Genomic DNA, 55,571 nt, shown 5'->3' on the forward strand with positions numbered 1-55,571 from the left:
AGGCCGCCCGTGCGCCATCGCACGGTGCCCCGACGGGCGTGCAGGCCCACGGAGACGAGCGAGGCGATGCCCACCGCGAAGAGCGAGCTCGCGATCGCCGCGTGCGGCTCCAGCCCGGCCACATACGTCAGCAGCGGCACCATGAGGATGGATCCGCCCCCGCCGAGCATGCCCACGAGCATGCCCACGACGAGCGCCAGGGCGATCGCGAGCCCGGTCATCGGTCAGGCCCGCCCGGTGGCCGAGGGGACGGCGGTCCCCGGGGCGACGGCGACGGCACGGCCGGCACCGGAGGCGCCCGACGTCGTCGGGAGGCCGCCCAGGACGTCCGCGGCGGAGCGCTCGACGGCGGGCCGGTTCCACGGCATCTTCGACAGCACCGAGGCCATGGCGCACGTGTTGGACACCGCGGACCACGTGAGGCCCGCGCCGATGGCCGCGGGGATGAGGCCGAAGCGCCGCGAGCCGAGCTGGGACGCGACGGCGCCGGTGAGCGCGATGGTGCCGGCGGTCATGCGCACCTGGCGCTCCATGGCCCAGCCGGAGCCGCGGCGGACGACGTCGCCGCCGGCCTGGGCGTAGGCGCTGATGCCGCCGGAGAGCACGGCGGCCTCCCGGAAGCCGGCCGCGGCGAGGCGCTGCTGGGCGTCGGAGGCGCGGACGCCGGAGGCGCACACGAGCACAACATGCCCGTCGAGGCGCTCGGCGACGTCGCGGGCGCGCTCCTTCAGGGTGTCCAGGGGGACGTTGTAGGAGCCGGCGATGTGCTCGGCCTCGAACTCGCCGGGGGTGCGCACGTCGAGCACGAACACCTCGCCGGCGGCAATGCGCTCGCGCAGGGCCTCGGGGCTCACGGGGGTCAGGGTCGTGACGGTCATGGTGGTCTCCATTCTGGGGCGTGTCAGGTTCAGGCGGGGCAACGCGGGCGGCTCAGCCGCGGACGCGCTGCTGCCAGGCGTTGTACGAGCCCTCGAGCTCGACGACGCGGAAGCCGTCGCGGCGCAGCGCCTGGGCGGCGACGATGTTGCGCAGCCCCGACTGGCAGAACGTCACGAGCGTGGCGTCCTTCGGCAGCTCGTCCTCGTGGAAGGCGACCTTGCCGGCGGAGAGCTGGGCGGCCCCCGCGTCGTCACCGTCCGCGCCCGCGCTGACCGGGATGGTGCCGGCGGCGTGCTCGGAGCGGTTGCGGACGTCGAGCAGGGCGAGGCCGTCCTGGCCGGGCGCGGCACCGGGGGCCGCGGCGACGACGTCGCCGGCGGCGATCCTGCGCTCGAGCTCCTCCGCCGTAATGGTGGCCGGGGCCTCGAGGTCGAAGCCCTCCAGGCTGGTGACGAAGGCGTCCGCGGCGTCCACCCCGACGCGGATCAGGTGGTCGCGGATCCGGCCGGCGTCGTCGGCGTCGTCCGCCAGCAGGATGATGGCGACGCCGGCGTTCTGCTCGGCCTCGGGGTCGAAGGCCCAGCCGCTGTGGGTGGCGGCCTTGTCCTTGGCCGGGAGGGCGAGGGAGCCGGGCACGGTGCCGGCGTGGATCTGGTCGACCGGGCGCGTGTCGGCGAGGACGTCCCCGTCCGCGACGCGGGCCGCGGCCGCCTCGCCGCTGAGCTCCGTGAGCGGGGCGAGCTCGCCGAGGACGGCCGGGCCCTGCTTGTTCTGGCGCTTCATGCGGGCGAAGTAGGCGTGGGCGTCCGGCTGGCCGTCGAGCAGCTCGTCGACGAAGCCCTGCTCGTCGTCCTTCTCGACGTAGGGCGCCCACCAGGCGTAGGCGCGCTCGTAGCCGACCGTCGTCGAGGGCAGGGCACCGAGCGCCTTGCCGCACGCGGAGCCGGCACCGTGGCCGGGGAAGACCTGCACGTGGTCCGGCAGGCCCACGAACTTCTCCTTCAGCGAGGCGAAGAGCTGCTTCGCGCCGAGGAAGCGGGTGTCCTGGCCGCCGGCGGCCTCGTCCAGGAGGTCGGGGCGGCCGAGGTCGCCCGAGAAGACGAAGTCGCCGGTGAGGTAGTAGCCGGGGCCGTCCGCGAACGCGCCGTCCTGCACGAGGTAGCTCAGGTGCTCGGGGGTGTGCCCCGGTGTGTGCTGGGCGGTGACGGTGATGTTGCCCAGGCGGATCTCGTCGCCGTCGTGGAGGAGGTTCCCCTCGAAGCCGTAGGACCAGTCCTCGCCGCCCTCCCCGGACAGGTGGATCTGCGCGCCGGTGCGGGCGGCCAGCTCCCGGGTGCCGGAGAGGAAGTCGGCGTGGATGTGGGTCTCGGTCACGTGCGTGATGGTCATGCCGTGGTGCGCGGCGAAGTCCAGGTAGACCTGCACGTCGCGGCGGGGGTCCACCACCATGGCCTCCTTCTTCGCCTGGCAGCCGATCACGTAGCTGGCCTGGGCCAGGTCCTCGTCGTAGATGCGCTCGAGCAGCATGGGGTCCTCCTGGGATCGGGGCTGGGGCGACGACGGCGGGCGACGACGTCGTGATACCCCCTGGGGTATAGCGGAGATCAGCGTAAGACATACCCCTGGGGGTATGCAAGCAGGAGGGCGCCCCACAGCGCGAGGGACTCACAGCGGTCGAAACGGAGGGGTCGCGCAGGGGGGCGAGGGCGCCGGGGCTGGGGGGGGGAAGGACTGCGACGGAGAGCCGGCGGCCGACGCCCCGGGTCGGCGCCCCGGATGCTCGGCGCCTCAGTGCCTCAGTGCCTCAGACGTTCGGCGCCCCGGAGGCCCTGCCCCGTCAGAGCAGCGGGCGCAGCGGCACGAGCAGGGTCTCCACCACGCGGGCGATGCCGTGGCGGTCCTCCCAGCGCGGCGAGGTGACCACGTCGCAGTGGGCGGCGTCGGCGCGGAAGATCTCCTCCATGCGGGCGGCGAACTCGGCACCCACCACGGAGAGGTTCGTCTCGTAGTTGTAGCCCAGGGAGAGGCGGTCGATGTTGGCGGTGCCCACGGTGCCCCACTCACCGTCCACGGTGGCGGTCTTGGCGTGGATCATGCTCGCCCTGTAGAGCAGGACCGTGATGCCGGCCTCGAGCATCTCGGCGTAGAACCCGCGGGAGACCCAGTCGGCCACCACGTGGTTGGAGTCCTTGGGCAGCATGACCTGCACGTCCACCCCCCTGCGTGCGGCGTCCTTGAGCGCCTCGAGGATCTGCTGGTCCGGGATGAAGTACGGGGTGTTGATGTAGATGTGGTCCCGCGCCCGCTCGATCGCCTCGAGGTACACGCGGCGGACCGGGTAGACCAGCTGGATCGGCAGGTTGGAGGCCACGGTGACGGCCTGGTTCCAGGAGTCCGGCGTGTGCCACTCCATGCGCTCCTCGGGCGCGTGGCCCGCGTTCCACACGGTGGCGATCGAGTGGTCCAGCCCCCAGACCGCCGGCCCCACCTGGCGCACGTGCGTGTCCCGCCAGTGGTGGGCGTAGTCGTCGCCGAGGTTGTAGCCGCCCACGAACCCCACCTCGTGGTCCACCACGAGGATCTTGGAGTGGTTGAAGCCGGTGTGCCGCACGATCCCCCGCCAGTACGGGCGGGTGAAGGCCGGCATCCGGTACACCTGCACGGCGGGATGGAACTGCCGGTAGAACCGGGGGCTCACCACGAGGTTGGCGAAGCCGTCGTAGGAGATCCACACCCGCACGCCGCGCTCGGCCGCCCGGTTGACCGCGTCCATGAACCGCTGGCCGGTCTCGTCGCCCTTCCAGATGTACGTCTCGAGCTTGACGGACTCGCGGGCGTCGTCGATCGCGGCGATCATCGCCTCGAAGAGCTCCTCGCCGGAGGTGAAGATGCTCACGGAGGACTCCCCGGCCTCGACGTGGAACGTGCCCGGCCGCTGGGCGGGACGCTGCTTTCGTCCGCGGCGCTTGACGACGTCGATCCCGGTGAGCGCGACCGCGGTCACGGCGGGGAGGACGACGAGGGCGGCGGCTCCGGCGGTGAGGCCGCGGACCACGAGCCGGCGGAGGGCGGGGCGTCCGGGGACGGGGATCTCGTTCATCCGCGCATTCTACGGACGGGCGTACGTCCAGGCCGCCCCCATCTCGGAGCGCAGGCGCACGAGCTCGACCGCGGACTCCTCGAGCCGCCGGGCGGCCTCGCTCACGGGCACGTAGCGCCGCACGACGCCGGCGCGGCCCTCGTCCGAGACGTCCACCATCACCGAGATCGAGTGGGCCACGAGCCGGGGGCGCCGGCTCGTGCGACGCCCGGCGTACACGCGCAGAGCCACGTGCATGGAGCGGTCCGTGGTGTGCACCAGGAGGGCGTCCACCCGCACGAGGTCGCCGACCCGCACGTTGCGCACGAACCGCACGCCGCCGGCGAACACGGCCACCACGTTCTCGTGGCCCGTCCAGCGTGCCGCACACACGCCCGCGGCCTCGTCCACCCAGCGCATGACCGCGCCGGCGTTCACGGTGCCGCCCACGGTGGCCTCGGACGTGGGGGCGAGGAAGGAGAGGGTGGTCATCTCCTCGAGGTCCGCGGCGGAGGCGGGGAAGGGCAGCTCGGCCATCCCCCGCTCCACCTCGCGCCGGGCCACGGTGGAGCGCCGGGCCTGCTCGTCGCGCTCGACCTGGTTCGGGGTGGCGGGGACCCACTGGGGGACGGCGAGGCGGGTGCCGCCCTCCTCGGCCGAGTACACCGCGATGGAGGAGGTGCAGACCGTGGGGTCGCCGGCGGCGTCGGGGATCTCCGGCAGCATCAGGCGCGTCTGCACGTGCACGTCGGAGCCGTCCGTGTGCACGACGCGCGCCTGCACCGTGGCCTGCGTGTCCACGGGCACGGCGTGGCGGAACTGCATGTTCCCCATGTAGCGGGCGCGCACGAAGGAGCCGGACCAGCTCGCGGCGACGGCATAGCAGACCTTGTCGATCCAGGAGATCGCGGTGCCGGCGTCCACGATCCCGGAGGGATGGTCGAAGCTGTCCGCCCGGAAGTCGAGGGACAGGGCTCCGATGTGCTTCATGTCACCGAACGTATCACCGCCCCGGTCAGCGGGAGAATGGGCGCATGACCCCCCGCGAACCCCTGCCGCTGCCCGCGGAACCGCAGACTCCCCTCAACCGCCTCTCCCGCCGCGTGGCGCGCGCCGTGGAGGAGCGCGGCGAGGCCGCCGTCGTGGGTGTGGCCACGCGCCTGCTGGCCGGTTCCAGCACCCCGGAGGACGTCACCTCGGGGGCGGCCCAGGCCATCCTGGGCGACGACGACGCCCTCACCCCCGCCGCGGCCGGCGCCCTGGCGCTCACGCGCGCCTGGCACCGCCGGGCCCTGCCCGCCCTGGTGGCCGCCCTCGACGCCCCCGAGCCCGAGGTGCGCTCCGCGGTGCACCTCGTGCTGGCCGCACGGGCCGACGCCCTGCGCGCCGATGCCGCGGTGGACCACGCGCTCGTGGACCGCGTCGGCGCAGGGTGCTGCGACCCGGACCCTGAGGTCCGCGCGTCGGCGGCCTCTGCCCTGGGCGCCCTGGCCGGCCCGAACGACCTCGAGGCCGCCGTGCCCGTGCTCTCCGCCCTGGTGATGGACGTGGATGCGGACATCGCTGCCGCGGCGGAGCTCGCCCTGGACCACCTCGCCGAGCGCCTGGACCGCCCCGAGCTGCGCGCGAGCACGGACTTCTGAGCCGCGCCGTGGACTCGCCCGTCCTTCTCTGCCACCACTACGACGCCGGCCGCTGCCGCTCCTGCACCCTCCTGGGCGTGCCCTACGCCGTGCAGCTGGCGGACAAGGCCGCGGCGGTGCGCGAGCGCCTCGCGGACGTGTCGGACGCCGGGACCCGGTGGCTGGACCCCGCGCCCTCCCCCGCGGCCGGATTCCGCAACAAGGCCAAGCTCGTGGTGACCGGCACGGCCCAGGACCCGCGCCTGGGCATCCTGGACCCGAACCAGCACCCCAGGCACCACGACGGCACCGGCTGGGACCTGCGCGACTGCCCCCTGTACGAGCCCGGGATGGAACGGATCGCCGCCGCCGTGGCGGACACGGTGCGCGCCGCGGACCTGACCCCCTACGACGTGGCCGCGCGCACCGGCGAGCTGAAGAACGTGATCGTGACGCTCTCCCCGGACCGCGAGGCGATGGTGCGCTTCGTGCTGCGCTCCCGTGACCGACTCGACGCGCTGCGGGCCGCGGTCCCCGCGCTGCGGACGGCGCTCGAGGAGGCCGGCACGCCGGCGAGGGTGGTGACGGCGAACCTGCTGCCCGAGCACGTGGCCCTGCCCGAGGGCCGCGAGGAGGTCCACCTCGCCGGGGACGCCACCCTGCGCATGGAGCTCAACGGGATCGGGCTGCGCCTGCGTCCGCAGGGCTTCTTCCAGACCAACACCGCCGTGACCCGCGCCCTCTACGCGACGGCGGCGGCATGGCTCGCCGAGGCCCGCCCCGCGAGCGCGTGGGACCTGTACTGCGGCGTGGGCGGCTTCGCGTTCCACCTGGCCCGTCCCGTGGCCGACGGCGGCGCCGGCGTGGCCGAGGTCTGGGGGATGGAGACGAGCGAGGACGCGATCGCCGCGGCACGGCTCACCGCCGTGGAGCTGGGCCTGGCCGACCGCGTGCACCTCGACGCCGGCGACGCCACCCAGGCGCTGTCCTCGGCGGGACGGGGCGAGGGCCCGCACGCCGCCGCCGACCCCAGCCGGGTCGCCGGTGCGCCGGTGCCGGACGCCGTCGTCGTGAACCCGCCGCGCCGGGGCATCGGCCCCGAGCTGGCGGCGGGGCTGCAGACCTCGGGCGTGCCGCACGTCCTCTACTCCAGCTGCAACGCAGCCTCCCTCGCGAAGGACCTCGCGGCCCTGCCGGCCTACCGCGTGGAGCGCGCCCGGGTGTTCGACATGTTCCCGCAGACCGGGCACGCCGAGACCCTCGTGCACCTCGTGCGCCGCTGACGGCTCCGCCCCGTGAGCGGGTTCACCGGAAGTTCGCCCCGCGAGGGCGGGACGCGCGCCGACCGCTCCCCCTAGGCTGTCTCCCAGTGCCCGAGGCCTCCCGCAGCCTCTCCCCGACCAGCGCAAAGGCCCCTCCCGCTCATGACGCAGACCCTCACGCCCGCTGCCTCGCAGGACCTGAACGCCCGCCGCCACCGGCTGCGCCGCTACCGCGCGGTGATCTTCGACATGGACGGCGTCATCACCGACACGGCCGGCGTGCACGCCGCGGCGTGGAAGGAGCTCTTCGACGAGGCGCTGCCCGCCGTCGGCGCCCTGGAGGCCAACGAGGCCGCCGTCGCCGCGGACCCGGAGCGCCTGCGCCCCTTCGACGCCGCGGGCGACTACCTGCACCACGTGGACGGGCGCCCCCGCGAGGACGGCGTGCGGGCCTTCTTCGCCTCCCGCGGCCTGCGCGTGCCGGAGGCCGACGCCCCCGAGACCGAGTCCGCCCCGGAGCTGACCGTCCTCGGCCTGGCCGAGCGCAAGCAGGGCTACTTCGAGGCGGTCCTCGAGCGCGACGGCGTGCGCGTCTTCCCCGAGGCGCTCGACCTGCTGGAGAAGCTGCGCCGCCGCGGCGTTCCGGTGGCCCTCGTGACCAGCTCCAAGAACTCGCGCGCGGTGCTCGGTGCCGGCGGGGTGCTGGACTTCTTCCCCGTGATCGTGGACGGCAACACCGCCGTGGAGCGCGGCCTGCCCGGCAAGCCGGACCCGGCCATGTTCTGGGAGGCCGCGCGCGAGCTCGGCGTGGACGTGGCGGACGCGATGGTGCTGGAGGACGCCGTCTCCGGCGTCAAGGCCGCCGCGGACGGCCGCTTCGGCCTGGTGATCGGCGTGGACCGCGAGCCGGACCTCGGCCGCGGCCGCCTCAAGGACGCCGGCGCCCACCTGGTGGTGGAGGACTACGGCACGCTCGCGCTGGACGAGCGCACCGCCGCCCCCTTCGACGCCGCCTGGGTGCTGCGCTGGACCGACTTCGACGCCGCCGTCGAGGGCACGCGCGAGGTGCTCTGCACGATGGCCAACGGGTACTGGGGCACGCGCGGCGCCATCCCCGGCACCGTCATCACGGACGTGCACTACCCCGGCACCTACATGGCCGGCGTGTTCAACCGCCTGACCTCCATGGTCCAGGGCCGCGAGGTCGTCACCGAGCACATGGTGAACATCCAGGACTGGACGCCGCTGGTGGTCATCCCCCGCGGCGGCCGCCCCCTGCTGCCGAGCGACGAGAACCTCGTGGAGTTCATCCAGGAGATGGACCTGCGCCGCGGCGTCCTCTCCCGCACCATGACGTTCGAGGACGGGCAGGGCCGCCGCACCACCCTGCACACCCGCCAGTTCCAGTCGCTCGCCAACCGCCACATCGCGGCCATCGAGCTCACCGTGGTGGCCGAGAACTGGTCCGGCGACCTCACCGTGCGCTCGCTGATCGAGGGCCGCGTGGCCAACCTCAACGTCTCGGACGACCGCACGCTGGCCAACCACCACCTCGAGCCCTCCCAGGCCCGCGAGATCGACGGCGAGACCGTCCTGCTGGAGACCGTCACGAGCCAGTCCCGCATCCACGTGGCCGTGGCCGCCCGCACCCGGCAGGTGGCCCCCGTGGGCCACCACCAGCCGATCCGCCGCCCCGTGGACGACTCGCCCCTCGTCGCGGGCCAGGACATCCGCCTCCACGTGGAGGAGGGCGTGCCGCTCGTGCTGGAGAAGACCGCGGCCGTGGCCACCACGCACGACCACGCCAACGCCTCCGTGTGGGAGTCGGCGGTCAAGACCGTGCAGCGCGCGCAGAACTTCCGCAACCTGCTGACCCTGCACGAGCAGCGCTGGGGGATGAACTGGGACCGCTTCGCCGTGCGGATCGACCTCGCGGACGCGCACCGCAACCAGCGCCGCTCCACGGCGCAGCTCGCCGAGGGCGCCGAGTACGAGACCCCGGTGTTCGAGGCCGGCCGTTCCGCCTCCGTGGGCTCGGCCGTCACCGTGGGCAAGGACGGTGCATCCCTGCGCCAGCAGCTGGCCCTGAACCTGCACACCTTCCACGTGCTGCAGACGGCCTATGGCCGGCGTCGGGACCTGGACGCCTCCCTGGGCGCCCGCGGCCTGCACGGCGAGGGCTACCGCGGGCACATCTTCTGGGACGAGATCTACGTCTACCCGATGCTCACGCTGCGCCGCCCGGAGATCACCCGCGGCCTGCTGATGTACCGGTTCCGCCGCCTCGGCGAGGCCCGCGCCAACGCGCAGGCCGAGGGCTGGGCCGGCGCCATGTTCCCGTGGCAGTCCGGCGCGGACGGCGGCGAGGAGACCCCCACCGAGCTGTGGAACCCGCGCTCGCGCATGTGGATGCCGGACAACTCCCACAACCAGCGCCACGTCTCCCTGGACATCGCGTACTCGGTGCTGCGGTACATCGAGATCACCAAGGACGCCGCGTTCATCTCGGACTACGCCGCCGAGATGCTCGTGGAGATCTCCCGCTTCTTCGTGTCCATGACCCTGCACAACGCGGAGACGGACCGCTACGAGATCCACGGCGTCATGGGCCCGGACGAGTTCCACGACGGCTACCCGGAGACCCCCGGCTCGGGCCTGCGCAACAACGCGTACACCAACGTGCTGACCGCATGGGTCCTGGCCGAGACCGCACGCCTGGTCCGCTGGCTGGACACCCTCGACGACGGCCTCACCGAGGTCATGGAGGTCACCGAGGAGGAGATCGAGCGCTGGGAGGAGATCAGCGCGAGGCTCACGGTCCCGTTCTTCACCGAGGGCGAGGAGGCCGGCATCCTGGCGCAGTTCGAGGGCTACCAGGACCTGGAGGAGTTCGACTGGGACGCCTACCGCGCCACGTACGGCAACATCGGCCGCATGGACCTGATCCTGCAGGCGGAGGGCGACGCCACCAACCGGTACAAGCTCTCCAAGCAGGCCGACACCCTCATGCTCGGCTACCTGTTCTCCGCCGAGGAGCTGGACGAGATCCTGCGCCGCATGGGCTACGAGCTCCCGGAGGAGGCCTACCAGCGGATGGTGGCCTACTACGAGGCCCGCTCCACGCACGGCTCCACGCTCTCCCGTCTGGTGCACGCGTGGGTGGCGGCCCGCACGGACCCGGACCGCTCGTGGGACCTCTTCACGGAGGCGCTCGAGTCGGACCTCTCCGACACCCAGGGCGGCACCACGAAGGAGGGCATCCACCTCGGCCTCATGGCCGGCACCGTGGACACCGTCATCCGCTGCTACGCGGGCCTGGAGACGCGCGACGGCGTCGTGCGCCTCTCCCCGCGCCTGCCCTCCCAGCTGCCCGGCGCGCGCTTCACGATCCGGTGGCACCAGCAGCCGGTGGAGATCCACATGGCGCAGACGGAGGTGACCGTGCGGGCCGGCGACGGCATGTGGCATGAGGTCCCCATGGTCATCGCGGGCCAGGAGCACACGCTCTGCCCGGGCCAGGAGATCACGGTCCCGCTGGGCTGAGTCCTCCTCCCCCGGGCGCCAGGACTTTCGCTAGGGAAATCGTCGTCTCCATCCTGATCCGCTGGGAGGGAGACGACGATTTCCCTAGCGAAAACGCAGGGGCGCGGGAGCCGGGCGGGGCGGGGCGGGGCGGGGTGCAGGTCAGCGGGTCGGCAGGACGGCCCGCACGGTCCAGCCGTCGCCCATCGGGCCGGCGGTGAGCGCGCCGCCGAACACGGCCACGCGCTCGCGCATGCCCGCCAGGCCGAAGCCGGAGGGGATGGCCGAGACCACCCGGCTGGCCCGCGGCTCGCCCGTGGTGAGCGGGCTGGTCACCTCGAGGACGAGGTGGCCGTCGTCGTCGAACCGGGAGCACAGGTGCACCGTGCCGCGGCGCGGAGTGTGCTTGAGGATGTTGGTCACGGACTCCTGCACCACGCGCAGCACCGTGAGCTCCATGGAGCGGGGCAGGCGGTCGAGGTCCGCGAGGGTGCGCTCCACGGCGAAGCCGGCCGCGTGCAGGCGCGACTCGAACTCGTCGAAGCGGGCCGGCAGGTCCACGGCGATGTCGCCCTCGGCGGTCTGCGCGTTGCGGTCCGAGCCGCGCAGGGCCGTGAGCATGCGCCGCAGGTCCACGAGGGACTGGCGAGCGGCCTCCTCGATCGCCGTCTCCGAGGCGGCGCGCGCCGCGGGGTCGGTCTGGGTGGGCAGCATGGCCGCCTGCATGGTGATCACGGTGAGGCCGTGCGCGACGACGTCGTGCAGCTCCGCGGCGATCCGCTGGCGCTCCTGCTCCGCGGCGCGCAGGACCTGCTGCTCCCGGGCCTCGGCCTCCGCCTCACGCGCCCGGGCGCGGTGCCGGGTGCGGCGGACGAAGATCGCGGGGATCGTGGGCAGGGCTGCGAGGACGACCGTGAAGATCATCGTGCCGCGCAGGCCCTCTGCGTCGGCGGACGGGGGGTCGGCGAGCACCTCGCCGGCGACCGTGAGCACCGCGACCGCCGCGAGCGCGCCCCACGCGAATCCCGCCCGGGAGTAGCGGGCCACCAGCGGGGCGCCCAGGATGATCCCGCCCACGAAGGCCAAGGGGTTGAGGTGGGCCTGGTCTGGGCCCACCAGACCCAGGAGGCTCACGGCCGTCCCCGCGAGGACGAGCGCGGCCGCGAGGCTGGGCTGCCACGCGAACAGCAGGGTCAGCACCACGGAGATCGTGGCGAGCGCGAGGATCACGGCGGTGCTGGGCTGGTCCCCGGCGGACGTCGGCGCGCCGCCGTCCGCGTACAGCCATGTTTCCAGGAGGGGCCCGACGAGGGAGGACGTCACCTCCAGCACGACCAGCAGCCCGGCCAGCGCGTAGAGGATGAGCCGCGTGTGCCGGGAGACCGGCTCGGCCTGCAGCACACGGGGCATGCGGGAGTCCGCCGCCGACGCGAGCCCCGCGGGCTCCGGGGCGGCGGTGCTCATCCGAGCTCCACGAGTCCGGCGCGGGCGGCACGGATGAGGACCTGCACGCGGTCGCGGACCTGCCACTTCTCCAGGACCTTGCCGATGTGGGACTTCACGGTGGCCTCCGCGAGGAACAGCGCCCGCGCGATCTCGGCGTTGGAGGAGCCCTTGGCGAGCTCCCTGACCACGTCGAGTTCGCGCTCGGTGAGCCGCTCGTGCGCGGCCAGCGGCTCGGCGGGGCCGACGGAGACCTCCTGGGGCGCGGCCGCCACGGCGGCCACCAGGTCCTGGGCCACACGCGCGGAGAAGACCGTGTCGCCCGCGTGGATGCGGCGGATCGCGTCCACGACGTCGGCGGGCGGGGCGTCCTTCACGAGGTAGCCCGCGGCACCGGCGCGCAGGGCGGGGACGAGGTACTGCTCGGACGAGAACGTGGTGATCGCCAGGACGCGGGTGTCCGGCAGCTCCGCGGTGATGTGCGCCGTGGCCTCCACCCCGTCCATGCGGGGCATCTGCATGTCCATCAGCACGACGTCGGGGGTCCGGGCGCGGGCCAGGGCCAGGGCCTGGAGGCCGTCCTCGGCGGAGCCGACCACCTCCATGTCGTCGGCCTGCGCCACGAAGTGCTCCAGGGCGGTGCGCATGAGGGTCTGGTCGTCGGCCACGACTACACGGATCATGCCGTTCAGCCTAGGCGCGCGAGCGGGGCGGGCGCCTCCGCCGAAGGGCGGGATGTGGGCCCGCCTGCCGCTCACCGCGGCAGCAGGAACCAGCCCATCACGGACATGAGAACGATGCCGGCCAGCATGGTGGGGAACAGCACCGCGAACAGGGCGCCGCGGCTCACGGCCCAGCCGGGCATCTCCGAGGTCTGGGAGCCGGCGGCCATGCCGTGGGCCACCTGGATGCGTGCCGGGCCCGGGATGATGCCCCAGCCTGCGGCGGCGTTGTGGAGGCCGTTGGTCCATACGGGCGGCACGCCCAACGCGGCCCCCGTGTCCATCTGGAGCGGGCCGAAGAGCGCCATCGCGCCCGTGTTGGACGCCGTGATGAACCCGCCCAGGGCCGCGATGACGGGGACGGCCAGCAGGTAGGACTCCCCCATGCCGCTGAGCGCGCCCGCCAGCGCGCCGGAGACCCCGCCCGCCGAGAGCGTCAGGCCGAACGCCACGTACAGCGCGTTGGGAATGGCGGTGCCCACCCACAGGCGCGCGGCCTCCCCGGGCACGGCGCGCCGCCCCGCGGCGTCCAGGTGCAGCAGGCGCACCCCCACGCCGACCGCCACGAACGCCCACAGCGCCGGGGTCCCGACGACGGACAGCGGCCCGCTCAGCGCGAGCGCAGACTCCGCCGTGGTGCCGATGACGGTGCCCACCATGAGCGTGAGGTACGGGACGACGTCGCGCCCCGGTCCGGGCGTGAGCCGGCCCCGACGGACCACGAGCAGCCAGGCCACGGTGAGCACGAACGTGCCGAGGGCGCCCGCCGGCGCCGTGCCGACCAGCAGGTTCGCCCCCAGGATGAGCGCCCACTGGGCCACGCCCGAGAGCAGGGCGACCCCGATCCACGGGGCGAGACGGGCCGGGCCGGCGTCGAACCGCGTGCCGCGTGACCCCCGGAGCAGCAGCACCGTGACCACGCCCGCGAGCAGCGAGGCGGGGAGGTTGAACACCGCCGTGGTGACGCCGAGCTGCTGGAAGTCCAGGTGCCCCAGCCGGGCGCCCAGCAGGGTTCCCGGCGCCATGGACCCCCACGGCCCGATGGTGAGGGCGAGCACGGCCATCACCGCGGACCGGAACGCCGTGTACCCCAGGCCGATCAGCAGCGGCACGCCGACGATCAGCGAGACCCCGAAGCCCGTGACCGTCTCCAGGAACGGGATCACGCCGTGCACCATGAGCAGGCCCGTGGCGATCGAGGGACCCGCCCCCGCGGAGAGCCACTGCCCGAGGCGCTGGTGCGCACCGGTGTGCTCCATGACGCGGGAGAGCGTGATGCCGCCGGCGATGATCGCGAGGATCTCCAGGACCGTGGGCACGCCGCCGGCGAGCGCGACGCCGAGCGCCCCCGGGTCCACGCCGAACACGGTGGGAGCCAGGACGGCGGCCAGCAGCGCGCCGGCGGCCGGGGCCACCCACGCGGGCAGCTTCGTCAGCAGCAGGGCGAGGGTGAGGAGGATGGGGGCCAGCGACCACAGGACCTGCACACGCACCCCCTCTCCCGGGCCTCGGACCCACCCACTGTAGGCCCCTCCTCCTAGGCTGGCGGCATGGCCATGACCCCCGTCTCCCCGCATGACGTCCTCTCCCCCGCGGTGCCCGTGTTCGCCGCCCCGATGGCCGGCGGGCCCTCGACGCCCGCGCTCGTCGCCGCCGTGCTGCGCGCAGGCGGGGGCGGCGTCCTGGCCGGCGGGATGCGAGCCCCGGAGGAGGTCCGCGCGCAGGTGGACGAGCTGCGGCATCTCCTGACCGCCGGATCCCGGGGGGAGGAGCACTGGGGCGTGAACCTCTTCGTCCCGGATGCGGTCAACACCGCCGTCCCGGCGGGTGCGCGCACCGCCGCCGCGCGCGCCCGCCGGCGCGACGACGTCGCCGCCTACCGCGAGCGCCTCGCGCCGGTGGCGGAGGAGCTCGGCGCGGCCCTGCCCACGATCGAGGACGCCACCCCGGACCCGGACGCCGAGCGGGACGCCTTCGAGGCGATGCTGGCCGCGGCCGAGGAGCAGGCCTGGCCGATGGTGACCTTCACGTTCGGACTGCCCGCCGCAGAGGTCTTCGGCCGGCTCGCCGCCGCGGACATCGTGGCCGGGGTCACCGTGACGAGCACGGCCGAGGCGCGCGCGGCCGTGCGGAACGGGGCGGCGTTCCTCGTGGTGCAGGGCCCGGAGGCGGGAGGCCACCGCGGCACGCTGGACCCGGCCGCGGACCCGGGGACCACGGGAGCCGTCGCCCTTGTGGCGGAGGTGTCCGCCGCCGTCGGGCCGGGCATGCCGCTCGTGGCGGCGGGCGGCGTCGCCTCCGCGGCGCCGGTCCGCACCCTCCTCGGCACGGGCGCCACCGCCGTGGCCGCGGGCACCGCGTTCCTGCTCACGCCCGAGGCGGGCACCTCGGCGGTGCACCGCGAGGGCCTGCGGCAGGCCGCGGCGGGCGGGGCCTTCACCGGCGACGACGGCGTGGCCGACACCGCCGTGACCCGCGCCTACACGGGGCGCTGGGCACGGTCCCTGCGGACCCCGTTCATGGCGGCGTTCCCGGACGCGCCGGCTGCGTACCCGGAGGTCAACGTGCTCACGACGGGGCTGCGCGCCGCGGCCGCCGAGCGCGGGGACCTGGGCCGCGTGCACCTGTGGGCCGGCACCGGCGCCGGCCGCGTGCGGGAGGCGGACGCCGCCGCCGTGCTGGCCTCCCTCGACCCCTGCTGAGCGCCCCCGGGGCCCGCTCCGAGACCCGTCGTGCCGGGGGCGTCATCCCCCGGTCTGACGCGCGGCGAGCGGCCACGCCCCTAGGCTGGCCCGCGTGAACCCCCTGCACCGGATCGACCAGTGGATGCGCGCCCACCCGGTGCGCACCGACGTGATCACCACGGTCCTGCTGCTCCTGGTGTTCGGCGCGGGGCCGTGGGTCATGCTGGGCACGCTCGCGGGCCCGGCTCCGGTCGAGGCCGCGATCGCCATCGTGCTCTCCGCAGGGATGGTCCTCCCGTGGGCGGCCCGCCGCACGCGGCCGGTCGCCTCGGCCGTCGTCGTCGTGGTGTTCGCCGTGCTCCACCTGCTGTTCGGCCCGGAGTTCAGCGCGGTGCTCGTGCTCGTGCCGATGACGGTCTACAACCTCGCGGCCAACGCCCCGCGGTGGGTCTCCTTCGCGGGCCTGCTGACCGCGCTCGCGGGCGGCCTGCTCAACGGCCTGCGCGTATGGCTGTTCCCCGCGGCGTTCACCGGCGCCGAGGGCGTGCAGTCCCCGCCCACGCTCGAGGCGTTCGTCATCATGACGATCGGCTGCGGCTCCGTGGTGCTGACGGCGTGGGCGTTCGGGGACACCGTGCGCCACCGGCGGCTGGCCCTGCGCGCTCTCGAGGACCGCGCCCGCCGGCTCGAGACGCAGGCGCGCCAGGAGCGCCAGCTGGCCGCCGCGGACGAGCGCAACCACATCGCCCGGGAGATGCACGACATCGTGGCCCACTCGCTGCAGGTGATCATCTCCCAGTCCGACGGCGCCCGGTACGCCGCGGCCGCCAGGCCCGAGATCGCCGTGCAGGCGCTCGGCACCATCGGGCAGACGGGCCGCGCGGCGCTGGCGGACATGCGCCAGCTGCTCGGCGTGCTCCGGGAGACCGGCCAGACCGTGGCCGGGGTGCCCGGCATCGCGGAGTCCGGGACGGGCGCGGGGACCGTGGAGCCCTCCGCGCCGTCGACGCCCCGCGCCCCCGGCCCCGCCGCCTCGCCCGGCGGCCTCGGCTCCCGTCCCGTGGAGCACCGCCCGCAGCCCCGACTGGCGGACGTGCCCTCGCTCGTCGACACCATGCGCCTCTCCGGCCTCGAGATCTCGCTCTTGGAGACGGGCACCCCACGCCGTGCGCTCCCGGCGGGCGGTGAGCTCACGGCGTACCGGATCGTGCAGGAGGCGCTCACCAACACGCTGCGCCACGGCGGCCCGCGGGCGCGCGCCTTCGTGACCCTCGCGTGGACCGCCCGCGGGCTGGACATCCAGGCCGACGACGACGGGCGGGGCGCCGGCGCCGACCCCGCCACGGCAGGCTCGGGCCAGGGGCTGCGCGGACTCGCTGAGCGCGTGACCCTGTTCGGGGGCACCGTGGAGACCGGCCCGCGCGTCGGGGCCGGCTTCCGCGTGAGCGCGCACCTGCCCTACTCCGCGGTCTAGAGCCCGCCGCCGAGAGGCCGCCGCCGAACTCCCGCCCGCGGACACCCGCCGTCGAACACCCGCCCGCGTCTCTGCCGGGCGCAGTATTGCCAAGCAACCACGGGGGTCACCTGGCAGTACTGCGCCCGGCGGCATGGAGAGCCGTCCGTCTGAGAGGATCCGAGCATGAGCACTGCCCCCGAGCGTACCGACCCGTCCGACGCCCCCATCCGCGTGGCCCTCGTGGACGATCAGGCCCTGATCCGCGGAGGGCTGGCCATGCTCGTGGACTCCCAGCCGGACCTCACGGTCGTGGCCGAGGCCGGCAGCGGGCGCGAGGCCGCTGGCTCGGTCGCCGTGGCGGGCGCCGACGTCGTGCTCATGGACGTGCGCATGCCGGAGATGGACGGCATCGAGGCCACCCGCGCGCTGCTGCGCCGGCCGGACGCCCCGCGCGTCGTCGTGCTGACCACCTTCGACCTGGACGAGTACGCGTTCGACGCGATCGAGGCGGGCGCCAGCGGCTTCCTGCTCAAGGACGCCCCGCCCGAGGAGCTGCTCTCCGCGATCCGCACGGTGCACCGGGGCGACGCCGTGATCGCCCCGTCCACGACGCGCCGGCTCCTGACGCACATGGCCCCGCGCCTGCGCTCGGACCAGGTCCGCAGCGCGGAGTGCCAGGAGCAGCAGGCGGCCGTGGCGTCGCTGACCCCGCGCGAGCGCGAGGTGCTGGTGCTCATGGCGCAGGGCGCCGCGAACCTGGAGATCGCCGCCGAGCTCGTGCTCTCCGAGGCCACCGTGAAGACGCACGTGGGCCGGGTGCTCGCCAAGCTCGGCGCCCGCGACCGCGTGCAGGCCGTGCTCATCGCCCACCGCGCAGGCCTGGTGCAGTACTGAGGCTGCCGCGTCGGACCGGCGCCGGCGCCCGGCCGAGCCGCCGCAGCGGACGGCCCTCACCGTTCATACCCGGGTATGACACCCGCCCGAGGGGAAGTCATCCGGACGGCGGTCCCGCCCGCGCGCCGCGCCCCGGATGATGGAGTCACAGCGCCCCGATGGGCCTGTCTCGTACCCGGGGAGTGACCGCCATGACCACGATGCACACCGAGCCCCAGCCGACGGCACCGCACGAGTCGGCACCGACCAGCGCCGCGGCACCCACCCGTCCCACCGGCCCCACCCGTCCCACCGGCCCCGCCGGCCGCGGGAGCACCTCCACGGTCAGGGACGAGCGCGACGGCGACTGCCTCGTGTTCTTCGTCTGCCTCGTCACCGGCGCGCTGGCCATGCTCGGCCTCGCCCTGCTCACCGACCTCGAGGGCCTGCCGCGCCTCCTGCTCACCGGGGCCATCACCACGCTGGCCGGGGTGAGCGTCTCCGTGCTCTGCCGCACGGAGGACTGAGCCGCGCTCAGCCCGCCGTGGGCCGCAGCCCGCGCAGGTACACGTCGAGCAGCCAGTGGTTCTGCTCGGGGAAGCGGTCCAGCACGTCCGAGGTGAGCGGCCTCGTGAGCGTGAGCAGCCCCATGAAGTAGTGCCGGGCCGTCAGGTCCTCCCCCACGAGGCCCGCCTCGGCCGCCATCGCCACCGCCCGGTCGGCGAGGTCGAGGATCTCCTCCTCGGCCTCGTCGAAGAGGTCGTGCTGCGGGAGGTCGCGGGCCGTGACCGAGTCCAGCGCGGCCAGCATGGACGTCAGGTTCACCTCGGCCAGCTCGCTCGCGAGCCGGCGCCACCGCTCCTCCGGGTCCCCCACGCCCGCGATGAAGCGGGTGAGGATGCGGCGGATGCGCACCACCACCTGCTCGAGGACGGCCGTGAGCAGGTCGCGCCGGGTGGGGAAGTGCCGGTACAGCGTCCCCACGCCGAGACCGGCCTCCTGCGCCACGGCGCGCAGGGACATCCCGGCGCCCTGCTCCTGGAGCAGGTGTGCGGCCGCGGCCAGCAGGTCCTGGCGGTTGGCGCGGGCGTCGGCTCTCATGCCCCCATCCTCCCATCCTCCTCAGGTCAGGTGCCGGTCCACCCCCGGTATGACCCGAGGCGCGCCGCAGTCCATCCCGTGCTCCGATCCCGTGCGGGCGCTGCCCGCGGGAGGGTGGGCCCATGAGCACCGCAGCCGCCTCGCCCCGCGACCACACCTCCCCCACCGCCGGCCACGCCGTCGCGTCCTCCCCGCTCGCCACCGGTGCGCCCGGACCCGCCGCCACCACGACGACGGCGCACGCCGTCTCGGCGCGCGCCCTCACCCGCTCCTACGGGAAGGGCGACGCGCAGGTGCACGCCCTGCGGGGCGTGGACGTGGACTTCGAGACCGGCCGCTTCACCGCGATCATGGGCCCGTCCGGCTCGGGCAAGTCCACGCTCATGCACTGCCTCGCGGGCCTCGACACCCCGACCTCCGGGTCCGTGATGCTGGGCGGCACCGAGATCACGGGCCTGGACGACACCGCGCTGACCCGCCTGCGCCGGGACCGGGTCGGCTTCGTGTTCCAGTCCTTCAACCTCGTCCCCACCCTCACCGCGGAGCAGAACATCGTGCTGCCGCTCGAGCTGGCGTCGAAGAAGCCGGACCGCGCGTGGCTCGAGGAGATCACCGCGACGCTCGGCCTCACGGACCGCCTGAAGCACCGCCCGCACGAGCTCTCGGGCGGCCAGCAGCAGCGCGTCGCCGTCGCCCGCGCCCTGCTCACCCGCCCGGACGTGGTGTTCGGCGACGAGCCCACCGGCAACCTGGACACCGCCGCCTCCGCGGAGGTCATGGGCCTGCTGCGCCGCTCCACGCGGGAGATGGGCCAGACCATCATCATGGTCACGCATGACCCCGTGGCGGCCTCCGCCGCGGACCGCGTGGTGCTGCTCGCCGACGGCGTGCTGGCCGGCGAGCTGATCGGCCCCACGGTGGAGTCCGTCACCGAGGCCATGACGGCGCTGTCCACGGGTGCGGCGCAGGGCGCCTCGGCCTCCGTGCGGGGCGGGGTGCGCTGAGCATGTGGACCGTCGCCCTCTCCCAGCTGCGGACGCAGCCGCGCCGCTACATCTCCGTCATCCTGGCCATCCTCATCGGCACGATGTTCCTGGCCGCCTCCTTCCTCGTCTCCTCGAGCGGCCAGGCCACCCTGCGCACCACGCTCGGCAACACGTACGCCGCCGGCGACCTCGTGGTCCTGCCGAAGGCCTCCGACTCCTCCGCCGAGGACCCCACGGCCGCCTTCCCCGGCCTGGCCGGCACGGCGGGGCAGCCCGGCCCGCTCGGGCGGATCGAGGGCGTCGAGGAGGCCTACTCCACGCAGCTGACGTGGGCGACCGCGACCACGGGGGACGCGGACTTCGGCGCGATCGTCCAGCCGGTGCCCCGCGACTCCTCCCTGATCGCCGTCTCCCTCACGGAGGGCTCATACCCCGCCCCCGCCGATCCGCGCGGCATCACCCTGGACACCTCCACCGCCGAGCGGGAGGGCGTGGCCGTCGGCGACGTCGTGACCCTCTCCGGCGATCCGGTGGGCGGCACCATCGAGGCCACCGTGACCGGCCTGACCACGCCCTCCCCCGATCCCACCCTCTCCTCGGGCGGGCAGATCTGGGCGGGAGGGCCCACGGTGGCGGCCGTGCAGGAGCCGCAGGTCGGCGATGCCGGCGCCGTGGACGCCTACAGCCCCCACGTGCTGCTGCGCCTGACCGACGGCGCGGACCGGGACGCTGTCGCCTCGGCCGTCACCGGCGTCCTCACGGAGCGCGGCGTGTCCGCCGAGGTCCGCACCCCGGACGACGCCGCACGCGCCACCCTGGCCGACGCCAGCGGCGGCACGGACGTCTTCGGCTGGATCCTCGGCGGCTTCGCCGCCCTGGCCCTGCTGGTCACGGCCCTCGTCATCGCCAACACCTTCCAGGTGCTCGTCGCCCAGCGCACGCGTGACCTCGCGCTGCTGCGCACCCTCGGCTCCACGGCGGGGCAGGTCCGCACCTCCGTGCTCGTGGAGGCGCTCGTGGTGGGCCTGATCGGCTCCGTGCTCGGCGTCGTCCTCGCCGTCGCCGCGACCGCGGGCCTCGTGGCCGCCGTCCGCGCGATGTTCGAGATGAACACCCTCACCTTCGCCGCCGATCCGGTGACCCTGCTGGTCACCGTCCTGGTCGGCGTCCTCGTGACGCTCGCCGCCGCGATCGCCCCGGCCCTCGCCGCCACCCGCGTCTCCCCGCTGCAGGCCCTGCGGCCCGCGGAGGAGGTCCGCGCGGCCTCCCGCGGCGGCGTGGTGCGCACCCTGATCGGCACCGTGCTGGCCGTGGGCGGCACCGCCCTCATGCTGTTCGGTGCGTTCGCCCCCGAGCCGCTGTCCGCGATCGGCGGCGGAGCGCTCTCCTTCCTCGGCGTGCTCCTGCTGGCCTCGCTGTTCGTGCCGGCCGCCGTGCGCGGCGCGTCCGTGCTGGCCCGCCCGGCCGGCGTGCCCGGCCGCCTCGCGGGCCTGAACGCCACGCGGCACCGCTCGCGCACCGCGGCCACGGCCGCCGCCCTCCTGGTGGGCACCACCCTCGTGGCACTCTTCCTGACGGGCGGGCGCACCGCGCAGGACACGACCAACCTGGCCCTGGACGCCGCCTACCCGGTGGACCTCGTCGTCTCGGTGCCCGCCGGCGCGGACGCCGCAGCCGCCGCCGAGCGCGTGCGCGGGGTGGACGACGTCGGCGCCGTGGCCCTGGCCGTGCCGGTCGGGACCACGGAGAACGGCTCCACCGTGCTCGCCGCGCCGAGCGCCGCCCTGCGTGGCGCCGTGGCCGACCTGCCCCCGGACGAGGAGGCGCGCCTCGGCCAGCCGGGCACCGTGTTCGTCCCCGAGTGGGTGGAGGGCGACGTCCCGGCCACCGTGGCCGGCGCCGAGCGGACCCTCGCCCCCGTGCGCGGCGGCTCGCTCGGCTCGGGCGTGTACGTCGCCGAGGAGACCGCGCGCGCCGCCGGGTGGGACGGAGCGCCCGTGGCCTTCGACGGCGGGGTCACCGTGCCCAGCCAGCTGCTCGTGGCCCTGTCGGGCAACGTGCCCGTGAACGAGCTGCAGGCCCTCGCCGACGACGTCACCGAGGCGGCCGGCTCCGGCGCCGTCATCATGGACGGCGGCGCCCCGACGCGCGCCGTGTACGCCCAGATCATCGACGCGATGCTGTGGATCGTGGTGGCGCTGCTGGCCGTGTCCGTGCTGATCGCGCTGGTCGGCGTGGCCAACACGCTGAGCCTCTCCGTGATCGAGCGGACGCGCGAGAACGCGCTGCTGCGGGCCCTGGGCCTGACGCGGCGCGGGCTGCGCGGGATGATCGCGATCGAGTCCGTGCTGATCGCCGGAGTGGCCGCCCTGCTGGGCTGCGCGCTCGGCGTGTTCTACGGATGGGCCGGCTCCCAGCTCATCCTGGGCGACCTGCTCGCGAACTCGGGCGGATCCTCCGTGGTGCGTCCCACCGTTCCGTGGCTCGAGCTGGCCCTCATCGTGCTGGTGGCCGCCCTCGCCGGACTGGCGGCGGCGCTGCTGCCCGCTCGTCGGGCGGCGAACCTGAGCCCCGTAGAGGGCCTGGCGGCCGTGTGATGCGGGCCCGGCCGCCGGGCACTCCGGGCCCGGCGGCCGGGTGGCCCGCGAGAGACGCCCGGGGCTCCCCGGCGGCGCGCCGCCGACCGCAGACAGGCTCGGCGCCGCCGTCTAGCGTGGGCCCCATGAGCGAGACCTCCGTCACGAACCTCTCCGCCACCCCCGATCAGCCCGCCGTCACCGTCGGCTCCCCCGTGTGGATCGACTACACCGCCGTCGACTTCCCCGCACAGCGCGCCTTCTACGAGGCGCTGTTCGGCTGGACCTTCGAGGACGAGGGCGAGGAGTACGGCCACTACATGATGATCCGCAAGGACGACGCCACCGTGGGCGGCGCGATGGACGCGGCCGACCTGCCGCCCGCACCCGAGGGCATGCCGCCGGCCGTGTGGACGGTGTACCTCAAGACCGAGGACATCGACCGGACGATGGAGCTCGTGGCCGAGCACGGCGGGACCGTGGTCAATGAGCCGATGGACGTGGGCCCGCTCGGCCGCATGGCGATCGTGGAGAGCGCCGGCGGCGAGGCACTGGGCTTCTGGGAGCCGGGCGAGTTCCCCGGCCACGACCTGCCGCTGACCCCCGGCACCTCCGTGTGGTTCGAGGTGATGTCCACGGACGTCGCCGCGGACGCCGCGTTCTACCGGAACGTGGCCGGCTGGGACGTGGTCCCGATGCGCGGGGACGCCCCGGACGACGACGGCGCGGCGGGCGACGTCGACCCCGGTGCCGCCGGCGAGGGCCCCGCGTACGCCACGAACTTCGCCGACGAGGACTCCACCGCTGGCCTGTGCGACGCGACCCCGTGGCTGCCCGAGGGCACCCCGAGCTACTGGCGCCCCTACTTCCAGGTCACGGACATGGAGGAGGCCGTGCGCGTCGTGGCGGAGCACGGCGGCCGCGTCGTGGACGGGCCGATGGACTCGCCGTTCGGCGTCGTCGCCTCGGTGCTGGACCCGGCCGGCGCGACGTTCCAGCTGAACCAGCCGCCGCGCGGATGAGGGCGGCGCTGCCCGCCGCTCCTCCACGACGCACCCACTCCAGCCCCTCGTGGTGACCCGCCGCGTCGGCGGCACGCGCGCGGCGCCGGATCTCCCCCGCGCGGGGGAGGTGCCCCCGCCGCACCCGTCGCTAGGGTGGGGCGCATGCCCGCCACCCCTGCCGTCGACGTCGTCCCGAGCCCCCCGGACGTGGCCGTCGGCGGCGCCACCGCCGGCGGCGGGCGCCCCCTCGTGCGCGCGCTGTCCCCCCGCTGGCGGCGCGCAGACGCGATCCTCGCCGCGGTGCTCGTGGTGGCCGGCGTCGAGCTGGCCTACCTCTCCGACTTCCTGGGCTCGATGCCGTGGAGGCAGGACGTCGGCTGGGTCGCCCTCGGCGCCGTCGCCCTGGCCCTCCCCCTCGCGTGGCGCCGGCGCTTCCCGGTGGCCGTCGCCGCGGTCGTCTCGCTGACATACTTCGCGGTCTCCACGTGGGTGGGCGTCGAGCTCTACGCCTCGCAGGTGGTGCTGTTCCTCGCCTTCTACACGGTGGGGGCGTGGTGCCCGGACCGGCGGCGCGCGTTCTGGACACGCACCGGGATCGCGGCGGTCATGGCCGTGTGGCTCGCGTGGGTCATGGTGGACGGCTTCAGCGACCCCGAGGTCGGCGAGCGCGGCGTCAACGCGTACTTCGCCATGGCCGGCATCCAGACCCTCGTCAACCTCGCCTACTTCGGCGCGGCGTGGCTCTTCGGGGACCGCGCGTGGCGCCAGGCGCTCGCCCGCCAGGACCTCGAGGCCGCCCATGCGGAGATCCGCGCCCAGCAGGAGCGGCTCGCCGAGCAGGCCGTGTCCCTCGAGCGGCTGCGGATCGCCCGCGAGCTGCACGACGTCGTCGCACACCACGTCACCGCCATGGGCGTGCAGGCCGGCGCGGCACGGCTCACCCTGGCCGCGGACCCCGACGCCGCCGCGCGCCACCTGCACGGCGTCGAGTCCTCCGCCCGCGAGGCGGTCGCCGAGCTCAAGACCATGGTCCACACCCTGCGCGACGACGCCGGCGCACACTCCGCCCTCCCCACCCTCGAGGACCTCGAGGGCCTCGTGGAGGAGGCACGGTCGGCGGGCCAGGACGTGCGCCTCACGCGGATCGGCTCCCCGCCCTCGCTCACCCCGCCCGCCGAGCTCGCCCTGTACCGGGTGGCGCAGGAGGGCCTCACCAACGCGCGCAAGCACGCGGGGCCGCGCGCCGCCGTCGAGGTGCGGCTGCGCACAGAGCCGGACCGCGTGGAGCTCGAGGTCAGCGACGACGGGCGGGGCGCCCGCTCGGCCGGCCTCGCCTCCGGTGCCGGGCTGGGCCTGGTGGGGATGCAGGAGCGCGTCGCGTCGGTGGGCGGCGCGGTGCAGGCCGGACCGAAGGACTCCGGCGGATGGCTCGTGCGGGCCGCGGTGCCCGCCGTGATCGAGGAGGAGACCCCATGACCCTGCGCGTCCTGCTGGTGGACGACCAGCCCCTGATCCGCGTGGGCTTCACCGCGATCCTGCGCTCCCAGCCCGACCTGGAGGTGGTGGGCGAGGCCGGGGACGGGGAGGACGCGCTCCGTCTGGCCGCCGAGACGGACCCCGACGTGATCTGCATGGACGTGCAGATGCCGCGGCTGGACGGCGTGGAGGCCACGCGTCGGCTGGTGGCGGGCGGCACGCGGGCGGCCGTGCCCATCCTCACGACCTTCGACACGGACGAGGCGCTCTTCGCCGCCCTGACGGCCGGGGCCGCGGGCTTCCTGCTGAAGTCGGCCGGGCCGGAGGAGCTGATCGAGGCCGTGCGCGTGCTCGGCCGCGGCGACGCCCTGCTGGACCCCCAGGTCACGCGCCGGGTGCTGCAGCGCATGACCGCCGGGGCCGGGGCGGCGCCGCCCCCGGCGGACGCGGCTCCCGCGGCCCCGGCACCCGCGGACCCCCTGCCCGCCGAGCCTGCGCGCGGCGTCGGGTCCGGAGCCGGGGCTGGGGACGGCGTCGGGCTGACGGCCCGGGAGGCCGAGGTGCTGCGCGCGATGGCCCGCGGGCTCTCCAACGGGGAGATCGCGCGCGAGCTGTTCGTGGGGGAGGCGACCGTGAAGACCCACGTGTCCAACGTGCTCCTGAAGACCGGCGCCCGGGACCGCGTGCACGCGGTGATCTGGGCGTTCGAGCACGGCGTGGCCGGCTGAGCCGGCGATCTCCCCCGGGAGGGGGAGCCGCCGATCTCCGCCGCACGTCGGAGGCGCCCCACCGGCGCGATTCCTAGGCTGAAGCCATGATCACAGTGAACGAGGTGAACAAGTCCTTCGGATCCGCCCCTGTGCTGCAGGACCTGAGCTTCAGCATCCGGCCGGGCCTCATGACGGGCTTCGTGGGCGGCAACGGCGCCGGCAAGACCACCACCATGCGCATCCTGCTCGGCGTCCTCGAGGCCGACTCGGGCCGCATCGAGGTCGACGGCGCCCCCATCACCCGGGACTACCGCGCGGGCATCGGCTACATGCCGGAGGAGCGCGGGCTCTACCCGAAGATGAGCGTCGTGGACCAGCTCGTCTACCTGGGGCGGCTGCACCACATGCGCGGGTCTGACGCCAAGGCGCGGGCCCTCGAGCTGCTCGAGCGCCTGAACCTCGCGGACCGGGCCGGCAGCCGCCTCGAGGAGCTCTCCCTCGGCAACCAGCAGCGCGCGCAGATCGCCGCCGCCCTCATCCACGACCCGGTGGCGCTCGTCCTCGATGAGCCCTTCTCCGGCCTGGACCCGAACGCGGTGGAGACCACGCTCCAGGTGCTTCGCGAGACCGCGGACACCGGCGTGCCCGTCCTGTTCTCCTCGCACCAGCTGGACCTCGTCGAGCGCCTGTGCGACGAGCTGATCATCCTCGCTGGCGGCCGTGTCCGCGCCGCCGGCACCCGCGAGGAGCTGATCGCCTCCCACGCCGAGCCCGAGTGGGAGCTGCACGCCGACGCCGACGCCGGCTGGGTGCGCAGCATTCCCGGCATCGAGGTCTACCACTTCGACGGCGGCCGGGCCCGCTTCCGCGCCGACACCCCGGGGGCCGCCCAGCGCGTCCTCGCCGAGGCCGCCGCCCGCGGCCCGGTGCACCGCTTCGGCCCCGTCACCCGTTCCCTGCACGAGATCTTCACGGAGGTCACCCGATGAGCACGGCACACCCCACAACCACGGACCGCCGCCCCGACGGCGGCCCCGACGGAGCGGGCCGCCCGCAGCCGCGCCGCACCCCGTTCTGGACAGCCGTCGGCACGGTGGCCGCCCGCGAGATGAAGGTGAAGGGCACCTCCAAGGCGTACATCATCACCACGATGATCCTCCTCGCCGTGGCCCTGCTCGCCACCCTCCTGGTGCCGCGCATGGGCGACATGTTCGCGGGGGACGCCACCGGCGTCGCCGTCGTCGACCAGACCGCGCCCGTCGTCGCCGCCCTGGGCGAGGACTACGAGGCGCGGACCCTCGACTCCGTCGCCGAGGCGAGGGCCGCCGTCGAGCGCGGGGACGTCGAGGCGGCCGTGGTGCCGAGCGCCGACGCCCCGGGCGGGCTCGAGGTGCTGGCCATGACGGACGTGCCCACCTCCCTCGTGCAGGCGCTCTCGACGAGCCCCGCCGTCGAGCTGCTGGACCCGTCCGCCCCGAACCCGCTACTGCGGTACTTCATCGCGTTCGGCTTCGGACTGGTGTTCTTCATGGCCGCGATCACGTTCGGTCAGCAGATCGCGGTGTCCGTGATCGAGGAGAAGCAGTCGCGGATCGTGGAGATCCTGCTGGCCGCGGTGCCCGCCCGCGCCATGATGGCCGGCAAGGTGCTCGGCAACGCCGCGATGGCGATCCTGCAGGTCGCGCTGGTCGCCGCCGCCCTGCTGCTGGGCCTGCAGATCAACGGGGAGGTCCTGCCCCTGGACGGCCTGGGCGTGCCGATCCTGTGGTTCGTGCTGCTGTTCAGCATCGGCTTCGTGATGATTGCCGCCCTGTATGCGGCCTCCGCCTCCATGGTGTCCCGGCAGGAGGACATCGGCTCCACGTCCATGCCCGTGATGATGCTGATCATGCTCCCGTACTTCGGGGTGATCTTCTTCAACGACAACCCCGAGGCCCTGCGGATCATGAGCTTCATCCCGTTCTCCGCGCCCGTGGCGGTGCCCCTGCGGATCTTCCTCGAGCAGGGGCAGATGTGGGAGCACGTGCTCGCGCTGGGCATCCTCGTGGTCTCGACCGCCCTGGCCATCTGGCTGGCCGCCGCGATCTACGAGCGCTCCATCCTGCGCACCGGCAGGGCGCTGACCTGGCGGCAGGCCCTGCAGCGCCAGGGCTGAGGGGCCGGGCGCCGTCGTGCCGGTCACCGGGCCGATCCATCGGTGGACCCCGCGCGCCGCCCGCTCGACCTCGCGGCTGCGCAGGCGGGAGGCGGGCACCCCCGCCGCCAGCGCCTGGGCCCGGGTGAAGGGCCGGGACCGCAGGGTCAGGGGGAAGTCGCCGGGCACGCGCATGGTCCTGATCCTGGCTCCCACGACGACGGCAGCCCCGGTTGTCCACAGGCCGGCCGTCGTCGCACCCGACCCGCCATCGTCGTCCCCGCCGCCGACCAGGGCGCGGACCCGGGCGTGTACGGGATCGAGAACGCGGCCCTGGATCGGGAGGGCGTCCTGTGGGCCGCCCTCCAGGACGCGGCGCCGTTGGCCGGGCGCACCCTGCTGCACGTGTGGGGGCCGCGCGGCTGAGGCCCGCCGGCGGCGCACGACGCGCGGCCTCACCCGCTGAGCCCGTACTCCTTCAGCATCTTCCGGGCCTCCTGGGTGCCGGCCCTCTGCAGCTCGAGCAGCTGCGCGTAGATCCCGCCGGACTCGGCCAGCTCGGCCGGGGTCCCGATCTCCTGCACCTGCCCGCCGCGCAGCGTGACGATCCGGTCGACGGACGCGATCGTGCTCAGCCGGTGCGCCACGATCAGGCTCGACCGCCCCACCATCAGGTCCTCGAGGGCCGCCTGCACGAGCCGTTCGGACTTCGTGTCCAGCGCGGAGGTGGCCTCGTCCAGCACCAGGATCGGCGCGTCCTTGAGCACCGCCCGCGCCACCGCGATGCGCTGCTTCTGCCCGCCGGAGAGCCGCAGGCCGCGCTCGCCGATGATCTGCTCGTAGCCGTGGTCGAAGCCCTCCACGAACGAGTCCGCGTACGCCGCCTTCGCCGCGGCGCGCACCCGCTCGTCGGTGGCGTCCGGGTCGGCGTAGGCGATGTTCTCCCGCACGGTCCCGGAGAACAGGAACGGCTCCTGGAACACGGTGGCGATCGAGCCGCGCACCGCGGCCAGGTCCAGCCCCGCGACGTCGTTCCCGAACACCTCGATCCGCCCGTCTCCCACGGGATAGAGCCCCATGAGCAGGTTCGTGATCGTGGACTTGCCGCCGCCGGACTCCCCCACGAATGCGATCTTCTCGCCCACGCCCGCCTCGAAGGTGACGCGGTCGAGCACGGGGCGGGCGGCGTCGTCGTCGTAGGCGAACGTCACGTCCGTGAAGCGGACGGCGGGGACGTCCGCGGGAAGCGGCACTGTCTCGCCCTCGACGACGTCGGCGCGCGCCTCCGCCGGCCCGTTCGGGACAGCACGCACCTCCCCCGCCTCGAGCGCCCGTCCGCCCGCCCGCTCCCGCTCCTCCTCGAGCACGGCGAAGTAGTCCTTCGACCCGGCCACGGCGCGCTGCGCGGAGTCCACGAGGTAGCTCATGGAGAAGATCGGCTGGCGGGCCATGTTCATCAGCTGCAGGAGGATCACCATGTCCCCCACCGAGAACAGCCCCTGCGCCGTCCGCACGAACACGATGAGGTACATCAGCCCGAAGACCACGTTCATGGCGAGCCGGCGCCACGCGTCCATGCCGTGCCAGAACCGGGACTGCGTGCGGGTGAGCCCCACGGTCTTGGTGAACCGCTCGCGGAACCCGGCGAGCTCGTGCTCCTGCCGGTTGTAGGCGCGCACCACGGCCATCTGGGAGACCACCTCGGCGAAGCGTCCCGAGGCGACGTCCACCTCGGTGTTCTTCTCCCCCTCCCACACCTGCCACTTCGTCGAGGTCTTGGCGGTGAGCCACATGTACACGGGGAACACGACGGCCAGCAGGACCGCGAGGGGCCACCAGTAGAACCCCGTGATCACCAGGACCGCGGCGGTGGTGATGAGCATGGTGAACGCGTTGTTCGCGAAGAACTGCAGGAACTGGGTGAGCTCCGTGATGGAGCGGTTCAGCCGGTTGGTGATGCGGCCGGTGAGCGCGGTGTCGAAGTACCGCTGCGGCAGGTGCAGCAGGTGCTCGAAGTACCGCGTGGAGAGGACGGTTCGCATGCGCGCGGCCATCACGTCTCCCCAGTAGCCGCCCACGCTCACCACCGCGGTGGTGGCCACCTCGACGCCGAGGAACGCCAGCGCCAGCCAGGTCACGGCGGTCACGGCCTCCTCCACGGAGGTCCGCCCGGCCACGGCGTCCACGATCCGGTCCGTGGCCGCGCCGATGAGGAACGGGGTGGCGAGGCTGAGCAGCGCGGCCAGCACGGAGCTGACGGCGATGCCGAGGTAGAGCGGGTTCAGCTGGGGCGCGAAGCGCAGGATGCGCAGCAGGGAGGTCACCGGTTCAGGGTAGTGGCGCCCCCGGACGGCACCGGGCGCGCGAGGCCCGACGCGCGGGGGCGTGGGGGCGCGGGCCAGGACGTCTGAACCCGAGACGCGGTCGGGGGCGTCAGAACATCGGGGTCGCGGCGACGGCGGCCAGCACCGGCAGCAGCAGCGGCGCCACCTCGTGCCCGGCGGGCGCGTCCGGCGCGGCGGGGTCCATCCAGTGCAGCTGGACGATCTCCTCCGTGGGCGCGGGCACCTCGTGGCGGGCAATCGGTCGCCACAGCGCGTACACCTCGGCGTGGAGGCGCGCGCCTGGCTCGTTGGCGGCGGCGGTGTCCCACGCGCCCACGTGCGCGAGCTCCCGGGCGTGCAGGCGCAGTCCGGTCTCCTCCGCCACCTCGCGCACGGCGGTGTCCACGGGATCCTCGCCGGGGAGGTGCTTGCCCCCGGGGAACATGAACATCGTGGTCCCGGCCTTGCGGACGGTCAGCACGCGCCGGTCCGGGCGCGCCATCACGACGGCGGCCACGCGGATGGCCTCCCCCGGTGCGTCGGCGGAGGGAGAGGCGGTCATGCCCCCCATTCTGCCCCGTCAGCACACGGCATGCCGTCCATGGGTCCCACTCCCGGAGCGCCTCGCCGCGGGGCGGAGCGGGCTCGAGGACGGGGCGGAGCGGGCTCGAGGACGGGGGGCAGCCTCAGACCGACGTCAGAGCAGGGTCAGCGCCACCTTCGCGGCGATGCCCAGCATGAGCGTGCCCACCACGGCGTCGACGATCCGCCACGTGCGCGGCGAGTTCATGGACGGGGCCAGCTTGGTGCCGCCCCAGCCGAGCACCACGAACCACACCGCGGAGGCCGCGAGCGCGCCGAGGGTGTAGAGCCACTTGTCCGCGCCGTAGGTCTGCGCGAAGGTGCCCATCATGACCACGGTGTCCAGGATCGCGTGCGGATTGAGCAGGGAGACGGACAGGGAGAGCAGGACGATCCGACCGAGGCGGCTCTGGGGCGCCTCGAGCATCACCCGGCGCGGCTCGACCCGCGTCTTGACCGCGACGGCGCCCGCGCCGGCGGGCTGCGGGGCCGGCATCGCGGCGGGGCTCTCGGGGCCGCGCCTCGAGGCGTGGCCCCCGGCGACCGTCCCGGTGCGCGGGTCGATGCGGGGCAGCTCGCCCGTGAGCGTGGCCAGCTCGACGGCGTCCGGCGCGAGCGACGCGTCCACCTCGGCCGCCGCCGCGACGAGCGTGCGCTGGCCCCGGAGGGCGGAGCGGAACGCGGAGACGGCGAACCAGAGCAGGTAGACGACGCCGGACACGGTCAGGGCCGTGACGATCCAGGGGTGGTGCTCGGCCACCACGCCGATGCCCGCGGTGCCCACGGCGAGCAGCGCCACGTCGCTGGCGAAGCACACGCCGAGGGCGACGCCCACGCGGTCCCGTCGCACGATCTGGCGCAGCAGGAAGAGGGTCTGGGCCCCGATCGCGACGATGAGGGCCAGGTAGGTCAGGAATCCGGTGGTGAAGATCGGCACGACCGCGAGGGTAGACCCCGCTCCGCCGTCCGCTCCATCGCAATCTCCTTCAGGATCTGCAGGAATCCTTCAACCGGACGGCCTAGGCTCGGACCCGTGAACTCCGACCATCTGCGAGCTCTGGCCGCCGCCGTCGACCACGGCACCTTCGACGCCGCCGCCGACGCCCTGCGCATCTCCGGCTCCGCGTTCTCCCAGCGCATCAAGACGCTCGAACGCGGGGTGGGCCAGGTGCTGCTGGCCCGCACGGTCCCGGTGCGTCCGACGGCGGCCGGGGAGCGGATGCTGCGGCTCGCGCGGCAGACCCTGGCCCTCGAGGACGAGGCCCTCGCCGCGCTCGGGCACGCGCCCGGCGGCCGCACGACGCTGGCGGTGGCGGTCAACGCGGACTCGCTCGACACGTGGTGGCGTCCGATCATCCGGGAGGCGGCCACCTGGGACGACGTGGTGCTCCACCTCTACAGCGAGGACCAGCAGCACACGGTGGAGCTGCTGCGGGACGGGACGGCCGTGGCGGCGGTGACGGACCGGCCGGAGCCGGTCTCGGGCTGCACGGTGACCCGGATCGGCGCGATGCGCTACCACGCGGTGGCGGCCTCGGTGCTGCTGGACCGGCATCGGGACGCGCGGGGTCGGGTGGACGTGGGGAGCCTGCCGCTCCTGGACTTCGGGCCGCGCGACGGACTGCAGCGCACGGTGCTGCACCGGGCCGTGCGGGGCGGCGGACCGACCCCCACGCCGCCGCACCAACTGCTGCCCTCGGTACAGGCCTACCTGGGCGCGGTGGAGAGCGGGCTGGGGTGGGGCATGCTGCCGGCGGCGCAGGTCCCGGCGAGCGTGCTGGCGGGGACGCACCCGGAGCTGGAGAGCATCCCCGAGCTGGGCACGGCCGAGGTGCCCCTCTACTGGCACAGATGGGCCGCCGGAACCGCGGCGCTCGACCGTCTCTCTGAGACGGTGTCGCGCGCGGCCCCGGCGGCCTAGTGTGCTCGAGGCCTAAGGCCTCGGAGCGTCAGCGGATCCGAGGATCAGCGGAGGTCGTCCGAACCGGGACGCTTGGTGTTCAGCGTGGTGTTGGCGTTGCCGGCGGTGTGACGCACGTCGTCGGTGTCGACGCGGTGGGTCTCGGTGTGGGCCGGACGCACCGTCTCGGTGTGCGCGGGGCGCACGGTCTCGGTGTGCTTCTTGTTGCGGCCGAGCAGACCGGCGAGGCCCAGGAGACCGGCGAGGCCCCAGAGGCCCATGTTGCCGTTGTCGTCCTTCTTCTCCTCCTGCTTGGCGGGAGCCGAGGAAGAGGCGGGGGCCGACGTGGAGGCCGAGGCGGGGGCGGTGCTGCTGGCCATGGCGGCCGGAGCGGCGGCACCGGTCAGGACGGCGGCGCTGAGGGTCAGGGCGGTGGCGGTCTTACGGAACTCCATGGTGAATCTCCTCTCACCGGAGGCGGTCGTTCGCCGCTCCAGCACGTGGGGTCCAGACCCGGGGTGGTCCCCCGGATGTGACCCCGTTTCGATCACTATGAACACACCATAAACAGGCGATCAGGGGGGTCCGTCAACTCCTCATCCCCTGCCGTCAAAGGCGATTCCCGTCACAGGGACCCCCGGAATCCCCCGTCGACACGCGGGGAAGGACCACGTCGAACCGGGTCCGGCCCTCCCCGGATCCGGCGGTCACATCCCCGCCGAGGCCACGGGCGGCGGCCCGCACGATGGGCAGGCCGAGGCCGCTGGAGTGCTCCCCGCCCGCGAGGGGGCCCCCGCCGCGCACGAAGCGGTCGAAGAGCCCCGGACGGATCTCCGGGGGGATGCCCCCGCCGTCATCCTCCACCCGGACGCGCATGGCGGGCGCGCCGCTCACGGGGAGGGCTGCGGGGGCCAGGGAGACCGCGACGGTGGTGCCCGCAGGGGTGTGCCGGCCGGCGTTGGAGAGGAGGTTCCCCACGATCCGGCTCAGTCGGTCCCGGTCGCCGGGCATCCCGCAGGGGGACCCGTCCAGGTCGGGCACCTCGACCTCCCACCGGTGGTCCGGCCACGCGGCGCGCGCATCCATCACGGCGTCCAGCACCACCTCGCAGACGTCCACGGCGCAGTCGTCGCCGTCGCCGTCGCCGTCGAAAGCATCCAGTCCGAGTGCACGGCCGCGGTGTGCGGCCTCCAGGCGCGCGAGCACGAGCATGCCGTCCACGAGGTCTGTCATGCGGTCGGCCTGGTCGAGCACGCGGGCCAGGGATCGCCGCCCGCCCTCCGAGAGGTCCTCCGTGAGCGCGAGCATCTCCGCGTACCCGCGCACCGAGGCGAGCGGGGTGCGCAGCTCATGGGAGGCGTCCGCCACGAACCGGCGCAGCTCCTGCTCCTCGCGGAGCCGCCGCTCCAGGGCGGAGTCCACGGCGCCGACGAGCCGGTCCATCGCCCGGCCCACCACGGCCACCTCGTCCGCGCCCTCGAGGGCGCGGCGCGGGAGGCGGGCGCGCGCGAGGTCCACGCCGCCGCCGGCCAGGTCCATGCGGGCGACGTCGGCGGCCACCTGCGCCACCTCGCCCAGCGGGCGCAGGGTGCGCCGGATCCACCACGAGGCGAGCGCGCCGGTGGCCGCCACCATCAGGGCGACGCCTGCCAGCGTCAGCGCCACGCCGTCGCGCCGTCCCTCCACCAGCTCCTGGGTGGGCAGGCCCACCACCAGCACCTTGTCGCCTGCCAGCCAGGGGGCCGTAGGCTCCAGGCCGCCGGCCTGGAGCTCGTAGGCGACCCCTCCGACGTCCGCGGACACCTGCTCCCCCTGGGCGAGGCCCTGCACCGCGTGCACCACGTCGTGGCGCTCCTCGCTCGTGAGCGTGCGCGGGTGGCCCGAGGGCTCGAGCACGGCGGCCTCGAGAGCCGAGCCGGCGTGATCCGCCAGCTCCGCGCGGGAGACGGTGCCCACCAGGGTCCCCACCGGCTGGGCGAGGCTGCCCGGCCGGTGTCGCCCTGGGCCGTCGGCGCCGTTCGCCCCTGATGACGCCGGGGCGCCGACCACCGGCGGGACCGGCTCGGCGGCGTAGACCTGGGTGGCCGCGCGCTCCCACGCGGCGGAGAGGGAGGTGGCCAGCTGGCGGTCCACCATGCCCTGGGCGGCGAGCATGATGTACGCGGTCCAGATGCTCATGGTGACGAGCAGGATGGCCAGCAGCCCCAGGAGGAGGCGCGTCGCGACGGAGCGGCGGCGACCCCGGAGCATCGAGCGCCCACCCCTCGGGCCGCTCCCCTGGTCCGAGGGGACCGCCGCCTCAGGCGGCAGGGCGGATGACATACCCGGCGCCGCGGACGGTGTGGATCATGGGCTCGCGGCCGGCGTCGATCTTCTTGCGCAGGTAGGAGATGTACAGCTCCACGATGTTCGCGCGGCCGCCGAAGTCGTAGCCCCAGACCTCCTGGAGCAGCCGCTCCTTGGAGAGCACGGTGCGCACGTTGGACATCAGGTGCCGCAGCAGGTTGTACTGCGTGGCGGTCAGCTCGATGAGGTCGCCGCCGCGGGTCACCTCGTGGGTGCGGGTGTTCATCACCAGATCGCCCACCACGAGGACTTCGGCGCCGGCCTCCACGAGCCCTGCGCGCTGCACGAGGCGGTGGGCGCGGATCAGCACCTCCTCCATGGAGAAGGGCTTGGTCACGTAGTCGTCGCCGCCCGCGGCGAGGCCGGAGATCCTGTCCTCGGGGGCGTCCTTGGCGGTGAGGAACATGGCGGGCACCTCGGCCCAGTGCGCGCGCAGGCGGCGCAGCACCTCCAGGCCGTCCATGTCGGGGAGCATCACGTCGAGCATCACCAGGTCCGGCTGGTGGTGGACGCCCAGCTCGACGGCGGTCTCGCCGTCGTGGGCCGTCTTCACCTCCCAGCCGCACAGCCCGAAGCCCATGGCGAGGAGGTCCGCGATCATCGGCTCGTCGTCGACGACGAGGACGCGCACGGGGGCGCCGTCCGGGTGGGACAGCTGGGGGAGCACCTCACGCAGCGCGGCCATCGACATGGGTGCGGCGGGGTTCTGGGCGGAGCTCACGGGGCGGTCCTCACGGGTGATCAGGGAGGGGCGGACGGGTGGGTGGTCGAGCGGACGGCGACGGCGGCCGAAAGGTTTCTGTGTTAATCCTACGGCCGGGTCGCGGATCCAGACCGCCGGGCACACCGTGGCCCTTGGCACAGCCCGCCCCGGGGCGGGCGGCCGGGAGGGCCGAGGTGAGGCCCAGGACGAGGTCAGGCCGACGGCTTCATGGCCCAGTGGATGGCGAGCGTGCCGAACATGTGCAGCCGGTGGCCGATGTTCACGAATCCCGCCTCGGCGAACAGGTCCGCGAGCTGCTCGGGGGTCTTGAACGCGGCGGTGGAGCGGGAGAGGTACTGGTAGGCCTCCGGGGTCTTGGTGATCGCGCGCGCCACCAGGGGCATGACCCGGTGGATGTAGAGGGAGGAGAACGGCTTGACGATGTTCTCCGGCGCCGGTGAGGTCTCCAGGGCCGCCATCCAGCCGCCGGGCCGCAGCACACGGAACTGCTCGGCCAGGGTGGCGGGGATGTCCGCCACATTGCGCAGCAGGTAGCCGTGGGTGAGGGAGTCGAAGGAGTCGTCCTCGAAGGGGAGGTCCATCGCGTCGGCCTCGACCCACTCCACGCGGCCGCCGCCCGGGCGGGCCCGGCCGACCTCCATCATCTCGGGGGCGAAGTCCGCGCCCACCACGGTGGCGTCCGGATGCTGGCGCAGGACCTCCAGGGCGATGTCGCCCGTGCCCGTGGCCAGGTCCAGCACGCGTCCACCCTGGGGCACGTTGGCCCGGGCCACGGTGCGCCTCACGAGGCGGGGCTCCTGGCCCCACGTCATCACGGTGTTCATGAGGTCGTAGCGCCCGGCGATCGAGTCGAACATCGAGGAGACGCGCTCCCCGTGGTCCGGGGTGCGGCCGTCGGCAGGGCGCGGGACGGGGGTGGTGGGATCGCTCACCCCACCACGGTAGCGCGCGGGGCGGACACCGGGGCGCGGCGCCGGGCGGTGGCGCATGGCTGGGCGCGTGGGATGCGACGACGGCAGGGCATCCCGCACACCGCAGTCCGGCCGAGGGCTGAATCCTTGCCGGGCCCGCACCCGCCAGGCCTAGCGTGGGCTCCAGACCCATCCGATGCAGGAACGAAGGAAAACCTCATGTCGAACGTGCTCATCCTCGGCGGCCACGGCAAGGTGGCCCTGCTGGCCGCCCCGCTGCTCGCCGCCGCCGACCACACCGTCACCTCAGCCATCCGCGACGCCGCCCAGAGCGCCGACGTCAAGCAGGCCGGGGCCACCCCCCTCGTGCTGGACATCGAGCACGCGGGCGTGGACGAGCTCACCGAGGCCTTCCGGGGGCAGGACGCGATCGTCTTCTCCGCCGGCGCCGGCGGCGGCTCCCCCGAGCGCACCCGCGCCGTGGACCACGACGCCGCCGTCGCGAGCATGCGCGCCGCCAAGGCCGCGGGCGTGCGGCGCTACGTGATGGTCTCCTACCTCGGCGCCTCGCTGGAGCACGGCCTGCCCGAGGACGACGACTTCTTCCCCTACGCCCAGGCGAAGGCCGAGGCGGACGCCGCGCTGCAGGAGACCGATCTGGACTGGACCATCCTCGGCCCCGCCGCGCTCACCCTCGTGGAGCCCACCGGCCGCATCACGGTGGACCCGGACCTCGACGCCCCGGACGCCCCGAGGGGCGAGGTCTCCCGCGGGAACGTGGCCCGCGTGATCGCGGCCGTGCTCGAGGACCCGTCCACGGTGCGCACGCGGATCGAGTTCGTGGACGGCGACACCCCGATCACCGAGGCGGTCGAGGCGGCCTGAGGCCCTTGACGCGCCCCGCCCCGTGTGCCCGAATGGGCGCATGGGCCAGTACCTGATCACCGTGTGGCACGCGCCGGGCATCCACGCCACCGGCGCCGCGTACCAGTCCCCCGAGGAGATGCAGATCGCGCACGAGCGCGTCAGCGCCTACAACGCCATGCTCCAGAACGCCGGCGCCTTCGTGGGCGCGGGCGGCCTGATGCCCCCGGAGGAGGCGCTCGTGGTCGACGCCACCGCCGCGGAGGGGCCGGAGAAGACGAGCACCGCGGCCGAGGTGCGCGGCGGCACCCTCGCCCGGGGAGACCTGCAGATGGGCGGGTTCTGGATCGTCGAGGCCCCGGACGACGCCGGCGCCCGCACCTACGCCGCCGAGGCCTCCTTCGCGTGCGGGCAGCCCGTGGAGCTGCGCCGCCTCCAGGGCTGACGCGGGTGCGCCAGGGCGCTCCGGAGGGCGGGCCCTCGCTCTGCGAGGTCCCCGAGCTGGCCGATGGCGAGCTCGCCCTCCACGCCGCCGACGGCCGCCACGCGCGCGGCCTCGGCGCGCTCATGCGTGACGTCGAGGTGCAGGTGCTCACCGGCTCCGTCTCCTCCACGGCCGAGGCCGAGGCGCTGGCCCGCGGCGAGGCCGAGCCGGACCTGAGCCCCGCCCAGCTGAGGGCGGTCTACGACCGCTGGGCGGGGGCTGAGGACCGCGCGGTCTGGGCCATCGAGGTGGACGGCGCGGTGGTGGGCGAGGTCCTCCTGCTGGACCTGGACGCGGAGAACCGGGCGTGCGGGATGCGCCTGTGGCTCGCCCGGGAGCGGGACCGCGGGATCGGGACGCGGGCGCTGCGCCTCGTCCTGGACCACGCGTTCGGCACCGTGGGACTGCACCGGGTGGGCCTCGAGGTGTACGCCCACAACCCACGCGCGGTCCACGTCTACAGGAAGCTGGGCTTCGTGCTCGAGGGGACGCTCCGCGAGGCCCTGCTGCTGGACGGGCGCTGGGTGGACTGCCACGTCATGGGGCTCCTGCACCACGAGTGGGCGACGGCACGGACGGCGTGACGCACCGCTCAGGCCGGCGTGAGGCGCCGGTCGAGGTCGCCGAGCATCCCCATGAAGCCGGTGAAGCCGGTGAGGATCCCCACCAGCACGAGCCCGACGGTGCGGGAGCCGAGGCGCGGCACGTCCAGGAACGGATAGGGGTACCAGTCGATCCGCCGCCCGCGCGTCATGGTCATGGCGGCCCACAGCAGGGGGATCACGGAGGCGAGGCCGGCCCGGCGGTGCGTGATCTGCCCACGGGGGTCGAAGAGCGCCCACACGGCGGGGGCGAGCACGGGGTTCACCACGTGCTGCAGCGTGTCGTTGACGCGGTAGAGCGCGGTGTCCTCCTCGTGGCCGCGCAGCACGGCGTTGTACACGATGCCCGTGACCATCACGGAGCCCAGCCCCGCGGTGCGCAGGGCCCAGAACGCGTCCGACGTCGGCGCCGTGTCCCGCGCCGCGAGCGTCAGGGAGGTGCCGGCCACGAGCGCGTTGGACAGCCATGTGAAGTAGGCCGGCTGGTTCAGGGCGTGCGCCCACCCGGCGGAGAAGCCGCCCTGGTAGCCCACGCCCGGGATGACCATGGTCGCCTTCCTGGCCCCGATGGAGAACGAGGTGAGGCACCCGACGGCGGGCAGCACGCCGGCGCTCCACCACGCCAGACGCGCGACCGGGCGCGGCGCGACGGCCGCCGTGCGGCGATGACGACGCAGGCGGTGCAGGGAGGAGGGCAGGCTGACGCGGGGGGTGGGAAGGGGCATGGGGGACCTCGCATGAGAACGCGGTGGCGGGACGGAGGAATCCCCCAGTGTTGCATGAACGGAAGATGAACGGAAGTCGTCGAGAGGAAGAACGCACGCGCGGGGGCGACCGCCCCCGCGCGCACCCCGCCCTCAGACCTCGGCGAGGACCCCGTCCGGATCGTCGATCCGCACGCGGACGCCGTCGGCCTCGAGGCGGTGCACGCCCTCCGCCATGAGCCGCCGCCCCACCTCGGTCACCCGGTCCACCCGCTCGAGGTTCAGCACGACCTCCTCGATGGCCCCGTCCTCCTCGCCGGCCGCCACCGCGTCCTCCAGGGCGCCCCGGCCGACGGCGGTGCACGCCGCCACATCCGGGTGCTCATCCCCGTCCCAGGACCAGCCCCGCTGCCGGCGCTCGCCCGTGCCGAGGTCCGCGAGCGCCGAGACCACGGCGTCCGCGCCGCCGAAGCGGATGACGCCCTGCAGGTGCAGGCGCACGCTGGCGCCCTCGCGGCTGACGTGGCGCACCACGGTGCCGCCCAGGGCGTCGGCCTCCATGATGTGCAGGTTCAGGTCCTCGGACATGCGGCGGCACACCCGCACGCCGCGCAGCGAGCTGCCGTGGGCGTCCAGGCGGGGGGAGAACACGCCGATCCCCACCTGTCCGGGCAGGGCGCCGAGCACGCCCCCGGCCACGCCGGACTTCGCCGGGATCCCCACGTCCACGAGCCACTGCCCGGCGTCGTCGTACATCCCGGAGGAGCTCATGACGGAGAGGACCTGGCGGGCCACGCGCGCCGCGATGACCCGCTCGCCGGTGAGCGGGTGGAGGCCGCCCGCGGCGAGGCACGCGCCCATGAGGGCGAGGTCGCGGGCGGTCACGAGGACGGAGCACTGCGCGATGTACCCGGCGACCACGTCCTCGGCACGGTCCTGGATGATGCCGTGGCTGCGCATCATGTGGCCGAGGGAGAGGTTGCGGTCCGCGGTGGCCAGCTCGGCCTCGTAGGACTCCTGGTCCACCCGCAGTGGCCGGCCGGCGAGCGCGGAGAGCAGGGAGACGAGCCGGTCGATCCGCTCCTGCGGGCGCGCGTCCGGCCCCACGAGGAGCTGGTGCACGGCGATGGCGCCGGCGTTGATCATGGCGTTGTCCGGGCGGTGGGACTCCGCCTCGAGGGAGAGCTCGTTGAACGCCTCCCCGGAGGGGTTCAGGGCCACGCGGGCGTCCACCTCGGCGCGGCCGCGGTCCATGAGGGCGGCCGCGTACCCGAACGGCTTGGAGACGGACTGGATGGTGAACTCCGTCTCGTCGTCGCCGGCGGAGTAGAGGTGCCCCGTGACGGTGGCGAGGGCGATGCCCAGCCGGTCCGGGTCCGCGGTGGCCAGCGTGGGGATGTACTGCGCGAGCTCGCCCTCGTTGGAGTCCCGGAGGGAGTCGTGGAGGGAGCGCAGGTAGTCCTGGATCGGGTGACGCATCAGCGGGCCTCCCACCACATGCCGGTGAGGTCCTCGGTGCCGAACGCCCGCACGGGCTCGATCTCGGCGAACCCGAGGCGCGCGTAGAACGGCACGTTGGCCCGGGTGGAGGACTCGAGGTAGATCCCGGTGCCGTCCGCGCGCCGCTGCCGGTGGCGCACGAGGGCGCTCGCCGCGCCCCGGCCTCGGGCCGCGGGAAGGGTCCCGAGGTCCGCGAGGTACCAGTGCGGGACCGTCGGGCGGGCGCGCTCGCACGCGGCCACGGTGAGCGCCATGTCCAGCGCGTGGGCGCCGTGCACGCGCAGCAGGCCGGGCACGGAGGCGACGGCGGCCGGCACGGTGGTGCCGCGCGGCGCGTCCGGCGCCCCCCACAGGGCGGCGGCGAGGACCGTGCCGTCCGCGGGGTCCACGGCGACGTCGACCGCGCCGGGCACCCGCCCGTCGGGCCCGGGAGACAGGGCGTCCCGCACCGCACCGGAGAACTTGCGGGTCAGCCGCTCGACCCTCCGGTCCGCGGGGAGGAAGGAGACCGTGTAGGGGTCGGTGACGAAGGACTCGGCGAGGACGGACGCCACCCGGCGCACGGTGCTCCCGCGCAGCGCGTCCGGCCGCAGGGTCACCACCTGCACGCGGGCGCGGTCGAGGGCCGGGGAGGGGTCCGGGGAGGTCATGGCCGCCAGTCTAGGGACCGCGGCGCCGTCGCGGCCCGGCGTCACCGGCGCGCGGGGGCCGACGTGATCGGGGACACTGGGGGCCATGACGACGACCCCCGATGTGCTCGCCCTGCTCGAACGGGAGCTGCCCGGCCGCGTGGACACCGCGGCGGAGGCCCTCGAGGCCGCCCGCACCGACCGCTCCGGCCACCGCTCCCCCGCCGCCCCGCTCGCCGTGGTGCGCGCCGGCCGCGTGGGGGACGTGCAGGCCGCGTGCCGGATCGCCCACGCCACGCGGACCCCGCTCGTGACCCGCGGGGCAGGCACGGGGCTGGCCGGGGGCGCCGTCGCCGGGGCGGGCGAGATCGTGCTGGACGTCAGGGCGATGGACCGGATCCTCGAGGTCTCCCCCGCGGACCGCGTCGCCGTCGTCGAGCCCGGGATCCTCAACGGCGCGCTCAACGCGCGCCTGGCCGAGCACGGGCTGTGGTGGGCGCCCGACCCGGCCTCGAAGGACATCTCCACCGTGGGCGGCAACATCGCGATGAACGCGGGCGGGCTGCTGTGCGCCAAGTACGGCGTCACGCGTGAGGCGGTGCTGGGGCTGGACGTGGTGCTCGCCGACGGCACGCTCCTGCGCCTCGGCCACCGCACGGTCAAGGGCGTCACGGGCTACGACCTCACCGCCCTGCTGATCGGCTCGGAGGGCACCCTCGGCGTGATCGTGGGCGCCACGCTCGCGCTGCGCCCGCTCGTGCGGGGCGCCCAGGTGACCCTGGGCGGGTTCTTCTCCGACGTCGTCGCCGCCGCGGCCGCCGCCCAGTCCGTCACGGGCGCGGGCCACGTGCCGGCCCTGATGGAGCTCATTGACGAGGCCACGCTCGCGGCGGTGCGCGCGTACGTCGGCCCGGAGCTGGGCGCGGCGCTGCCCGAGCGCGGCGCGTTCCTGCTGGTGCAGGCCGACGGCGCGGGGGCGGCCGAGGACGGCGCCGCGATGGCGGCCCTGATGGAGGCGGCCGGCGGCGCGGTGACCGCCACCGCGGACCCCAGGGAGGCGGAGGCGCTCATGGCCCTGCGCCGCAGCGCGTTCCCCGCCCTCGAGGCGCTCGGCACCCCGCTCGTGGAGGACGTCGCGGTGCCGCGCAGCCGCATGGCGGAGATGTTCGCGCGGATCCGGGAGATCGAGGCGCGCACGGGCGTCGCCATCCCGACGTCGGCCCACGCCGGGGACGGAAACCTGCACCCGGTGCTGGTGTTCGGCTCGGCGGGCGAGGTGGGCGGCGAGGCCGGCACCGCGATCCCGGAGGCCGTGTGGGAGGCGGCGGGCGAGCTGTTCGCCGCCGGACTGGAGCTGGGCGGCACCCTGACCGGAGAGCACGGCGTGGGCCTGCTCAAGCGGGCGTTCCTGAAGGACGAGCTCGGGGAGGCCCAGCACGCGCTGCAGGAGCGGATCAAGGCCGTCTTCGACCCGCACGGGATCCTCAACCCGGGCAAGATGTTCACGCCGGACGCGGCCTGACGGGGCCCGGGCGGCGGCTGTGGAGATCCCAGGGCCCTCCAAGGCGACGGCTCTACGCTCGGGGGCATGCCCGAGGAGCAGCCCCGCACGCCTCCGCCGTCGCCGGAGCGCCCGCCGTCGCCGTCCGAGCGCGCGCCCTCAGCGGCGACGGCCCTGGAGACCCTGCGCAGCACCCCCGTCGCGCAGCTGACGCAGATGCCGCCGGCCATGACGCGGGCCCTCGGCGCCCTGCGGGAGGACTTCGAGCGGTTCGACCTCGAGTACCGCTCCGCCCTGGTGCAGGTGGAGACGCGCCTGGAGACCCTGCAGGACGAGTTCGCCCTGGCGCACGACCACAACCCGATCGAGCACATCGTCACCCGGGTCAAGTCGCCCGAGTCCATCCTGCGCAAGGCCGCCGACCGCGGGCTCTCCCTGGACCTGGACGCCATGCGCCGCACGGTCACGGACATCGCGGGGGCGCGCGTGATCCTCAGCTTCACTGAGGACGTCTACCGCGTGTTCCGCCACTTCACCTCGCAGCCGGACATCCGCCTCGTGGAGGTGGAGGACTACATCGCCTCCCCCAAGCCCAGCGGCTACCGCAGCCTGCACTGCCTCGTGGAGGTGCCGGTGCACTTCTCCACGGGCACGCGCCACGTCACCGTGGAGATGCAGTTCCGCACGATCGCCATGGACTTCTGGGCGTCGCTCGAGCACAAGATCAACTACAAGTTCCAGGGGGACGTGCCCGCCGACATCGCCACGGAGCTCGTGGCCGCCGCCCGCGTGGCGGCGGACCTGGACTGCCGGATGGAGCACCTGCACCGGCAGGTCGCCGAGGGCCCCGACGACGCGGGTCAGCCCGCCGGCGGCACCGCGTCCGGGGCGAGCGCGTAGATCCAGGCCCGCACCGTCCGGCCGTCCTCGAGGAGGACGTGCGCGTTCGAGCGGCCCGGCGCGAGGGTGCCGCAGACCGCGCGGCGGTGGTCCGAGGACGTCACCTCAGTCAAGGCCGAGCACCCCCCGGAGCTGCTCGAAGGCCTCCGGGACCACGGTGTAGTGCGCCCAGCGACCGCGCTGCTCGCGCGTGAGCAGCCCCGCGTCCACGAGGCGCTTCATGTGATGGCTCACCGTGGACTGCGCGATCCCGAGCTCCGCCGTGAGGTCGCACGCGCACACGTTCTCGCAGCCCTGCGCCGCCACGTGGGAGAGCAGGCGCAGGCGCATGGGGTCCGCGAGGGCCTTGAACACGACGGCGGTCCGTGACGCCTCATCGGCCGAGAGGGGCGCCGCGGTGAGGGAGCAGCAGTCGGCGGGCAGGGCGCCCGCGTCGGGCCCAGACCCCGGGGGTTCACGCGTGGACAGGGGGGTGCTCATGCGAGCATGCTACTCACATTGACGTCCATCGATCTGTGATCGTCACGTCCACATGCCCTGCGTCGACGCGACCCCTCGCGTCGCGTCACCGCTCCCCTCCCCCGCCGGACCGACCCGAACAGGCTGACATGACCCCTCCCGTCGTCGCCCCCGCCGCCCGCACCCCGTCCGCCGACCACCATCCCGTCCTCAAGGAGATGTCCTTCCTGGACCGCTGGCTCCCCCTGTGGATCCTGCTGGCCATGGGCCTGGGCCTGCTGCTGGGCAACCTCATCCCCGGCCTCGACCACGCCCTCGAGTCGGTCACGATCGCCAACGTCTCCGTGCCGATCGCCGTCGGCCTGCTCGTGATGATGTACCCCGTGCTGGCCAAGGTCCGCTACGACGAGACGCGGCGCATCACCGCGGACCGCCGGCTCATGGCCACCTCGCTGCTCCTCAACTGGATCGTGGGCCCCGCGCTCATGTTCGGCCTCGCATGGCTCTTCCTGGCGGACCTGCCCGAGTACCGCACGGGCCTGATCATCGTGGGCCTGGCCCGGTGCATCGCCATGGTGCTCATCTGGAACGACCTCGCGTGCGGCGACCGCGAGGCCGCCGCCGTCCTCGTGGCGATCAACTCGGTCTTCCAGGTGCTCGCCTTCGGCGTCCTCGGCTGGTTCTACCTCCAGGTCCTCCCCGCCTGGCTCGGGCTCCCGACGACGTCGGCCGAGTTCCCCGTCGGGGCGATCGTCCTCTCCGTGCTCGTCTTCCTCGGCATCCCGCTGCTCGCCGGCTTCCTGACCCGCACGGTGGGCGAGCGGGCCAAGGGGCGCGACTGGTACGAGAACCGGTTCCTGCCGAAGCTCGGCCCGTGGGCGCTCTACGGCCTGCTCTTCACGATCGTGCTGCTCTTCGCCCTCCAGGGCCAGGCCATCGTCGAGAGCCCCCTCGACGTCGCGCGGATCGCGCTGCCGCTGCTGGCCTACTTCGTGATCATGTTCCTGGGCTCCCTGCTGCTGGCCCGCGCCGTGGGCCTCGACTACGCCCGCGCCACCACGGTGGCCTTCACGGCCTCCGGCAACAACTTCGAGCTGGCCATCGCCGTGGCGATCGGCACGTTCGGCGTCACCTCCGGACAGGCCCTCGCCGGCGTCGTCGGGCCGCTGATCGAGGTGCCGGTGCTCGTGGCCCTCGTCTACGTCTCGATGTGGCTCGGCCGCCGCCTGTTCCCGAACGATCCCACTGTGCCCGGCCCCGTCGTGTCCGGCAGTGCCTCCGAGCCGACCGAGCGCGACGCCGCCGCCCGCCCCTGACGCCCACCTCCCTCCCACCCTCTCCAGGAGAACCCCGTGAACGATCAGCAGACCGCCGCCGCCCGCCCCTCCGTCCTGTTCGTCTGCAGGAAGAACGGCGGCAAGTCCCAGATGGCCGCCGCCCTCATGGAGCGCCTCGCCGGCGACGCCGTGGAGGTGCACTCCGCCGGCACCCACCCCGGTGAGGAGGTCAACGCCCTCGCCGCCGAGTCGGTGGCCGAGGTCGGCGCGGACATGTCCCACGGCACGCCCAAGCCCGTCGACCCCGCGCTCGTGGCCCGCGTGGACCGTGTGGTGGTGCTGGGCGACGAGGCGAGGGTCGAGCCGGCGGAGGGCATGGCCGGGAGCATCGAGACGTGGCGCACCGACGAGCCCTCCGAGCGAGGCGTCGAGGGCGCCGAGCGCATGCGCCTCGTGCGCGACGACATCGACGCGCGCGTGCACGCCCTGTTCGCGGAGCTGACCGGGCAGGCGACGCCGACGGATGACGACGAGGACGCCGAGGACCGTCCCTCCGTGCTCTTCGTGTGCGTGCACAACGCGGGCCGCTCGCAGATGGCTGCCGGCTGGCTCGAGCACCTGGCCGAGGGCCGGGTCGAGGTGCGCTCCGCGGGCTCCGCCCCGAAGGAGGAGGTCAACCCGGCCGCGGTCGCCGCCATGGCGGAGGTGGGGATCGACATCGCCGCGAACACCCCGAAGGTCCTCACCACGGACGCCGTGAAGGACTCCGACGTGGTGATCACCATGGGCTGCGGGGACACCTGCCCCGTCTTCCCCGGCAAGCGCTACGAGGACTGGGCGGTCGAGGACCCGGCCGGCCAGGGCGTCGAGGCCGTGCGCCCGATCCGCGACGAGATCCGCGCGCGCGTGGAGACGCTCGTCAGGGAGCTGCTCCCGCGCGTGTGACCTGCACCATCGCGGACGGGCGATCCCGCGGAACGGTGGCACAGCTGTGGCCAGATCGTGACCGAAAGACCGCAGGAGCGACGCGGTCTCGGGCTTAGCCTGGACCGGTGCTCTCGTCCCGCCCCGCCCGCCGTCTCCGTCCGCTCGCCGCCGCCGCGCTCGTCGCGGCGATGGCACTGACCGGCTGCTCGAGCGGGTCCCCGGACGGCCCGGCCGCGTCCTCCGCGCCGTCGTCCGGCGCATCGTCGGCACCGGCCTCCTCGCCCTCGGCGGCCGAGGACGGCGCGACCGCGACGGAGGGCTCCCCGGAGTGGCCCCGCACCCCCACCCTGGACCGCATGCCGTTCGCCGGCCTCGACGTGGGCACGATCTCGGACAACCACCGCGCCACCCACCTCGTGGTTCCGCAGCTCGCGGGTGCCGAGCCCCTGAACTCGCGCCTGCGCGATCAGGCGCAGCGGCGCGCCGAGCAGTTCTGGTCCGACTCGGAGGGCAGCGAGGTCTCCGTGGCGCCCCCCTCGCTCTCCGGCTCGTGGCAGGCGGTGGGCGTGTCCCGGGACATCGTGGGCGTGCTGACGTCGGTGACGGAGTTCGCGGGTGCGGGCCACTCCATCGAGGAGCGGACCACGTGGTTCGACGCCGCCGCCGACACGGTGGTCGAGCCCCTGGACCTGGTGTCCTCGGACAGCCGCGGCCTCCTGGAGCAGCGCGTGCGCGCGGCCGTGGACGCCCTCCCCGGCGCCGAGCGGGAGATGAGCCCCTCCAGCGCGGACACCGCGTGGGAGCAGCTCCGCGACGGGGACGTCCGCACGTGGTTCACGCCGGAGGGCGACCTTGCGATCGGCTTCTCGGAGCACACGATCCTGGCCGGCAGCGCGGGCACGCCCGCGATCACGCTTCCGGCGTCCGACGTCGAGCCGTGGCTCTCCGACGCCGGGCGGGCGGTCCGCACGGCCGTGACCCGGCCCGACGTGGAGGCGTGGAACGCGGCGCATGCCCCCGCCACGGCCGGGCCGACGTCGTCCGCCCCGGCTCTGACACCCCCCGTCACCCCCGCACCGACGTCCAGCTCCGAGGCCGCGCCCCGTGCGACGCCCACGGCACCCTCCGCCCCCAGCGCGACGAAGAAGCCCTCCTCCACCCCGTCCGCCGGCAGGGGCAGGACGGACTGCTCGGTCAAGCGCTGCATCGCCCTGACGTTCGACGACGGCCCCAAGCCCGCGACCGACGCCCGGCTGCTGGAGATCCTGGCCCGTCACGACGTCCGGGCGACCTTCTTCATGATCGGCTCCTCCGTCGATGCGTTCCCGGGCACCGCGAAGAAGATCAGCGCCGCGGGCCACGAGGTGGGCAACCACACGTACACGCACGCCCTCCTGAAGCCGCTGGGCCGGGCAGCCCTGGACGCCGAGCTCTCGAAGGCCAGCACGGCCATCGAGCACGCGACCGGGGTGCGGCCGGCGGTCATGCGTCCGCCCTACGGCGCCTACAACGCCACGGTCACCACGGCGATCGAGGCCCACGGCATGCGCAAGGCCATGTGGACGGTCGACACGCTCGACTGGAAGCACCGCGACCCCGCCAAGACGCTCGCGATCGTGAAGAAGGAGGCCGCCCCCGGCGGGATCATCCTGATGCACGACATCCACGCCACGACCATCGAGGCCGTGGACCCCGTGGTGACCTGGCTCCAGTCCCAGGGCTACACCCTCGTGACCGTCTCCGACCTGCAGGACGGCTGATGGCCCCGCAGGTCAGACGCGATACCCTGGCCGCGAACGCACCCTCTTCCCGCCCCCAGGACACGAGGAGGCCACCCCATGCGGATCGCTGATCCCGGCCCTGCCGCCCCCGACCCCGGACGCGGCGCCCCCACCGGCTCGGATGCCGTCGACCCGCTCACCGCGGGCCTCGGCGAGCTGCGCCGCCGCTATGCGGAGGCGCTCGGCGCCGAGACGGTGGAGCGCCACGTGCAGGACGCCCTGGCCGACCTGGCGCGTGCCGGCACCACGGGGCCGCACCTGGAGAAGATGGCCGTGCGCTTCGCGGCCTCCCGGCTGGACGCCCTGGCCGAGGCGGAGGGGCTCGTGGACCCACAGGCCCCGCGCGTGCTCTTCGTGTGCGTGCAGAACGCCGGCCGCTCCCAGCTGGCCGCCGCCCTGCTGGCCGAGCACGCCGGCGACGCCGTTCGGGTGCTCTCCGCGGGGTCCCGCCCCGCCGCGCACGTCCACGGCACCGTGGCCCCGCTGCTGGCCGAGCACGGCGCGGACCCGGAGGAGACGTTCCCCAAGCCCGTCACCGAGGAGATCCTCCGGACGGCCGACTACGTCATCACCATGGGCTGCGGCGACGAGTGCGAGGTCCACCCGCACACCGTGCACCGGGACTGGCCGGTGGGCGACCCCGCCGAGGCCGACTGGGACCGCCTCCAGGAGATCGTGGCGGACATCGAGCGGCGCGTGGCCGAGCTCTGGGCCGAGATCCAGGCGACCCTGCCGCGCTGAACCGCCGGCTCCCGCGTCCGCCGCGCGGCCTCAGGCCCGGCGGCCGAGGCGGGCGAGCAGGCGCTCCTGGCGCGGGGCGCCGTCGGCCACGGGGATCGCGGCCCCGAGGATCCCCGGGGTGTAGGCCCGCTCGCCGAAGCTCTCGAGGGCGGCCTCCACGTGGTCCATCTCCGCGTCCGTGAACTGCTCGTCCACGCCCTGCGAGCGGGCGAGGTCCCAGCGGTGCACGATCAGGTCGAACACGTGGAAGTGCAGCAGCGCCTCGCCCACGGTCATGGCGCCCACCGCGGTGTCCATGGCCCGCTGCGTGAACTCCGGATCGCCCGCGAGGGCGGACATGGCGGCCTCGTGCTTGATCCACTGGAGGTGCCTCGGGGAGCGCGAGCCGTCGAACACGGGGACCTCGCGCCCCTGACGGGCGGCGAAGTCGCGCTCCGCGGTGACGACGTGGTCCAGGAGGTCCGCGGCAGTCCAGCCGTCGCAGGGGGTGGGCGCGTCCCAGTCGGCCACGGCCTGCACGAGGGCGGTGAACGGGGCGGCGGCGGCGTCCCAGCGGGCTTCGGTCTCGGTGGTGGCCATGGGGTCTCCTGAGGGTCGGTGCGACGCGGACGGCGTGTCCGCGCCGGGAACATGATCCCCCATTCCGGCGCGCGCCGCGCAGCGCCGCCACCGTGGAGGGGGCGAGCGCCTGGGCTGAGGGGCCGCCCTCAGGGCAGCAGGGCCTCGATGACGGTCTCGATGCTCGTGAGCACCGTCTCGCGGTCCACCTCGTCCGGGCGGAGGTGGCGTTCCACCGCGACGGTGTGGACGAGCATCAGCAGGAGCGCGGCCATCCGCGTCAGCTCCGCGTGGTCCGCGCTCGCGAACCGCTCGTGGTTCTCGAGCAGCTCCACGAGGAAGGCGCGCCGGCGCTCGCTGAAGGCCGCGTACTCGGCGCCCACCACGTCGTCGCGCAGGGCCACGGCCTGGAACTCGTGGACCAGCACCGGCCACTGGCCCGAGGCGTTCAGGACCGTGGACCCCAGGGCCTCGGCGAGCCGGCGCGTCAGCTCCTCCCGGCCCACCCCCTCCTCGACCAGCGCCGCCGCCACGCCGCGCATCGCCTCCGTGGTGATCCGCTCGAACTCGGTGGCGCACACCTCCGCGAACAGCTGCGGCTTGCCGCCGAAGCCCGAGTACACCGCGCCCTTGGTGTAGCCGGCGTCGGCCGCGATCCGGGCGAGCGACGCCTTCACGTACCCCTCGTGCTCGAACGCCCGGGCGGCGTGGTGCAGGAGGTCGGCGCGCACGTCGGCGCTGCGGGGTCGAACGGCCATGTTGCCCTTTCGGTACCGATGGTATTGAATACTGCATGAATCCAGTACCGATGGTACTGATGCCCGCGCAGCACGGCAAAGCACCCTCGAAGGAGCCCGCCCTGATCCCCGCGACCCCCACCCCCCTCGACCCGCCGGCACGGCGGGTCGCCGCCCGCGCCGCCCAGCACCACCTCGTGGCCCGCGGCCTGACCCTGCGCACCCGGAACGGGACCGTCTTCGCGCCCGTGGACCTGGACCTCCCCGCCCACACGCCGCTCGCCGTCCTGGGCACCCAGGGCTCGGGCCGCTCGGCCCTGCTCCTCGCCCTCACGGGCCGGCTCCAGGGCGTGGACGGGGAGCTGACCCTGGGCCGCATCGACGGCGTCCGCCACGCGCACCGCCTGCGCGAGGCCACGGCCGTGGCCCACGTCAGCGACCTCGTCGAGCTCGAGTCCACCCTCACCGTCCGCGAGTCGCTCGAGGAGCGGATCCTCACGGACGGCATCCGCCGCCGGGACGGCCGCGCGCGGTTCGCCCGGCTCAGCGAGGCCGTCGGCTTCGAGGCCGACCCCGGCACCCCCGTCGGGCACCTCCCGGCACCGGAGCGCACGGTCCTCACCGCGCTGCTCGCGTGCCTGCGCCCCGCCCGGCTCGTGGCCTACGACGACGTCGACGCCACGCTCACGGACGCGCAGCTCGCCCGCGTCTACACCGCCCTCGAGACCCTCGGGGACTTCGGACACCCCTTCGCCGTCAGCGCCCTCACCTCCTCCGCGGTCCCCCGCGGCGCCGTGGTGCTCCCCCTGACCCCCTCCCTGGAGGACTGAATGCTGTTCCGCTATGAGCTGCGCCGGTTCCGCGCCGGGCTGCCCCTGCTCGCCCTGATCTTCGTGCTCCTGGTGCCCGCGATCTACGGTGCCCTCTACCTCTCCGCCAACTGGGACCCCTACGGCCGGATGGACCGCCTCCCCGTGGCGATCGTGAACGAGGACCAGCCCGTGGAGTACGACGGCCGCACCCTCACCACGGGCGCCGACGTCACCCGCGAGCTCGTGGAGGACCGCGCGTTCGACTGGCACGAGACCACGCGCGCAGAGGCCGAGGAAGGCCTGCGGGAGGGCCGCTACTACCTCGTGCTCGAGATCCCGGAGGACCTCAGCGCCGACCTCGTGAGCCCCAGCGACGACGTCGGATCGCCGGAGCAGGCGCAGATCACCCTGCGCCGGGACGACTCCAACGGCTTCGTGATCGGGTCCGTGACCGCCTCGAGCCAGTCCAAGATCGAGAACTCGGTGGACCAGGCCGCCGTCGAGGCCTACTTCAAGGCCGTCTTCTCCAACATCGCCACCCTGCGCGACGGGATGGTGCAGGCCGCCGACGGAGCCGCCCAGCTGGCGGACGGCGCCCAGCAGGCCCGCGACGGGGCCACGTCCATCGACGACGGGCTCGCCCAGGCCAAGGACGGCTCGGGCCGGCTCGTGGAGGGCGTCGCCCAGGCCAAGGAGGGCTCGGCCCAACTCGCCGACGGCGCCCGGAGCGCGAAGGACGGCGCCGACCGCGTCGCCAGCGGGGCCGCCTCCGCCGAGGAGGGCTCCGCGCGGCTCGCCGAGGGCGTGGCCCAGGCCAAGGACGGCTCGGCCGCCCTCGCCGACGGCGCCGGCCAGCTCAACGCCAACGTTCCCGCCCTGCGCGAGGGCGCCCAGAGCCTGGCCGGCGGGCTGGCGCAGCTCGACGACGGCTCGAGCCGGCTCGTGGACGGCCTCGCCTCCGCGCGCGAGGGCTCCGCGGCGCTCGCGGACGGCGCGGACCAGCTGAACGCCAACGTGCCCACCCTCCGGGAGGGCGCGCAGAGTCTGGCCGGCGGGCTCGACGAGCTGGGCGCCGGCTCGGCCGAGCTCACGGCCGGCGCGCGGCAGGTGGCCGGGGGCACCCAGGAGCTCTACGACACCGTGGCGCCCCGCCTCGACACCGTGATCGAGAACCAGGACGCGGTGGCGGCCGACGTGGCCGCCGTGAACCAGGACGTGCAAGGGCTGAACGAGATCGCCGGGGCCGCGGAGACCCGCGTCTCGGGCGCCGTCGGCACGGCCCAGGAGCAGCTGGCCGCCCTCGCCGAGGAGAACCCGGAGATCGCCGACCAGCCCGGCTACACCGCGCTGGCCGAGACCCTGGCCGCGGCCGCCGAGCGCTCCGCGCGCATCGAGGCCCGGTCCGCCGAGATCGCCGAGACGGCGGCGGCGGCGAACGATCGGGTGCAGTCCGCCGTGCAGGAGGACGTGGCCGGCGACGCGAAGGACAAGATCACCCGGCTCAACGACGGCGCCCACGCCGTCGCCGACGGTGCCGGCTCCCTGCAGGAGGGGATCGGGCAGGCCGGCGAGGGCGCGAACACCCTCGCCGACGGCGTCGGGAGGTTCTCCGACGGCTTCACCCAGCTCTCCGACGGCGCCACCGCCCTCGACGGCGGCATCGGACAGCTGCAGGACGGCGCGGGCACGCTCAGCGACGGACTCGGCACGGCCCATGATGGCGCGAACAGCCTCGCCGACGGCGTCGGGAAGTTCTCCGACGGGCTCACCCAGCTCTCCGACGGCGCCACCGCGCTCGACGACGGGCTCGGCCAGGCGCAGGACGGCGCCACCGCGCTGCACGACGGCCTGGCGCAGCTGAGCCCGGGTGCCGCGAGCCTCGCGGACGGCGTCGGCCAGCTGGCCGACGGGGCCGGCAGCCTCGACGACGGGCTGGGCCAGCTCGGAACCGGAGCCAGCGACCTGGACGCCGGCCTGGGCCAGCTCAAGGACGGCTCGAGCCAGCTGCGGGACGGCCTGGGATCCCTCGACGACGGCGCGCACACGCTCGCCACGGAGCTCCAGGACGGCGCCGACCGGGTCCCGGCGCTCTCCGAGGACGAGGGCGAGGACGCCGCCCTGGTCATGTCCCGCCCCGTGGACGTGACGATGGACGTGCAGAACCCGGCCGACGTCTACGGCCGCGGCATGGCGCCGATGTTCTTCTCGATCGCCCTCTGGGTCTTCGGCATCGCGGCCTTCAACATCATGCGCCCCATCAGCGGACGCATGCTCGCGGGCCGCCGCAATCCCCTCGCCCTCGCCCTCTCGGCCTGGCTGCCGGTGGGGCTGGTGGCCACCGCGGGCGGGATGATCATGCTGCTGGCGACTCTGCCGATGGGCATGGCCCCGGTGCATCCGTGGCGGCTGGTCCTGCTGGTCACGGTGGTGGCGGTGGTGTTCTCGCTGTTCGCCCACCTCGTGCAGACCGCCCTCGGCACGCCCGGTTCCGCGGTCCTGCTGGTCCTGCTGATCCTGCAGCTGGCCTCCACGGGCGGCACGTACCCGGCCCAGGTGCTGCCCGGGTTCTTCCGCTGGTTGCACCCGTTCATGCCGATGAGCTACTCGATCGAGGCGTTCCGGCACGCGATCTCCGGCGGCCTGGACTCCCACTACTGGGGCCCGATGGCCGTGCTCATTGCCCTCGGCGCGGTGCTGGTCGTGCTGGACGTGCTCGTGATCCGGAGACGCCAGCGGTTCCGCATGAAGGACCTGCACCCCGCGCTCGAGAAGTGAGAGGCGCGCGCCCGGGACCCCGGGCGCGCGTCCCGGCGCGGGCGACGGGGACGGGACGTCGTGGGTCGACGTCGGGGAGGCGGCGTCGGGAGCGGGTCAGAGCGCGATGAGCCGGGTGAAGTCCGTCTCGGCGTGGCCGGCCACGCGGAAGGTGCGCTCCCCCACGATCCGGAAGCCGATCCGTTCGTAGAACGCGTTGGCCCGGTGGTTGTGCACGTTCGTGCCGAGCCAGCCGTAGGCCAGGCCGCGGGCCCGCATCGCGTCCAGCCCGGCGGCCATGAGGGCGCCCGCCACGCCCGTGCCGCGCGCCTCCGCGAGCACGTACAGCTTGGAGAGGCAGCCGACGGGCGCGTCCCCGACGACGGCGGCCACGGCCGGCTCGGCGGCCGGGGCGAGCTCCGTCATCGCGTAGCCCACGACGCGGCCGGCCGTGTCCTCGGCCACGGCCACCGCGTGGTCGGCCGAGGCGATCCAGCCACCGATCACGTCCGCGTTCAGCTGCGCGGCGATGTGCTCGTCCATCGCCTCCCGCGTGGTGGTCGGCGGGCACGCGTCCGGGAACGTCGCGGCGGCCACGCGCGCGACGGCCGCGGCGTCGCCGGGGACGGCCGGGCGGACGGTCACGGGAGCGGAGGACGCGCGGACGGTCGGCTCGGGCGTCGGATCAGGGTCGGCGGTCATGCGGGGGACGGTACCCGAGGCGCTGGGCCGAGGCCCTGGCGAGACGCCGGGCTCATTCCTCGAGGCAGCGGTCCTCGGGGTCGATCGCGCCCATGATGCGACGCCCGATCACGGCGAGCTGACGCACCTGCGCACGGGTGAGCGGGTCCAGCACGGTGCGGCGGACCTCCGCCACGTGGCCGGGCGCCGCACCGACCACCACCTCGCGCCCCTCGGCGGTGAGGGTCGCCAACGTGACGCGCCCGTCCCGAGGGTCGGGGCTGCGGCGCACGAGGCCGCGCTTCTCGAGACGCGTCACCACCTGGGAGAGCCGTGGGAGGGAGCCGGCGGAGAGGTGCGCCAGCTCCCCCATGCGCCGTGTCCCCTCGGGCGCCTCGGAGAGGTGGGAGAGCACCGAGTACTCGAAGTGACTGAGGCCGGCGTCGCGGCGCAGCTGCGCGTCCAGCGTGGGGTCCAGGCGCAGCACCACGCTCATCAGGGCGAGGAACGCGCGCCGTTCCTCGTCGTCCAGCCAGGGTGTCGTGTCATCCGCCATGCAGCCCATCGTACCCGCGGCCGACGGACCAATCACTTGCACTATGAAGTGCCTGCGGCCTACAGTTCATTAACGGATGAAGCACCACGCCCCGTCGTCGTCCAGGAGGACACCATGACCGCCACCATCCAGGATCCCTGGGCCCAGCCCACCCCCGCCGGCGCCTACGACGACCTGCTCGCCCGCGCCCTGCCGATGACCCGCGCCCAGCGGCGCTGGGAGCCCAGCGACGGGCGCATGCCCACGCTGTTCGTCAGCCACGGTGCGCCGCCCACCCTCGACGAGCCGCAGTGGCTCGCGGACCTGTTCGACTGGGCACAGTCCATGCCCAAGCCGCGGGCCGTGGTGATCGTCTCCGCCCACTGGGAGGACGCACCCGTGGCGATCTCCTCGGCGACGGCAGGCACCCCGCTGGTCTACGACTTCGGCGGCTTCCACCCGCGCTACTACGAGCTGCGGTACGCCACCCCGGACGCCACGGACGTGGCCGCCCGCGTGGCCGGCGTGCTCGGCCAGGGCCGCCCCAGCTCCGTGCACCAGACCGGCCGCGGCCTGGACCACGGCGCGTACATCCCGCTCATGGCCATGTACCCGGCCGCGGACGTGCCCGTGGTGCAGGTGTCCATGCCCTCGCAGGACCCGAAGGCCCTGCTGGAGCTCGGAGAGAGGCTCAGGGGGCTGCGCGAGGAGGGCGTGCTCGTGATCGGCTCGGGCTTCATGACGCACTCGTTCGCCGCCATGCGCGACCCGCGCCTCTTCGGCCACGTGGACGCCTTCGACACGTGGGC

General features: G+C 74.4%; 52 protein-coding genes and 1 pseudogene (2 of these 53 cut by a window edge). 28 read left to right on the top strand and 25 right to left on the bottom strand.

The genetic code is table 11. From position 1 onward, the window contains the following. The 5 genes from KZX60_RS03995 to KZX60_RS11955 all read right to left on the bottom strand — a co-directional run. Positions 1-221 carry the beginning of a sulfite exporter TauE/SafE family protein gene (locus tag KZX60_RS03995; protein WP_248115743.1) on the bottom strand. It extends 538 nt beyond the left edge of the window, so the window shows 221 of its 759 coding nt (coding positions 1-221); it begins with the start codon at positions 219-221; its stop codon lies beyond the left edge, outside the window. A 3-nt stretch (positions 222-224) separates the two neighbouring features. Then, on the bottom strand, positions 225-878 hold the full coding sequence (locus KZX60_RS04000; RefSeq protein ID WP_248115744.1) for a rhodanese-like domain-containing protein: 654 nt from the start codon (positions 876-878) through the stop codon (positions 225-227). A gap of 52 nt (positions 879-930) precedes the next feature. Next, on the bottom strand, positions 931-2,406 hold the full coding sequence (locus KZX60_RS04005) for an MBL fold metallo-hydrolase (protein WP_248115745.1): 1,476 nt from the start codon (positions 2,404-2,406) through the stop codon (positions 931-933). A gap of 310 nt (positions 2,407-2,716) precedes the next feature. Continuing rightward, on the bottom strand, positions 2,717-3,979 hold the full coding sequence (locus KZX60_RS04010) for a phospholipase D-like domain-containing protein (RefSeq protein WP_248115746.1): 1,263 nt from the start codon (positions 3,977-3,979) through the stop codon (positions 2,717-2,719). Positions 3,980-3,988: 9 nt separating this feature from the next. Next, positions 3,989-4,948 carry a hotdog domain-containing protein gene (locus KZX60_RS11955; protein WP_282442580.1) on the bottom strand — a complete coding sequence of 320 codons (960 nt, stop codon included), beginning with the start codon at positions 4,946-4,948 and terminating at the stop codon, positions 3,989-3,991. A gap of 44 nt (positions 4,949-4,992) precedes the next feature. On the opposite strand from KZX60_RS11955, the gene KZX60_RS04025 reads away from it, so the two are divergent. The 3 genes from KZX60_RS04025 (at position 4,993) to KZX60_RS04035 (ending at position 10,385) form a co-directional block, all read left to right on the top strand. After that, positions 4,993-5,601, top strand: a complete 609-nt coding sequence (locus KZX60_RS04025; protein ID WP_248115747.1) for a hypothetical protein — start codon at positions 4,993-4,995, stop codon at positions 5,599-5,601. Between the two features lie 8 nt (positions 5,602-5,609). After that, positions 5,610-6,863, top strand: a complete 1,254-nt coding sequence (locus tag KZX60_RS04030; RefSeq protein WP_248115748.1) for a methyltransferase domain-containing protein — start codon at positions 5,610-5,612, stop codon at positions 6,861-6,863. A 141-nt stretch (positions 6,864-7,004) separates the two neighbouring features. Beyond that, positions 7,005-10,385 carry an HAD-IA family hydrolase gene (locus tag KZX60_RS04035; RefSeq protein WP_248115749.1) on the top strand — a complete coding sequence of 1,127 codons (3,381 nt, stop codon included), beginning with the start codon at positions 7,005-7,007 and terminating at the stop codon, positions 10,383-10,385. A 141-nt stretch (positions 10,386-10,526) separates the two neighbouring features. Here the strand turns inward: KZX60_RS04035 and KZX60_RS04040 are convergent, their stop codons facing one another. The 3 genes from KZX60_RS04040 to KZX60_RS04050 form a co-directional block, all read right to left on the bottom strand. After that, entirely contained in the window at positions 10,527-11,828 is a 1,302-nt protein-coding gene (locus KZX60_RS04040) for a histidine kinase (protein WP_248115750.1), read from the bottom strand. Further along, positions 11,825-12,490, bottom strand: a complete 666-nt coding sequence (locus KZX60_RS04045; protein WP_248115751.1) for a response regulator transcription factor — start codon at positions 12,488-12,490, stop codon at positions 11,825-11,827. Before KZX60_RS04045 ends, KZX60_RS04040 begins: the two co-directional genes overlap by 4 nt. 71 nt (positions 12,491-12,561) lie before the next feature. Continuing rightward, complete coding sequence (locus KZX60_RS04050) at positions 12,562-14,022, bottom strand: L-lactate permease (protein ID WP_248115752.1); 1,461 nt, start codon at positions 14,020-14,022, stop codon at positions 12,562-12,564. A 57-nt stretch (positions 14,023-14,079) separates the two neighbouring features. Between KZX60_RS04050 and KZX60_RS04055 the strand changes: the two genes are divergently transcribed. From KZX60_RS04055 to KZX60_RS11960, 4 genes are all read left to right on the top strand, one after another. After that, positions 14,080-15,231, top strand: a complete 1,152-nt coding sequence (locus KZX60_RS04055; RefSeq protein WP_248115753.1) for a nitronate monooxygenase — start codon at positions 14,080-14,082, stop codon at positions 15,229-15,231. A gap of 94 nt (positions 15,232-15,325) precedes the next feature. Beyond that, entirely contained in the window at positions 15,326-16,687 is a 1,362-nt protein-coding gene (locus tag KZX60_RS04060; protein WP_248115754.1) for a histidine kinase, read from the top strand. A gap of 165 nt (positions 16,688-16,852) precedes the next feature. Next, positions 16,853-17,563, top strand: a complete 711-nt coding sequence (locus KZX60_RS04065) for a response regulator transcription factor (protein WP_248115755.1) — start codon at positions 16,853-16,855, stop codon at positions 17,561-17,563. A 191-nt stretch (positions 17,564-17,754) separates the two neighbouring features. Continuing rightward, positions 17,755-18,069 (top strand): hypothetical protein, encoded by a 315-nt coding sequence (locus KZX60_RS11960; protein ID WP_282442581.1) that lies wholly within the window; start codon positions 17,755-17,757, stop codon positions 18,067-18,069. Between the two features lie 7 nt (positions 18,070-18,076). On the opposite strand, the gene KZX60_RS04075 is transcribed toward KZX60_RS11960, so the two are convergent. Then, entirely contained in the window at positions 18,077-18,643 is a 567-nt protein-coding gene (locus tag KZX60_RS04075) for a TetR/AcrR family transcriptional regulator (protein WP_248115756.1), read from the bottom strand. A 122-nt stretch (positions 18,644-18,765) separates the two neighbouring features. Here KZX60_RS04075 and KZX60_RS04080 point away from each other — a divergent pair, with 122 nt between their 5' ends. The 7 genes from KZX60_RS04080 (at position 18,766) to KZX60_RS04110 (ending at position 27,550) form a co-directional block, all read left to right on the top strand. Next, positions 18,766-19,647: an ABC transporter ATP-binding protein gene (locus KZX60_RS04080; RefSeq protein WP_248115757.1), complete on the top strand. Its 882-nt coding sequence runs from the start codon at positions 18,766-18,768 to the stop codon at positions 19,645-19,647. A 2-nt stretch (positions 19,648-19,649) separates the two neighbouring features. Then, positions 19,650-22,226 carry an FtsX-like permease family protein gene (locus tag KZX60_RS04085; protein ID WP_248115758.1) on the top strand — a complete coding sequence of 859 codons (2,577 nt, stop codon included), beginning with the start codon at positions 19,650-19,652 and terminating at the stop codon, positions 22,224-22,226. Between the two features lie 125 nt (positions 22,227-22,351). After that, entirely contained in the window at positions 22,352-23,227 is an 876-nt protein-coding gene (locus KZX60_RS04090; protein WP_248115759.1) for a VOC family protein, read from the top strand. Positions 23,228-23,371: 144 nt separating this feature from the next. Further along, on the top strand, positions 23,372-24,685 hold the full coding sequence (locus tag KZX60_RS04095; RefSeq protein ID WP_248115760.1) for a sensor histidine kinase: 1,314 nt from the start codon (positions 23,372-23,374) through the stop codon (positions 24,683-24,685). Continuing rightward, positions 24,682-25,413, top strand: coding sequence for a response regulator transcription factor (locus KZX60_RS04100; RefSeq protein ID WP_248115761.1), 732 nt, complete (start codon positions 24,682-24,684; stop codon positions 25,411-25,413). Before KZX60_RS04095 ends, KZX60_RS04100 begins: the two co-directional genes overlap by 4 nt. 86 nt (positions 25,414-25,499) lie before the next feature. After that, positions 25,500-26,384 carry an ATP-binding cassette domain-containing protein gene (locus tag KZX60_RS04105; RefSeq protein ID WP_248115762.1) on the top strand — a complete coding sequence of 295 codons (885 nt, stop codon included), beginning with the start codon at positions 25,500-25,502 and terminating at the stop codon, positions 26,382-26,384. Then, on the top strand, positions 26,381-27,550 hold the full coding sequence (locus KZX60_RS04110) for an ABC transporter permease (protein ID WP_248115763.1): 1,170 nt from the start codon (positions 26,381-26,383) through the stop codon (positions 27,548-27,550). The genes KZX60_RS04105 and KZX60_RS04110 overlap by 4 nt, the downstream gene beginning before the upstream one ends. A gap of 434 nt (positions 27,551-27,984) precedes the next feature. Here KZX60_RS04110 and KZX60_RS04115 read toward each other — a convergent pair whose 3' ends face one another. The 3 genes from KZX60_RS04115 to KZX60_RS04125 form a co-directional block, all read right to left on the bottom strand. Continuing rightward, positions 27,985-29,853 (bottom strand): ABC transporter ATP-binding protein, encoded by a 1,869-nt coding sequence (locus KZX60_RS04115; protein ID WP_248115764.1) that lies wholly within the window; start codon positions 29,851-29,853, stop codon positions 27,985-27,987. A 109-nt stretch (positions 29,854-29,962) separates the two neighbouring features. Continuing rightward, a complete protein-coding gene (locus KZX60_RS04120) occupies positions 29,963-30,415 on the bottom strand; it encodes an NUDIX domain-containing protein (protein WP_248115765.1) in 453 nt (150 codons plus the stop codon). 135 nt (positions 30,416-30,550) lie between these two features. Next, on the bottom strand, positions 30,551-31,372 hold the full coding sequence (locus tag KZX60_RS04125) for a LysE family transporter (protein WP_248115766.1): 822 nt from the start codon (positions 31,370-31,372) through the stop codon (positions 30,551-30,553). A 96-nt stretch (positions 31,373-31,468) separates the two neighbouring features. Here KZX60_RS04125 and KZX60_RS04130 point away from each other — a divergent pair, with 96 nt between their 5' ends. Next, positions 31,469-32,356, top strand: coding sequence for an ArgP/LysG family DNA-binding transcriptional regulator (locus KZX60_RS04130; protein ID WP_248115767.1), 888 nt, complete (start codon positions 31,469-31,471; stop codon positions 32,354-32,356). Positions 32,357-32,400: 44 nt separating this feature from the next. Here KZX60_RS04130 and KZX60_RS04135 read toward each other — a convergent pair whose 3' ends face one another. The 4 genes from KZX60_RS04135 to KZX60_RS04150 all read right to left on the bottom strand — a co-directional run bounded on the left by KZX60_RS04135 (position 32,401) and on the right by KZX60_RS04150 (position 36,337). Then, the gene (locus tag KZX60_RS04135; RefSeq protein ID WP_248115768.1) at positions 32,401-32,790 is read right to left on the bottom strand and encodes a WGxxGxxG family protein; all 390 of its coding nucleotides are present in this window, start codon (positions 32,788-32,790) and stop codon (positions 32,401-32,403) included. A gap of 154 nt (positions 32,791-32,944) precedes the next feature. Beyond that, positions 32,945-34,585, bottom strand: coding sequence for a HAMP domain-containing sensor histidine kinase (locus tag KZX60_RS04140; protein WP_248115769.1), 1,641 nt, complete (start codon positions 34,583-34,585; stop codon positions 32,945-32,947). A gap of 49 nt (positions 34,586-34,634) precedes the next feature. Then, a complete protein-coding gene (locus tag KZX60_RS04145) occupies positions 34,635-35,366 on the bottom strand; it encodes a response regulator transcription factor (RefSeq protein ID WP_248115866.1) in 732 nt (243 codons plus the stop codon). A gap of 230 nt (positions 35,367-35,596) precedes the next feature. Further along, complete coding sequence (locus KZX60_RS04150) at positions 35,597-36,337, bottom strand: ubiquinone/menaquinone biosynthesis methyltransferase (protein WP_248115770.1); 741 nt, start codon at positions 36,335-36,337, stop codon at positions 35,597-35,599. A 198-nt stretch (positions 36,338-36,535) separates the two neighbouring features. Here KZX60_RS04150 and KZX60_RS04155 point away from each other — a divergent pair, with 198 nt between their 5' ends. From KZX60_RS04155 to KZX60_RS04165, 3 genes are read left to right on the top strand one after another with little or no spacing between them, the layout of a single operon-like run. Further along, positions 36,536-37,201, top strand: a complete 666-nt coding sequence (locus KZX60_RS04155) for an NAD(P)H-binding protein (protein WP_248115771.1) — start codon at positions 36,536-36,538, stop codon at positions 37,199-37,201. 40 nt (positions 37,202-37,241) lie between these two features. After that, positions 37,242-37,625 (top strand): hypothetical protein, encoded by a 384-nt coding sequence (locus tag KZX60_RS04160; RefSeq protein ID WP_248115772.1) that lies wholly within the window; start codon positions 37,242-37,244, stop codon positions 37,623-37,625. 5 nt (positions 37,626-37,630) lie between these two features. Further along, the gene (locus tag KZX60_RS04165; RefSeq protein WP_248115773.1) at positions 37,631-38,248 is read left to right on the top strand and encodes a GNAT family protein; all 618 of its coding nucleotides are present in this window, start codon (positions 37,631-37,633) and stop codon (positions 38,246-38,248) included. 8 nt (positions 38,249-38,256) lie between these two features. Here the strand turns inward: KZX60_RS04165 and KZX60_RS04170 are convergent, their stop codons facing one another. From KZX60_RS04170 to KZX60_RS04180, 3 genes are all read right to left on the bottom strand, one after another. Beyond that, the gene (locus KZX60_RS04170; RefSeq protein WP_248115774.1) at positions 38,257-38,991 is read right to left on the bottom strand and encodes a Pr6Pr family membrane protein; all 735 of its coding nucleotides are present in this window, start codon (positions 38,989-38,991) and stop codon (positions 38,257-38,259) included. Positions 38,992-39,123: 132 nt separating this feature from the next. After that, on the bottom strand, positions 39,124-40,449 hold the full coding sequence (glsA, locus tag KZX60_RS04175) for a glutaminase A (protein WP_248115775.1): 1,326 nt from the start codon (positions 40,447-40,449) through the stop codon (positions 39,124-39,126). Then, positions 40,449-41,120, bottom strand: coding sequence for a GNAT family N-acetyltransferase (locus KZX60_RS04180; RefSeq protein ID WP_248115776.1), 672 nt, complete (start codon positions 41,118-41,120; stop codon positions 40,449-40,451). The genes glsA and KZX60_RS04180 overlap by 1 nt, the downstream gene beginning before the upstream one ends. 85 nt (positions 41,121-41,205) lie before the next feature. Between KZX60_RS04180 and KZX60_RS04185 the strand changes: the two genes are divergently transcribed. Both KZX60_RS04185 and KZX60_RS04190 read left to right on the top strand, forming a co-directional pair. Further along, complete coding sequence (locus KZX60_RS04185) at positions 41,206-42,621, top strand: FAD-linked oxidase C-terminal domain-containing protein (RefSeq protein WP_248115777.1); 1,416 nt, start codon at positions 41,206-41,208, stop codon at positions 42,619-42,621. Positions 42,622-42,687: 66 nt separating this feature from the next. Further along, complete coding sequence (locus tag KZX60_RS04190) at positions 42,688-43,500, top strand: GTP pyrophosphokinase family protein (RefSeq protein WP_248115778.1); 813 nt, start codon at positions 42,688-42,690, stop codon at positions 43,498-43,500. On the opposite strand, the gene KZX60_RS04195 is transcribed toward KZX60_RS04190, so the two are convergent. After that, on the bottom strand, positions 43,461-43,613 hold the full coding sequence (locus tag KZX60_RS04195) for a hypothetical protein (protein WP_248115779.1): 153 nt from the start codon (positions 43,611-43,613) through the stop codon (positions 43,461-43,463). The two genes, KZX60_RS04190 and KZX60_RS04195, sit on opposite strands and share 40 nt — an antisense overlap. Then, positions 43,606-43,980, bottom strand: coding sequence for a metalloregulator ArsR/SmtB family transcription factor (locus KZX60_RS04200; RefSeq protein ID WP_248115780.1), 375 nt, complete (start codon positions 43,978-43,980; stop codon positions 43,606-43,608). The genes KZX60_RS04195 and KZX60_RS04200 overlap by 8 nt, the downstream gene beginning before the upstream one ends. Before the next feature lie 128 nt (positions 43,981-44,108). On the opposite strand from KZX60_RS04200, the gene arsB reads away from it, so the two are divergent. From arsB to KZX60_RS04225, 5 genes and pseudogenes are all read left to right on the top strand, one after another. Then, on the top strand, positions 44,109-45,275 hold the full coding sequence (arsB, locus tag KZX60_RS04205; protein ID WP_248115781.1) for an ACR3 family arsenite efflux transporter: 1,167 nt from the start codon (positions 44,109-44,111) through the stop codon (positions 45,273-45,275). 36 nt (positions 45,276-45,311) lie between these two features. Next, positions 45,312-45,713: pseudogene (locus tag KZX60_RS04210) on the top strand (low molecular weight phosphatase family protein); the annotation flags it as partial. A gap of 21 nt (positions 45,714-45,734) precedes the next feature. Next, positions 45,735-46,181 (top strand): arsenate reductase ArsC, encoded by a 447-nt coding sequence (locus KZX60_RS04215; RefSeq protein WP_282442597.1) that lies wholly within the window; start codon positions 45,735-45,737, stop codon positions 46,179-46,181. A 107-nt stretch (positions 46,182-46,288) separates the two neighbouring features. After that, positions 46,289-47,923 (top strand): polysaccharide deacetylase family protein, encoded by a 1,635-nt coding sequence (locus KZX60_RS12070; RefSeq protein WP_248115782.1) that lies wholly within the window; start codon positions 46,289-46,291, stop codon positions 47,921-47,923. 78 nt (positions 47,924-48,001) lie between these two features. Beyond that, positions 48,002-48,685, top strand: coding sequence for a low molecular weight phosphatase family protein (locus tag KZX60_RS04225; protein WP_248115783.1), 684 nt, complete (start codon positions 48,002-48,004; stop codon positions 48,683-48,685). A 30-nt stretch (positions 48,686-48,715) separates the two neighbouring features. On the opposite strand, the gene KZX60_RS04230 is transcribed toward KZX60_RS04225, so the two are convergent. Both KZX60_RS04230 and KZX60_RS04235 read right to left on the bottom strand, forming a co-directional pair. Beyond that, a complete protein-coding gene (locus tag KZX60_RS04230; RefSeq protein ID WP_248115784.1) occupies positions 48,716-49,264 on the bottom strand; it encodes a TIGR03086 family metal-binding protein in 549 nt (182 codons plus the stop codon). A 128-nt stretch (positions 49,265-49,392) separates the two neighbouring features. After that, a complete protein-coding gene (locus KZX60_RS04235) occupies positions 49,393-50,001 on the bottom strand; it encodes a TetR family transcriptional regulator (RefSeq protein ID WP_248115785.1) in 609 nt (202 codons plus the stop codon). 59 nt (positions 50,002-50,060) lie between these two features. Between KZX60_RS04235 and KZX60_RS04240 the strand changes: the two genes are divergently transcribed. Both KZX60_RS04240 and KZX60_RS04245 read left to right on the top strand, forming a co-directional pair. Beyond that, positions 50,061-50,810, top strand: coding sequence for an ATP-binding cassette domain-containing protein (locus tag KZX60_RS04240; protein ID WP_248115786.1), 750 nt, complete (start codon positions 50,061-50,063; stop codon positions 50,808-50,810). Next, complete coding sequence (locus tag KZX60_RS04245) at positions 50,811-53,567, top strand: YhgE/Pip domain-containing protein (RefSeq protein WP_248115787.1); 2,757 nt, start codon at positions 50,811-50,813, stop codon at positions 53,565-53,567. Positions 53,568-53,663: 96 nt separating this feature from the next. Here KZX60_RS04245 and KZX60_RS04250 read toward each other — a convergent pair whose 3' ends face one another. Both KZX60_RS04250 and KZX60_RS04255 read right to left on the bottom strand, forming a co-directional pair. After that, positions 53,664-54,248 (bottom strand): GNAT family N-acetyltransferase, encoded by a 585-nt coding sequence (locus KZX60_RS04250; RefSeq protein ID WP_248115789.1) that lies wholly within the window; start codon positions 54,246-54,248, stop codon positions 53,664-53,666. A 52-nt stretch (positions 54,249-54,300) separates the two neighbouring features. After that, complete coding sequence (locus KZX60_RS04255) at positions 54,301-54,783, bottom strand: MarR family transcriptional regulator (protein WP_248115791.1); 483 nt, start codon at positions 54,781-54,783, stop codon at positions 54,301-54,303. Between the two features lie 114 nt (positions 54,784-54,897). Between KZX60_RS04255 and KZX60_RS04260 the strand changes: the two genes are divergently transcribed. Next, on the top strand, positions 54,898-55,571 hold the 5' portion of the coding sequence (locus KZX60_RS04260) for a class III extradiol ring-cleavage dioxygenase (RefSeq protein ID WP_248115793.1). 205 nt of this gene lie beyond the right edge of the window; the window shows 674 of its 879 coding nt (coding positions 1-674); the start codon lies at positions 54,898-54,900; the stop codon falls past the right edge of the window.

Origin of the sequence: Micrococcus sp. EYE_212, assembly GCF_023147585.1 — a bacterium.
Taxonomy (GTDB): domain Bacteria; phylum Actinomycetota; class Actinomycetes; order Actinomycetales; family Micrococcaceae; genus Micrococcus.

What these genes read in the sequence shown, in the direction of transcription:
- KZX60_RS04250 (WP_248115789.1), bottom strand. Translation starts at nt 54,248, where the DNA reads ATGACCGCCGACCCTGATCCGACGCCCGAGCCGACCGTCCGCGCGTCC.
- KZX60_RS04155 (WP_248115771.1), top strand. Translation starts at nt 36,536, where the DNA reads ATGTCGAACGTGCTCATCCTCGGCGGCCACGGCAAGGTGGCCCTGCTG.
- KZX60_RS04085 (WP_248115758.1), top strand. Translation starts at nt 19,650, where the DNA reads ATGTGGACCGTCGCCCTCTCCCAGCTGCGGACGCAGCCGCGCCGCTAC.
- KZX60_RS04095 (WP_248115760.1), top strand. Translation starts at nt 23,372, where the DNA reads ATGCCCGCCACCCCTGCCGTCGACGTCGTCCCGAGCCCCCCGGACGTG.
- KZX60_RS04090 (WP_248115759.1), top strand. Translation starts at nt 22,352, where the DNA reads ATGAGCGAGACCTCCGTCACGAACCTCTCCGCCACCCCCGATCAGCCC.
- KZX60_RS04135 (WP_248115768.1), bottom strand. Translation starts at nt 32,790, where the DNA reads ATGGAGTTCCGTAAGACCGCCACCGCCCTGACCCTCAGCGCCGCCGTC.
- KZX60_RS04100 (WP_248115761.1), top strand. Translation starts at nt 24,682, where the DNA reads ATGACCCTGCGCGTCCTGCTGGTGGACGACCAGCCCCTGATCCGCGTG.
- KZX60_RS04240 (WP_248115786.1), top strand. Translation starts at nt 50,061, where the DNA reads ATGCCCGCGCAGCACGGCAAAGCACCCTCGAAGGAGCCCGCCCTGATC.
- KZX60_RS04200 (WP_248115780.1), bottom strand. Translation starts at nt 43,980, where the DNA reads ATGAGCACCCCCCTGTCCACGCGTGAACCCCCGGGGTCTGGGCCCGAC.
- KZX60_RS11960 (WP_282442581.1), top strand. Translation starts at nt 17,755, where the DNA reads ATGACCACGATGCACACCGAGCCCCAGCCGACGGCACCGCACGAGTCG.
- KZX60_RS04005 (WP_248115745.1), bottom strand. Translation starts at nt 2,406, where the DNA reads ATGCTGCTCGAGCGCATCTACGACGAGGACCTGGCCCAGGCCAGCTAC.
- KZX60_RS04045 (WP_248115751.1), bottom strand. Translation starts at nt 12,490, where the DNA reads ATGATCCGTGTAGTCGTGGCCGACGACCAGACCCTCATGCGCACCGCC.
- KZX60_RS04055 (WP_248115753.1), top strand. Translation starts at nt 14,080, where the DNA reads ATGGCCATGACCCCCGTCTCCCCGCATGACGTCCTCTCCCCCGCGGTG.
- KZX60_RS04230 (WP_248115784.1), bottom strand. Translation starts at nt 49,264, where the DNA reads ATGGCCACCACCGAGACCGAAGCCCGCTGGGACGCCGCCGCCGCCCCG.
- KZX60_RS04255 (WP_248115791.1), bottom strand. Translation starts at nt 54,783, where the DNA reads ATGGCGGATGACACGACACCCTGGCTGGACGACGAGGAACGGCGCGCG.
- KZX60_RS04225 (WP_248115783.1), top strand. Translation starts at nt 48,002, where the DNA reads ATGCGGATCGCTGATCCCGGCCCTGCCGCCCCCGACCCCGGACGCGGC.
- KZX60_RS04145 (WP_248115866.1), bottom strand. Translation starts at nt 35,366, where the DNA reads ATGGCCGCGCTGCGTGAGGTGCTCCCCCAGCTGTCCCACCCGGACGGC.
- KZX60_RS04140 (WP_248115769.1), bottom strand. Translation starts at nt 34,585, where the DNA reads ATGCTCCGGGGTCGCCGCCGCTCCGTCGCGACGCGCCTCCTCCTGGGG.
- KZX60_RS04010 (WP_248115746.1), bottom strand. Translation starts at nt 3,979, where the DNA reads ATGAACGAGATCCCCGTCCCCGGACGCCCCGCCCTCCGCCGGCTCGTG.
- KZX60_RS04120 (WP_248115765.1), bottom strand. Translation starts at nt 30,415, where the DNA reads ATGACCGCCTCTCCCTCCGCCGACGCACCGGGGGAGGCCATCCGCGTG.
- KZX60_RS04235 (WP_248115785.1), bottom strand. Translation starts at nt 50,001, where the DNA reads ATGGCCGTTCGACCCCGCAGCGCCGACGTGCGCGCCGACCTCCTGCAC.
- KZX60_RS04025 (WP_248115747.1), top strand. Translation starts at nt 4,993, where the DNA reads ATGACCCCCCGCGAACCCCTGCCGCTGCCCGCGGAACCGCAGACTCCC.
- KZX60_RS04110 (WP_248115763.1), top strand. Translation starts at nt 26,381, where the DNA reads ATGAGCACGGCACACCCCACAACCACGGACCGCCGCCCCGACGGCGGC.
- KZX60_RS04065 (WP_248115755.1), top strand. Translation starts at nt 16,853, where the DNA reads ATGAGCACTGCCCCCGAGCGTACCGACCCGTCCGACGCCCCCATCCGC.
- KZX60_RS04185 (WP_248115777.1), top strand. Translation starts at nt 41,206, where the DNA reads ATGACGACGACCCCCGATGTGCTCGCCCTGCTCGAACGGGAGCTGCCC.
- KZX60_RS04040 (WP_248115750.1), bottom strand. Translation starts at nt 11,828, where the DNA reads ATGAGCACCGCCGCCCCGGAGCCCGCGGGGCTCGCGTCGGCGGCGGAC.
- KZX60_RS11955 (WP_282442580.1), bottom strand. Translation starts at nt 4,948, where the DNA reads ATGAAGCACATCGGAGCCCTGTCCCTCGACTTCCGGGCGGACAGCTTC.
- glsA (WP_248115775.1), bottom strand. Translation starts at nt 40,449, where the DNA reads ATGCGTCACCCGATCCAGGACTACCTGCGCTCCCTCCACGACTCCCTC.
- KZX60_RS04000 (WP_248115744.1), bottom strand. Translation starts at nt 878, where the DNA reads ATGACCGTCACGACCCTGACCCCCGTGAGCCCCGAGGCCCTGCGCGAG.
- KZX60_RS04170 (WP_248115774.1), bottom strand. Translation starts at nt 38,991, where the DNA reads ATGCCCCTTCCCACCCCCCGCGTCAGCCTGCCCTCCTCCCTGCACCGC.
- KZX60_RS04035 (WP_248115749.1), top strand. Translation starts at nt 7,005, where the DNA reads ATGACGCAGACCCTCACGCCCGCTGCCTCGCAGGACCTGAACGCCCGC.
- KZX60_RS04180 (WP_248115776.1), bottom strand. Translation starts at nt 41,120, where the DNA reads ATGACCTCCCCGGACCCCTCCCCGGCCCTCGACCGCGCCCGCGTGCAG.
- arsB (WP_248115781.1), top strand. Translation starts at nt 44,109, where the DNA reads ATGACCCCTCCCGTCGTCGCCCCCGCCGCCCGCACCCCGTCCGCCGAC.
- KZX60_RS04245 (WP_248115787.1), top strand. Translation starts at nt 50,811, where the DNA reads ATGCTGTTCCGCTATGAGCTGCGCCGGTTCCGCGCCGGGCTGCCCCTG.
- KZX60_RS04080 (WP_248115757.1), top strand. Translation starts at nt 18,766, where the DNA reads ATGAGCACCGCAGCCGCCTCGCCCCGCGACCACACCTCCCCCACCGCC.
- KZX60_RS04075 (WP_248115756.1), bottom strand. Translation starts at nt 18,643, where the DNA reads ATGAGAGCCGACGCCCGCGCCAACCGCCAGGACCTGCTGGCCGCGGCC.
- KZX60_RS04190 (WP_248115778.1), top strand. Translation starts at nt 42,688, where the DNA reads ATGCCCGAGGAGCAGCCCCGCACGCCTCCGCCGTCGCCGGAGCGCCCG.
- KZX60_RS04105 (WP_248115762.1), top strand. Translation starts at nt 25,500, where the DNA reads ATGATCACAGTGAACGAGGTGAACAAGTCCTTCGGATCCGCCCCTGTG.
- KZX60_RS04160 (WP_248115772.1), top strand. Translation starts at nt 37,242, where the DNA reads ATGGGCCAGTACCTGATCACCGTGTGGCACGCGCCGGGCATCCACGCC.